Source organism: Succinivibrio faecicola (genome assembly GCF_019448115.1).
Lineage (GTDB): Bacteria > Pseudomonadota > Gammaproteobacteria > Enterobacterales > Succinivibrionaceae > Succinivibrio > Succinivibrio faecicola.
In genome coordinates this window covers 1-51342 of record NZ_JAGFNY010000012.1, presented here as the reverse complement: position 1 = coordinate 51342, position 51342 = coordinate 1, and the positions used below count along the sequence as shown (strand labels likewise).

47 protein-coding genes are annotated in these 51342 nt (G+C 36.4%); 17 read left to right on the top strand and 30 right to left on the bottom strand.

Going from position 1 to position 51342, the window contains the following annotated elements; translation table 11 throughout:
* Positions 1-262: 262 nt before the first annotated feature.
* Positions 263-466 (top strand): hypothetical protein, encoded by a 204-nt coding sequence (locus J5V48_RS04960; RefSeq protein WP_219937463.1) that lies wholly within the window; start codon positions 263-265, stop codon positions 464-466.
* Here the strand turns inward: J5V48_RS04960 and J5V48_RS04955 are convergent.
* The 11 genes from J5V48_RS04955 to J5V48_RS04905 form a co-directional block, all read right to left on the bottom strand.
* Positions 463-1191, bottom strand: coding sequence for an NAD-dependent deacylase (locus J5V48_RS04955; protein WP_219937462.1), 729 nt, complete (start codon positions 1189-1191; stop codon positions 463-465). The genes J5V48_RS04960 and J5V48_RS04955 overlap by 4 nt on opposite strands.
* A 3-nt stretch (positions 1192-1194) precedes the next feature.
* Entirely contained in the window at positions 1195-2514 is a 1320-nt protein-coding gene (locus tag J5V48_RS04950; RefSeq protein ID WP_219937461.1) for an aminopeptidase PepB, read from the bottom strand.
* Positions 2515-3696 carry an aminotransferase class V-fold PLP-dependent enzyme gene (locus J5V48_RS04945; protein ID WP_219937460.1) on the bottom strand — a complete coding sequence of 394 codons (1182 nt, stop codon included), beginning with the start codon at positions 3694-3696 and terminating at the stop codon, positions 2515-2517.
* Between the two features lie 2 nt (positions 3697-3698).
* Positions 3699-4055 (bottom strand): ArsR/SmtB family transcription factor, encoded by a 357-nt coding sequence (locus tag J5V48_RS04940; RefSeq protein ID WP_219937459.1) that lies wholly within the window; start codon positions 4053-4055, stop codon positions 3699-3701.
* Positions 4055-5029: a hypothetical protein gene (locus J5V48_RS04935; RefSeq protein ID WP_219937458.1), complete on the bottom strand. Its 975-nt coding sequence runs from the start codon at positions 5027-5029 to the stop codon at positions 4055-4057. The genes J5V48_RS04940 and J5V48_RS04935 overlap by 1 nt, the downstream gene beginning before the upstream one ends.
* A gap of 5 nt (positions 5030-5034) precedes the next feature.
* On the bottom strand, positions 5035-5982 hold the full coding sequence (secF, locus tag J5V48_RS04930) for a protein translocase subunit SecF (protein WP_219937457.1): 948 nt from the start codon (positions 5980-5982) through the stop codon (positions 5035-5037).
* Between the two features lie 9 nt (positions 5983-5991).
* Complete coding sequence (gene secD, locus J5V48_RS04925; RefSeq protein ID WP_219937456.1) at positions 5992-7866, bottom strand: protein translocase subunit SecD; 1875 nt, start codon at positions 7864-7866, stop codon at positions 5992-5994.
* A gap of 63 nt (positions 7867-7929) precedes the next feature.
* Positions 7930-8304, bottom strand: a complete 375-nt coding sequence (gene yajC, locus J5V48_RS04920) for a preprotein translocase subunit YajC (RefSeq protein ID WP_255557721.1) — start codon at positions 8302-8304, stop codon at positions 7930-7932.
* A gap of 134 nt (positions 8305-8438) precedes the next feature.
* Entirely contained in the window at positions 8439-9554 is a 1116-nt protein-coding gene (gene tgt, locus J5V48_RS04915; RefSeq protein WP_219937455.1) for a tRNA guanosine(34) transglycosylase Tgt, read from the bottom strand.
* A gap of 9 nt (positions 9555-9563) precedes the next feature.
* Positions 9564-10646 carry a tRNA preQ1(34) S-adenosylmethionine ribosyltransferase-isomerase QueA gene (queA, locus tag J5V48_RS04910; RefSeq protein ID WP_219937453.1) on the bottom strand — a complete coding sequence of 361 codons (1083 nt, stop codon included), beginning with the start codon at positions 10644-10646 and terminating at the stop codon, positions 9564-9566.
* A gap of 101 nt (positions 10647-10747) precedes the next feature.
* Complete coding sequence (locus J5V48_RS04905; RefSeq protein ID WP_219937451.1) at positions 10748-12412, bottom strand: vWA domain-containing protein; 1665 nt, start codon at positions 12410-12412, stop codon at positions 10748-10750.
* A gap of 401 nt (positions 12413-12813) precedes the next feature.
* Here J5V48_RS04905 and J5V48_RS04900 point away from each other — a divergent pair, with 401 nt between their 5' ends.
* The 3 genes from J5V48_RS04900 (at position 12814) to J5V48_RS04890 (ending at position 17084) form a co-directional block, all read left to right on the top strand.
* Positions 12814-14391: a methyl-accepting chemotaxis protein gene (locus J5V48_RS04900; RefSeq protein WP_219937450.1), complete on the top strand. Its 1578-nt coding sequence runs from the start codon at positions 12814-12816 to the stop codon at positions 14389-14391.
* A gap of 119 nt (positions 14392-14510) precedes the next feature.
* A complete protein-coding gene (locus J5V48_RS04895) occupies positions 14511-16238 on the top strand; it encodes a DUF3413 domain-containing protein (RefSeq protein ID WP_219937449.1) in 1728 nt (575 codons plus the stop codon).
* A gap of 9 nt (positions 16239-16247) precedes the next feature.
* The gene (locus tag J5V48_RS04890) at positions 16248-17084 is read left to right on the top strand and encodes a tetratricopeptide repeat protein (protein ID WP_219937447.1); all 837 of its coding nucleotides are present in this window, start codon (positions 16248-16250) and stop codon (positions 17082-17084) included.
* Between the two features lie 77 nt (positions 17085-17161).
* Here the strand turns inward: J5V48_RS04890 and J5V48_RS04885 are convergent, their stop codons facing one another.
* Positions 17162-18301, bottom strand: coding sequence for an AI-2E family transporter (locus tag J5V48_RS04885; RefSeq protein WP_219937446.1), 1140 nt, complete (start codon positions 18299-18301; stop codon positions 17162-17164).
* Positions 18302-18434: 133 nt separating this feature from the next.
* Here J5V48_RS04885 and J5V48_RS04880 point away from each other — a divergent pair, with 133 nt between their 5' ends.
* The 3 genes from J5V48_RS04880 (at position 18435) to panD (ending at position 21198) form a co-directional block, all read left to right on the top strand.
* A complete protein-coding gene (locus tag J5V48_RS04880) occupies positions 18435-19865 on the top strand; it encodes a M48 family metalloprotease (protein ID WP_219937445.1) in 1431 nt (476 codons plus the stop codon).
* Positions 19866-19956: 91 nt separating this feature from the next.
* Positions 19957-20808 (top strand): pantoate--beta-alanine ligase, encoded by an 852-nt coding sequence (gene panC / locus J5V48_RS04875; RefSeq protein WP_219937444.1) that lies wholly within the window; start codon positions 19957-19959, stop codon positions 20806-20808.
* Between the two features lie 9 nt (positions 20809-20817).
* Entirely contained in the window at positions 20818-21198 is a 381-nt protein-coding gene (panD, locus tag J5V48_RS04870; RefSeq protein ID WP_219937443.1) for an aspartate 1-decarboxylase, read from the top strand.
* 45 nt (positions 21199-21243) lie between these two features.
* On the opposite strand, the gene J5V48_RS04865 is transcribed toward panD, so the two are convergent.
* Positions 21244-21954: an HdaA/DnaA family protein gene (locus tag J5V48_RS04865; RefSeq protein ID WP_219937442.1), complete on the bottom strand. Its 711-nt coding sequence runs from the start codon at positions 21952-21954 to the stop codon at positions 21244-21246.
* Between the two features lie 7 nt (positions 21955-21961).
* Positions 21962-23236, bottom strand: a complete 1275-nt coding sequence (locus J5V48_RS04860; protein ID WP_219937441.1) for a DUF2066 domain-containing protein — start codon at positions 23234-23236, stop codon at positions 21962-21964.
* A 209-nt stretch (positions 23237-23445) separates the two neighbouring features.
* Here J5V48_RS04860 and purM point away from each other — a divergent pair, with 209 nt between their 5' ends.
* Positions 23446-24498: a phosphoribosylformylglycinamidine cyclo-ligase gene (gene purM / locus J5V48_RS04855; protein WP_219937440.1), complete on the top strand. Its 1053-nt coding sequence runs from the start codon at positions 23446-23448 to the stop codon at positions 24496-24498.
* Positions 24499-24604: 106 nt separating this feature from the next.
* Here the strand turns inward: purM and panB are convergent, their stop codons facing one another.
* A complete protein-coding gene (gene panB / locus J5V48_RS04850) occupies positions 24605-25432 on the bottom strand; it encodes a 3-methyl-2-oxobutanoate hydroxymethyltransferase (RefSeq protein WP_219937439.1) in 828 nt (275 codons plus the stop codon).
* 63 nt (positions 25433-25495) lie between these two features.
* Positions 25496-26365: a Rossmann-like and DUF2520 domain-containing protein gene (locus tag J5V48_RS04845; protein WP_219937438.1), complete on the bottom strand. Its 870-nt coding sequence runs from the start codon at positions 26363-26365 to the stop codon at positions 25496-25498.
* Between the two features lie 284 nt (positions 26366-26649).
* Between J5V48_RS04845 and speA the strand changes: the two genes are divergently transcribed.
* Both speA and speB read left to right on the top strand, forming a co-directional pair.
* Positions 26650-28551 (top strand): biosynthetic arginine decarboxylase, encoded by a 1902-nt coding sequence (gene speA, locus J5V48_RS04840; protein ID WP_219937437.1) that lies wholly within the window; start codon positions 26650-26652, stop codon positions 28549-28551.
* Positions 28551-29465 carry an agmatinase gene (gene speB / locus J5V48_RS04835; RefSeq protein WP_219937436.1) on the top strand — a complete coding sequence of 305 codons (915 nt, stop codon included), beginning with the start codon at positions 28551-28553 and terminating at the stop codon, positions 29463-29465. Before speA ends, speB begins: the two co-directional genes overlap by 1 nt.
* Before the next feature lie 41 nt (positions 29466-29506).
* Here the strand turns inward: speB and J5V48_RS04830 are convergent, their stop codons facing one another.
* Both J5V48_RS04830 and J5V48_RS04825 read right to left on the bottom strand, forming a co-directional pair.
* The gene (locus J5V48_RS04830; RefSeq protein ID WP_219937435.1) at positions 29507-30406 is read right to left on the bottom strand and encodes an AraC family transcriptional regulator; all 900 of its coding nucleotides are present in this window, start codon (positions 30404-30406) and stop codon (positions 29507-29509) included.
* A gap of 345 nt (positions 30407-30751) precedes the next feature.
* Positions 30752-31663, bottom strand: a complete 912-nt coding sequence (locus J5V48_RS04825) for a flagellin N-terminal helical domain-containing protein (protein ID WP_219937434.1) — start codon at positions 31661-31663, stop codon at positions 30752-30754.
* A gap of 137 nt (positions 31664-31800) precedes the next feature.
* On the opposite strand from J5V48_RS04825, the gene J5V48_RS04820 reads away from it, so the two are divergent.
* Positions 31801-33891 (top strand): LTA synthase family protein, encoded by a 2091-nt coding sequence (locus J5V48_RS04820; protein WP_219937433.1) that lies wholly within the window; start codon positions 31801-31803, stop codon positions 33889-33891.
* A 60-nt stretch (positions 33892-33951) separates the two neighbouring features.
* On the opposite strand, the gene gmhA is transcribed toward J5V48_RS04820, so the two are convergent.
* Together gmhA and dnaQ are read right to left on the bottom strand one after the other, a co-directional pair.
* Positions 33952-34527 (bottom strand): D-sedoheptulose 7-phosphate isomerase, encoded by a 576-nt coding sequence (gmhA, locus tag J5V48_RS04815; RefSeq protein ID WP_219937432.1) that lies wholly within the window; start codon positions 34525-34527, stop codon positions 33952-33954.
* Between the two features lie 8 nt (positions 34528-34535).
* Complete coding sequence (gene dnaQ, locus J5V48_RS04810; RefSeq protein ID WP_219937431.1) at positions 34536-35462, bottom strand: DNA polymerase III subunit epsilon; 927 nt, start codon at positions 35460-35462, stop codon at positions 34536-34538.
* A gap of 319 nt (positions 35463-35781) precedes the next feature.
* Here dnaQ and rnhA point away from each other — a divergent pair, with 319 nt between their 5' ends.
* Together rnhA and J5V48_RS04800 are read left to right on the top strand one after the other, a co-directional pair.
* A complete protein-coding gene (rnhA, locus tag J5V48_RS04805; RefSeq protein ID WP_219937430.1) occupies positions 35782-36243 on the top strand; it encodes a ribonuclease HI in 462 nt (153 codons plus the stop codon).
* 22 nt (positions 36244-36265) lie between these two features.
* Complete coding sequence (locus J5V48_RS04800) at positions 36266-37225, top strand: lytic transglycosylase domain-containing protein (protein ID WP_219937429.1); 960 nt, start codon at positions 36266-36268, stop codon at positions 37223-37225.
* Positions 37226-37274: 49 nt separating this feature from the next.
* Here the strand turns inward: J5V48_RS04800 and J5V48_RS04795 are convergent, their stop codons facing one another.
* From J5V48_RS04795 to J5V48_RS04785, 3 genes are read right to left on the bottom strand one after another with little or no spacing between them, the layout of a single operon-like run.
* Positions 37275-37868: a tetratricopeptide repeat protein gene (locus J5V48_RS04795; protein WP_219937428.1), complete on the bottom strand. Its 594-nt coding sequence runs from the start codon at positions 37866-37868 to the stop codon at positions 37275-37277.
* A gap of 20 nt (positions 37869-37888) precedes the next feature.
* A complete protein-coding gene (gene ligA / locus J5V48_RS04790) occupies positions 37889-39970 on the bottom strand; it encodes an NAD-dependent DNA ligase LigA (RefSeq protein ID WP_219937427.1) in 2082 nt (693 codons plus the stop codon).
* Positions 39971-39975: 5 nt separating this feature from the next.
* On the bottom strand, positions 39976-40677 hold the full coding sequence (locus tag J5V48_RS04785) for a cell division protein ZipA C-terminal FtsZ-binding domain-containing protein (RefSeq protein ID WP_219937426.1): 702 nt from the start codon (positions 40675-40677) through the stop codon (positions 39976-39978).
* Between the two features lie 174 nt (positions 40678-40851).
* Here J5V48_RS04785 and cysZ point away from each other — a divergent pair, with 174 nt between their 5' ends.
* From cysZ to J5V48_RS04765, 4 genes are read left to right on the top strand one after another with little or no spacing between them, the layout of a single operon-like run.
* On the top strand, positions 40852-41625 hold the full coding sequence (gene cysZ, locus J5V48_RS04780; RefSeq protein ID WP_219937425.1) for a sulfate transporter CysZ: 774 nt from the start codon (positions 40852-40854) through the stop codon (positions 41623-41625).
* A 3-nt stretch (positions 41626-41628) separates the two neighbouring features.
* Positions 41629-43287: a putative PEP-binding protein gene (locus tag J5V48_RS04775; RefSeq protein ID WP_219937424.1), complete on the top strand. Its 1659-nt coding sequence runs from the start codon at positions 41629-41631 to the stop codon at positions 43285-43287.
* 8 nt (positions 43288-43295) lie between these two features.
* Complete coding sequence (locus J5V48_RS04770) at positions 43296-43847, top strand: PTS glucose transporter subunit IIA (protein ID WP_219937423.1); 552 nt, start codon at positions 43296-43298, stop codon at positions 43845-43847.
* On the top strand, positions 43840-44250 hold the full coding sequence (locus tag J5V48_RS04765; RefSeq protein WP_219937422.1) for a peptide deformylase: 411 nt from the start codon (positions 43840-43842) through the stop codon (positions 44248-44250). The genes J5V48_RS04770 and J5V48_RS04765 overlap by 8 nt, the downstream gene beginning before the upstream one ends.
* A gap of 63 nt (positions 44251-44313) precedes the next feature.
* Here the strand turns inward: J5V48_RS04765 and J5V48_RS04760 are convergent, their stop codons facing one another.
* The 7 genes from J5V48_RS04760 to J5V48_RS04730 all read right to left on the bottom strand — a co-directional run.
* Positions 44314-45642 (bottom strand): nucleobase:cation symporter-2 family protein, encoded by a 1329-nt coding sequence (locus tag J5V48_RS04760; RefSeq protein ID WP_219937421.1) that lies wholly within the window; start codon positions 45640-45642, stop codon positions 44314-44316.
* A 1-nt stretch (position 45643) separates the two neighbouring features.
* Positions 45644-46228, bottom strand: a complete 585-nt coding sequence (xpt, locus tag J5V48_RS04755; protein ID WP_219937420.1) for a xanthine phosphoribosyltransferase — start codon at positions 46226-46228, stop codon at positions 45644-45646.
* Positions 46229-46352: 124 nt separating this feature from the next.
* The gene (gene pntB, locus J5V48_RS04750) at positions 46353-47843 is read right to left on the bottom strand and encodes a Re/Si-specific NAD(P)(+) transhydrogenase subunit beta (RefSeq protein WP_219937419.1); all 1491 of its coding nucleotides are present in this window, start codon (positions 47841-47843) and stop codon (positions 46353-46355) included.
* A 26-nt stretch (positions 47844-47869) separates the two neighbouring features.
* Positions 47870-49402, bottom strand: a complete 1533-nt coding sequence (locus J5V48_RS04745; protein WP_219937418.1) for a Re/Si-specific NAD(P)(+) transhydrogenase subunit alpha — start codon at positions 49400-49402, stop codon at positions 47870-47872.
* Positions 49403-49743: 341 nt separating this feature from the next.
* Complete coding sequence (gene rimI, locus J5V48_RS04740; protein WP_219937417.1) at positions 49744-50241, bottom strand: ribosomal protein S18-alanine N-acetyltransferase; 498 nt, start codon at positions 50239-50241, stop codon at positions 49744-49746.
* A complete protein-coding gene (locus J5V48_RS04735) occupies positions 50238-50903 on the bottom strand; it encodes a hypothetical protein (RefSeq protein WP_219937416.1) in 666 nt (221 codons plus the stop codon). The genes rimI and J5V48_RS04735 overlap by 4 nt, the downstream gene beginning before the upstream one ends.
* Before the next feature lie 40 nt (positions 50904-50943).
* A partial coding sequence (locus J5V48_RS04730; protein WP_219937415.1) for a PD-(D/E)XK nuclease domain-containing protein occupies positions 50944-51342 on the bottom strand: 399 nt, incomplete at its 5' end.

Genomic DNA, 51342 nt, shown 5'->3' with positions numbered 1-51342 from the left:
GAGTGATTTGATTGCAAGTATTAAGGCATAAACATAATCAAATTGTGATCTTAGTGTGCTTTAATAATTTCGCCATAGATATTGATAGAAAAGGTGTATGTCTTTAAAAGTCAAATTTTGAATCTTATTTTTTCTTTAAAAAATGAAATACATTGCAATTTGATAATAAAAAAATTTTTGTACGTTCTTATCCATTGCATATTTAAAATTTGAAACTATTCTCAATAATAGATTGGCAAATATACTGATTAGAGATACAAAGATGTTCAAGAATAATGACAAGCTTAATATCAATCCTATAAGGGTCCATCGCAATAAATTCATTGCGCAGATGCCTTTATGGGATCAGCTTTTGCATCAGTTTCATGAACTTCCAAAGGACAGACAAGATGAGATCCTGTATAGGGTATACAGGAAACTGTTTATTGCAAATTCAAAGGAGCTGATAATTCAAGCTAAAGCCTAAATTTCCTTTAGAAGTTCATTGTGTTCTATAAGATGTTCAACAAATGCAGGAACACTCACTGAAGCCTTTTCATACAGACCATAATGAAACTGTGTTGCCACATTGGATTGTTCAAGATTGAACTCTACACATGTAGCTCCACAGCTTTTTGCTACATGACAGAAACCTGCAGCAGGATAGACAACTCCTGATGTTCCTATTGATAAAAACAGATCACACTGACAGAGTAGCTTCTCTATTTTTTCCATCTGATAAGGTATTTCACCAAACCAGACTATATCTGGTCTTAAAGACTTTTTACCACATACAGGACATACTGAATCAACAGATGAATTGTCAAAAAATTCCACTCTGCTCTTGCAGCTTTCACACAAAATTGAATTAAGCTCACCGTGCATATGAATTATGTCTTTAGAGCCGGCCTTTTCATGCAGATCGTCAATATTCTGTGTAACAATACTGACAACACCGCCATATCTTTTTTGAATTTCACTTTGCAGTTTTGTAAGTGCTAGATGAGCCTGATTTGGTGCTTTGCTCTTTATGCTCTGACGCATTTTGTTATAAAAATCGTGTACCTTAGTTTTATTTTTCAAAAAACCATCATAGGTAGCTACGTCTTCAACGCGCTCATGCTCCCATAAGCCTGTATCCGATCTGAACACAGGAATGCCAGATTCTGCTGAAATTCCTGCACCTGTCAGTACAACGATATTTTTATACATAGGCTATGCTCTCAAATAAGCTGCAATTCCTAGAATTGTTGAGCCTGTTGGACCGGCTCCTAAAAATGGACTTTCATCAGGAAGATAAGCTGATGACAGATCAATATGAGTCCATGGAATTGCCTTATCAACAAACTCTCTTAAGAAAGCGGCGGCAGCACTTGCGCCAGGAACACTGTCACCATGACCTGAATTTGTTATATCAGCTCTTCTTGATGATAAAAATCTCTTATGCTCTTTGAGCATTGGCAACTGCCAGTACATTTCCAGAGTTGCATCAAAAGCTTCCTGCATTTTTACATTCATCTTGTTATTAGGAGTCATGACACAGAATAAATCTCGTCCAACAGCTACTTTTGCAGCACCGGTTAATGTTGCCATATCAAGAATTTCTAATGCTCCATCTTTTTGAGCTCTTAATAATCCATCAGCAAGAACCAATCTGCCTTCAGCATCAGTATTGTTTATTTCAACCTTGATACCGTTTGGATATTCAATAATGTCACCAGGAAGCATGCCCTTGCCTGATACCATATTCTCTGAACAGCAAAGATATAATCTTACATGCTTGTTTAAACCTTTACTGATTGCAAGATGAAGAGCACCAGCAAGATATACAGCTGCACTCTTATCTGTTCTCATGGTTTCCATATACTTATCAGGCTTTAGGGAATAACCACCTGTATCAAAGGTAATACCCTTACCAACTAGAGCAATGTCAACCTGAGAATTAGCAGCCTGTTCATTTGGCGCATAATCAATAATACCTAGGCATGGAGATTTATCTGATGCTAAACCTACTGTCTTTAAGCCTACAAGTGAATCAAAATCATCTGAACTATTGTCTATCAGTGTCAGCTTTGTATATGCACTGTTTGATGCAGCAGTCTTTCTGATTAGTTCATATACTGTCTGAACAAGTTTAACAGGAGAGATGTATTTTGAATCCAGATCTGCAATCTCTCTGTAGGAACAAACAAGGTTTACTCTGTTTTCAATTTCCTGTAGATCAAGATTATTCTTTTCAACAGCAACATAATAATCATGCTTTCCATCATGAAGAGCCATCAAGAAATAAAACAGTTCTAATGATTTAAAAGGAGCTACTGAAATTACAGAGAAATTATAGATATTGAGTTTTGCAATTACTCTTGCAGCCTTCTGATACCAGCGAAAATCTTTAGTATCTATATATACAGTATAACCATTCTCATTTGGAGTAAATTTTGCGTTTTCCTCAAATGGAGCCTGAGCTTTACCTTCTTTTAGATTTATAACAACATTAAGAGAAGATAATGAATCTACTGACAGAAGTTTAAACATTTATTTCCTCACATTCCACATTGAACCTGATTCACGAAGCTTTGGTATCTTGTCATTAAGCTCATGTACAACTGTATCTATCTGATCTTTTGTTGTAAATCTACCAAATGAAAGACGGATAGATGCTCTGGCCATTTCATCTGAAAGACCAATAGCCTTTAGAATATATGATGGTTTTAAATTACTTGATGAGCAAGCTGATCCTGTTGATGCTGCAATAGCACTTAATGTAGGAAGCAGCATATGACCATCAATATTTTCAAAACTTATAGAAAGAATATTTGGCAGATTATTCTCTGACTGATTAATCTTTAATCCTTCAAGATCCTTGATGCCGTCAATAAGTCTTGCTCTTAAGAGTTTAAAACGCTCATGATCTTTCTTGCCCTCTTTTTTAAGAATTTCAAAGGCCTGCCCTAATCCTACAACTTCATGTGTAGGAACAGTACCGCCTCTTAATCCCTTTTCCTGACCGCCACCATATATCTGAGCAAATAAAGGTACGTTCGATGAGCGCTTTACATACAGAGCTCCGACTCCTTTCGGACCGCAAACCTTTTCACAGGTTAATGTAACCATGTCAATATCACTATTGTCATAATCCATCTTAAGGTAGCCAATACTCTGAGCAGTATCTGAATGGAAGAACACTCCCTTTTTATGACAGACAGATGCAATTTCATGAATATCACTTATCGCACCTAATACAGAATTTGCCTGAGCAATAGTTACTAAGAAGGTTTCATCTGTAATTGCATCATCAACCATCTGACTTGTAATTACACCATCAGGTCTTGGAGTTAAATATGTAACCTTATAACCTTCTTTTTCCAGGATTTCACAAGCTTCCAAAATAGCTTTATGTTCAATTTTTGATGTAATGATGTGACATCTTTTGTCACCTTTTTCCTTAAGACCTTTTGCAAGACCAAAGATTGCAAGATTGTTACTCTCTGTTGCACCTGAGGTAAAGGTGATTTCGAGGGCAGATGCTCCAATCAGATCTGCAACCTGCTCTCTGGCGTTCTCGACAGCTTCTGCTGCTTCCCATCCGTATACATGATCCTTTGCATGTGGATTTGCAAAGGTTCCATCTATACAAAGACTCTCTACCATTTTTTCAATCACTCTAGGATCGGTAGGTGTTGCTGCAGCATAGTCAAAATATACTGGTTTATTCATTTTTATTCTTTTATATGTGATAGTGCCAAGGCAAATAAAGATTCCACATGAGAATCATCAAGAGCATAAAAGGCTTTTCTACCCTCTCTTTTTACCTTAACCAATTTATTGATTCTCATATAGGCTAACTGATGTGATATAGCTGATTTTGACAATCCTACAATCTTTGCAAGATCACCTACACAAAGCCATTTGTGTATCAGCATAGCATGAACCATATTTATTCTTGTAGGATCGGATAGAGCTTTAAAAAATTCACTCATTACAAGAGCATCATCTGAGGCTAAAATAGCCTGTCTAACATCGTCTAGCTGCTCATCGGACAAATCTATAACGGCATTTGAATTTAAATCACTCATTACAGCTCTCTCTCCTCTGCAGAGTATGGTGCTAAAAGATTATATTTTTTCTCTAAAGAGCGCATCTCCAGATATGAATTTCTGTATTCAAGAAAATTATATTTATCAGTTGATCTTGATAGTTTGAAGTAATCATATGCAAGCTTGTCTTTTCCCATCTTAAGAGCTTGTTTTCCAAGATAGTAATAAGCCTCACAAAGATGTTCTTGCATCAGATCACCCCTATTCTTGTCCTCAAGAATTTTTTCAAACAGTTCATCTGTCGAAATTAGGCCTAGAGTATGATTTATAAGTGCTATGCCAAAAGGAGACTTAACATCAAGATCGTTATTAATATATGCGTTAGACAAGGATTCTATTGCCTCAGATTCACCCTTATAAGCTGATTCAATTATATATTTTGACAGCAGACGGTATGGATCTCTTTTATCTGCATTATAGAACTCACAGATATCTTCATAGGCTTTTTGATATCGCTTTGTATAATACATTGCATAAGCCCTGTTAAGGTATGGGTACATTGACTTACTGTTCTTATCAAGTTCAATAGCAGAATCGAATGCATCGCAGGCATCAGCAATTCTTCCATCCTTTAAATAATAAACTCCGATAAGTTCATATGCAGCGGCATAATCAGGTTTGTTTACAATGGCATTCATCATCATGAATCTTGCCATTGATTCAAGGCCTAAATCATCATATACAAGACCTGCCTCATAAAAAATTGTAGCTTTTTCTACTGAATTTTTCTGCTCAGAATCAAGCATCATCAGAAGTTTTGTAAGAATATTCTGATCTCGATTGAGAGTACTGTAGGATGTTTTCACAAGATAAATATATTTGGCAGGAACTGAAAAATCGCCCTGAAGTTTATTTGAAGAGGAATCAAAGCCCCCACTTTGACAGGATGCAAGAATGAGGGCAAAAAGACCTGCACATAGAAGACTAGTGCATGATCTTATAAAAGTATGCATTGTTTTTAGTCCATGGTTTCATATCCATCTGACTCTTTTTTCTCAATTTTTACAGGAACAAGATTCTCACGCTTGATTCCGAGAATTAATGCCCATGTAGAAGCCACATAGATTGATGAAATAGTACCAAAAACAATACCGACAAACAAGGCAAGAGCGAAACCATAAATCATCTCACCACCAAAAATCATGAGGCTGACAACAGTAATCAGTGTTGTACCTGAGGTGATAATGGTTCTAGATAAAGTCTGAGTTAAAGAAACGTCAAACAGTCTGCTCATTACTGTATTTCTTGGAAGAGATGATGCATTTTCTCTGATTCTGTCAAATACAACAATCTTATCGTTCAGAGAATAACCAACCACAGTTAAAACAGCTGCTAAAACTGTAAGGTCATATTCAATCTGAAGAACTGAGAAAGTGCCTAATACAACAATAACGTCATAAGCAAGTGAAATGACAGCACCTGTTGCCATACGCCACTCGAATCTGAATGCAATATAGATAAGAATAGCTAATAAAGAAACAACTATTGCAATAAGACCGCTTTCAACAAGCTCCTCACCAACTGCAGGTCCAACATACTCAGTGCGGCTTAAAGTAACTGAAGGATCAAGAGCTTTTGAAGCTGCCATTACCTTGTTAGTTACAATCTGCTGATCAAGACCATCTTTTGGAGCAACTCTAACAAGAACGTCCTGATTAGTACCAAAGTGCTGTGTTGTACCAACAATGCCCTGCTTTGCATATTCTTTCTTTACATCATTGAGGTCTACAGCTTTTGAATAAGAGGTTTCAACAACAATACCACCTGTAAAATCAAGACCCCAGTTAAGCCCCTTAGTACACATAGATACAATTGAGCCTATAACTAATACAAGGCAAAGGACTTCAACAATTCCTTTTATCTTCATAAAAGGAATAACAGTAGATTGCTTAATAAATTGAAGCATCATTTTCTCCTATATGCTCAGCTTCTTGATATTGCGTCCGCCGTATACAATATTTACAACTGCACGACATGCTGTAACAGCAGTAAACATAGAACTTGCAAGACCAATCATAAGTACAAGAGCAAAGCCCTTAACCGCACCAGTTCCGACCATGAACAGAATCAGAGAAGTAATAAATGAGGTGATATTAGAATCAGCAATTGTTACAAACGCACGTGCATAACCTTCATTGATAGCAATCTGAACTGGTCTGTTATTTCTGATCTCTTCACGGATTCTTTCATAAATAAGCACGTTAGCATCAACAGCCATACCAAGTGTGAGCACGATACCTGCAATACCAGGTAGTGTCATGGTTGCACCAGGAATTAATGACATGATTCCAACCAGTAAAACCAGATTGAATACTAAAGCAAGATTTGCAATAAAACCAAATGACTTGTAGTAGATAATCATGAATACAGCAAGGAATACAATACCATATAGCATTGCTTTCATACCGTTATCAATGTTCTGCTGACCAAGTGAAGGACCAATTGTTCTTTCTTCAACAATCTGAATTGGAGCAATAAGAGCACCAGCTCTTAAAAGCAGAGCTAAATTATGAGCTTCCTTAGGAGAATCAAGTCCTGTGATTCTAAATGATGATCCAAGACGAGACTGAATAGTTGCAATATTAATCATTCTCTCTATCTTCTTGAACTTTGGCTTATAGTTCAGATCACCTGGCTTTGGTGCATTTGGATCATTTGATGGAACAACAACATACTCAATGAAGTTTGTTCCCATTGGCTTACCGATATTGTCTTTTGTAAAGGCGGCCATGATAGAACCACCACGTGAATCAAGACTGATATTTACTTGAGGACGACCATTTTCATCTGCTGATGAACTTGCATCTACAATATGATCACCGGTTAAAACAACCTGCTTGTGAACAACTACAGGGTAGCCCTGCTGATCGTTGATAACCTCACAGCCTGCTGGTACATGACCTGCAGCTGCAGCCTGAATATCAGCGTTAGAATCAACAAGACGGAACTCTAATGTTGCTGTAGCACCTAAAATCTCTTTTGCTCTTGCTGTATCCTGAACACCTGGAAGTTCAACAACAAGTCTGTCTGCACCCTGTCTTTGAACTAGAGGTTCTGCAACACCTAATTCATTAACACGGTTTCTGATAATATTTATGTTCTGATCAACAGCATTTGTTCTGATCTCAGAGAGTTTTTGAGGAGTCATTGTTGCTCTTACATAAAATTTATCAGAAATATCCTGAGAAACAACCTTAAAGTCCTTGTGACGAGATGCTAAAAGCTCCTGAGCCTTATCTCTTGTTAAAGCATCTTTGAACTCAACAAGAACATAATCATTTTCAGCTTTTACAGAAGATAAACGAATATCGTGGTTTCTAAGCTCTGTTCTAAAATCATTAGTAAGCTGAGATCTCATCTTCTTCATAGCTTCTTCCATGTCAACTTCCATAAGGAAATGAACACCACCTCGAAGATCAAGACCTAACTTTAATGGATGCATACCGATATTTCTCATCCATTCAGGAGTTGCAGGTGCAAGATTTAAAGCAACAACATAATTTTCAGATAGAGATGAAGATACAATCTGTCTTGCAGATAACTGCTCATCTGTATTTGCAAATCTGATTAAAAGCTGACTATTGGCAAATTCATATTTACCTTCAATATTCTTGCTCTGTAATGTATTTTTGATTGAATCAACTGTCTTCTGATCTAATTCAACCCCATGGGTACCTGAAATCTGAAGAGCCGGATCTTCACCATATAGATTTGGAAGTGCGTAGAAAAATCCCACAGCAATCACAAAGAAAACCATGATGTTTTTCCACAGAGGGAATTTGTTTAACACTTTATGTTACCTATATAAAGATACAAAGCTACCTTGCGGTAGCCTTGATTTCACAAACTGCTATTATTTATTCTTATTTGCTACCTGCTTTTCAACAGAGATAGCTTCTACGGTGCCCTTTGGCAGAACTGCTACAACATAGTTGCGCTTAAACTGCATAACAACACCTGATGATACTGATACTAGAACGTATTCCTTGTTGTCTGGTAACTTAGTGATACGACCAACTATACCACCATTGGTTAAAACCTCATCACCAACAGCCAGATTATCTAATAATTTCTGCATCTCTTTACGCTTTTTGTTATTTGGACGCATAAAGAGGAAATAAACAGCGATCATACAGATAGTAAGGATAATGATCATGCTCATATCGCCACCCTGCTGAGCTGCAGGAGCTGCGGTATCTGCTGCATATGCTGCTGAAATAATACTCATTTTTATTTTCCTTCAAAAAGTTTAAATAGTTTTATTTTAGTATTTAACTCAAAAGAGTATACCACAATTTCTTTTTTAATCAGATCTTAAGACTGATATTGCCAACACTCACCACAAAAGAACAAATATATGAGCTATACCTTCTCTGGATAACCATATACCTTATAGAAGTTTTCTGCAAACTGCTCTAATCTGTCTTCTGCAATGGCATCTCTAATATCCTGCATAAATTTTTCATAAAAATGAAGATTATGAATAGTATTTAGGTGGGCACCTAAAACCTCTTTGCATTTATCTAAATGATGCAGATATGCTTTTGAGTAGTTCTGACAGGTGTAACATGTACAATTCTCATCAAGTGGCGAGGTATCCATAGCATATTTTGCATTACGGATTCTCACAACTCCCTTGGATGTGAATAGATGTGCATTTCTTGCATTTCTTGACGGCATAACACAGTCGAACATATCAACACCATTGAGTACGCCCTGAAGAATATCCATAGGAGTACCAACACCCATAAGATATCTTGGTCTGTCCTCTGGCATTTTTGGAGCAATATGCTGCAGGGCTTTGTACATTACAGGTTTAGGCTCACCTACAGCCAAACCACCAATAGCATATCCATCAAAACCGATATCAGTAAGACCTTTTAATGACTCTTCTCTTAAAGCCTCATCAGAACCGCCCTGAATTATTCCAAACAGTGCGTTCTTGTTACCAAGTCTTGTAAATTCATCTTTAGATCTTTTTGCCCATCTTAATGACAGTCTCATTGCTCTGCCCATTTCTTCTCTTGTGGCAGGAAGACCTATGCATTCATCAAACTGCATTACGATGTCTGAACCGAGATCATACTGAATCTGCATTGACACTTCAGGCGATAAGAACAGCTTTGAACCGTTTATAGGATGTCTGAAATATACACCATCCTCAGTTACCTTTCTTATTTCAGATAAAGAGAATACCTGAAAGCCTCCAGAGTCAGTAAGAATAGGCTTATGCCAGTTCATAAAATCATGAAGGTCACCATGAGCTTTGATAACCTCTGTACCTGGTCTTAGCCACAAATGAAAAGTATTTCCAAGAAGAATATCTGCACCTATTTGCTCAACATTCTCAGGGCGCAATGCCTTTACAGTACCTAGTGTACCTACAGGCATAAAGGCAGGGGTTCTGACAACACCTCTGTCAAAAACCATCTGACCTAATCGTGCTTTACCACAACGTGACTTGATCTCAAATTTCATAAACAGATCCTATTTAGCAGATGGAGGCAAATCTTCTTTTGCCATTGGATTCTTTGTAATAAACATGCAATCGCCATAACTGAAAAAGTGGTACTTCTCGTTTACAGCATGTAAGTAGGCATTCATTGTATGTGAATAACCTGCAAATGCGCTTACAAGCATGATTAGAGTTGATTCCGGAAGATGAAAATTTGTAATCAGACAATCAACTACATGGTAATCATATCCTGGATAAATAAAGATGGATGTATCATTTGAAAAAGGAACAATCTCATCTGATGAGCCACTCTTTTTAGCAAAACAAGCTGCACTTTCTAAAGAGCGGACTGCTGTTGTACCAACTGCAATAACTCTGTTTCCATTTTTGTGAGTCTGTATTACAGCATCAGCAACTTCCTTTGAAAGATGAACAAATTCTGAATGCATATGATGATTTAAAATATCATCTTCTCTTACAGGCTGAAAAGTACCGGCACCGACATGCAAAGTTACAAAAGCCAGGTTTACCCCCATCTTTTTTAGCTCTTCTAGCTGATTATCATCAAAATGAAGACCAGCTGTTGGAGCTGCAACAGCGCCAGGAATCTTTGAATAAACAGTCTGATATCTTTCTCTATCAAGCTCTTCATCTGGTCTGTCTATATATGGAGGAAGAGGAATATGTCCGACCTTATTAAGAATATCCAGTAATGATTCGCCATTTTTTGTGGAGATCTTGAAGAGTTCTCCTTCACGACCATCAACCATGAATTCATAACCGCCATCGATAATCAGTGTTGCACCAGCCTTTGGTGAACGACTTGATTTGATGTGAGTCAGAGCAGAAGTTTCACTTACTAGTCTTTCAATAAGGAACTCTAAAGCACCACCAGATTCTTTTTTACCATATAATCTTGCAGGGATAACCTTTGTGTCATTGAATACAAGCAGATCACCTGGCTTTAAGAATTCTTTCAAATCATAAAAGTGCTTATCAGAATATGTGCCGTCAAGACCGTTCAGACAAAGCATTCTGCAACCAGTACGCTGTTCACTTGGATATGTTGCAATCAGCTCTTCTGGCAAATCAAAATTAAAATCGCTTCTTAACAATTTGTGTACCTCTTTAAACTGCGCATATTCTACCATTTTTCAGATAATATACATACAGCAAAGAAAATGGTGACATATAACCACTGCAGATCCTTTTTGCACTAGTCTTCAATTAAATCAAGATAACTGCATTTTTGAACGTCAAACAGTTTAGAGAATAGTTCATATGATTTTTCTTCAAGCTTTGAAGCACTTTCAAGAATAATTGCATTATCAAAAAACTGCTTAATCATTTCTGAGCGGATTGAAATTCCATAAACCTCAACTCCATGCTTTTTTGCATACTCTATACACTGCATGGTATTACTTATAGAATCAGGCATTCCATCTGTAATCACAATGACAATATTTCTCTGACACTCAAGAGAGTTTACTTTTCCAAGTGCATACCAAAAGGCCTGTGCAAGTGGCGTTGAGCCTCTTGGTGTCTGATCGAATCTTGGTGCAACTTTTGATACCTTTTCATTATCTCTTAGTGCAATTTCAAATTCATTTCTGACACCTGGAAAATATGTAACTAGAGTTTTTATTCCATCAATATTTTCAAGTGCCAAAGAAAGCATAAGTGCTGTTTTGCATGCTTCAAAAGCCCTTGAGTTATTCTCACCATCTGTTGTTATCATTGAACTTGATACATCAACAAGAATATGAACTGAAGTTGAAAAATCTCTTGCTACTATTCTGTCCTTAAAAATATTTACCTCACCTAAGCAGACCTTCTGAGCTTTAATAGGATCGATTCTATTTGATGAATATGTATGCTTTCCATAATGACGAACATAACCTAAAACCTTATGTCTTAACCCCATTCTAATGCCATATGATGGCTCTGCACATTTGATAAAATCTGGATCACCTAAAGGACAGTCCTGATCACTGAACAGGCCAAAATCCTCTCTTGAAGATGAGTGAGTTCCTAAACTGTTCTCCTCAATAATATGTGCTCCCCCCTTATTAGGTGTGGCATTATTAAAATCTCCTTGGCACAGATTTCTAAACTTTGCGTATTCCTTCATTAAAGAAAGATTTCTCTTAGCAACTTTAGACTTTATCATCTTGTCAACGGACTGAAGTGACATATTCAGATCACCTAAATTTTTAATGAATTCAGGATCTGAGTGATATTCTTTGAACTTGAAATTCAAAGAAACTACAAGAGAATAGATTTCTTTGCATATATCAAGGACCTGTTGAGTGCTATTTGCACAAAAAGACTTTTTAATAATTCTTATGATCTTTTTTAAATCTTCATATTGAACTCTTGTTTTAAGCACATAAAAAAGAAAAGATGCCTTTGGTCTTGAACTGACAAAATGCTGAATATTACTCTGAGCATAGCATTGAATAAAACTTAGGAGTATAGAAATAGAATCATAGTTATGAATATTTCTGCAGTAGTTTTTCCATTCAGATTCATAGTAGTCATTGAGCAAAAGCAGGTTTTCATAAACACCAATAAATTCTTTTGCAATTAGCTTTTCTATTCTGCAGTCCTCAAGAATATTGAGTAAAGACATTAAAAGAAGATTCTCGCCAATTTTTTCAGTCTTGATTAGTGAAAAATCAGTATATCTGACATGCGAAGCTTCATGAGCTAAATATCCATAGGCAAGTCTTGCCTTGGTAGGATCACTCATATCAAGTCTTGGAATTGTGATAACCTGTCCGTTTGTATAGGCGCTAGTTCCCTGTATTCTTACAGTAATACCAAAAAGTTTTGAATAATTGCTAACCATAATAGGCAAAGCATTTGATAGTGAATTCATATAATTCTCCTCTTTTTGCTATATTTTCACCATCAAAAATTTTTTTGAGCCTTTCAAATGGCGTTTTGCGCGACTTTACTCAAACTTTTTCTTATAATTCATATAGATATATTTTTACTTTTTTTTCTTTTGCAAAAGAAAAGCTAATTATAACTATTGACTGTTCAAAATAAATTTGTGACTTAAGGAACACATTTCTATAAAAGAATTGATAAAAAAAACGTAAAAATTTTACAAAGCTCACCTCTTAAGTTAAATCTAATATTTGAACATGCTCACCATTTGAATATAAATCGGGTCTAAATCGTTCAGAATTCTTAGCCATTTCCGATATTTATAGGCATAATAACAATATAACTACTATTATCATAAAAATTTTTAAGGGATGTAACGGTACAATCATGAGAAACAATCTTCCAGTAATAGACAGAGAAGTTCCTTTTCCAAATGTTCCGAATACACGAATTATCTCTGTAACTGATGCAAAAGGCATTATCACTGATGTCAATCAGACCTTTGTGGATATGTGTGGATTTTCAAGGGAAGAGCTCATAGGACAGCCTCACAATATTATTAGACATCCAGATATGCCAACTCAGGTATTCAAACTCATGTGGGATAACCTAAAGGAAGGCAAACCTTTCATGGGTATTATAAAAAACCGTTGCAAAGATGGCTCTTACTATTGGGTAAATGCATTTATTCTTCCTATTTTCCAGGATGGAAAAATAATCGGGTATGAATCTGTCAGAACAAAAGCTACAAAATATGAGATAGAAAACGCTAAAGAAGCATATGCAAAGCTAAATCGCAGAGAAAAAGTAAGTGTATCTGTTTTAAATAATTTCAACATCTACTTTTACGCAATTGCTTTCTTTCTGTTTTTGTTTGCTCTGTACTCTCCAAGTTTCCTATCTGTGCTTGCAGCTGGAGTCTTTTCCTTATTCGTATTCACAAGAGAGCTTAATGAAAAGAACAAATTTATATACAGAGTAATTGATAAGAATGAGCTACAAGTCGATCCATTAACTCTTGGAATCTATACCAACGAAAAAAAGAATATCGATATTGAAAAGGCAAAATTCGCTCTTAAATGCCAGGAAAAGTATATCGATGCGATTCTTACCAGAGTAAATGAAGCATCAATAAGACTGTGCAACCTTGCAGATGATAATTTAAATCGCGCTCAGGATGTTGCAAAGGATATGGAGCAAAGAACCAGAAAAGCAAGACGAGTTGCCCGCTCAATGCAGAATATCTCTAATGATATGCTCCTGATGATGAACGATCTATCAGAATCTGTAACCCAGACAACTCAAAGCTCAGATATTACCTATGAGCTTTTACAGGAAGGAAAAACAATTTCTCAAAGAACTCATGAAGCAATCTCCACTCTTGATGATCAGGTAAAGAATATAGCATCATCAATTAAGAACCTGTCATCAAAGGTTGAAGAGATTTCACAGGCTTCAGAGCTTATTGATCAGATTTCAGATCAGACAAACCTTCTTGCTTTGAATGCTTCAATTGAAGCTGCCAGAGCCGGTGAAGCAGGTAAGGGATTTGCTGTAGTAGCCGATGAGGTAAGATCACTTTCACTGTCTACTCATAAGTCAACACAGAGTATTCATGATCTGATTTCACAGTTTAAGGTTAACGCTACTGATGCTGATGAAATGGCTGAACAGGGTCTTGTTGCAGCTGAGGATGGTGTTAACGAAGTTGGAAGAAACAACGAAAATGTGGATAAGGTCGTAGAAGCAATTTCATCAATTAAATACAATGCTGACAAGATGATGCAGTCAATTACTCAGCAGACTGAAACAGCCAAAAGTATTGTAGATCAGGTAAACAGCATCTTTAACTTCCAGGAAGATTCAACGTCCATTTCAAGCAGACATGAGCAGGATATGAAAAAACTTAAAGTGGAAGCTGATGACGTAGCTGAAATGATCTCAAGATTCTATAAGACAAAATAAGTTTAAAGGCATCAGAAATGATGCCTTTTTCATATTCATCCATTCACCTTTTGTACAAGCAATATTGCAATAATTCGTGATAGAATTGATCTAAGATTCATTTTAAAGACAAGAGAATTATGTTTAAGAAATTCAATCCGCTACTAAAAGAACAAGTTTTAAGATCAAGCACCTGGGGACACCATTTCATATTTTTAAATGGTCTTTTAGCTATTTTTATAGGCCTTGTTTATCTATATGCTGCTCCTAAAACGGATGGTTTCATTCCCTTTATTTACCTTGTCGTAACATGGTTAGGTCAGCTAAGTTTCTTAGCTTTTCTATTATTCTTAATCATTTTCTTCCCACTTACCTTTATCGGATCGTTTAGGTGGTACAGAATTATAAGTACTGTCCTTGCAATAATAATGCATGTGCTTTTACTTGTTGATGCAAAACTCTTCTTAACAATAAAGGCTCATCTGTCATGGACAGTATGCTCACTGATGCTTAGAGATTTAGACTTCAATACTGGTCTTAATTTCAATTTCATGTATATCGCTATTTTTATTCTTATAGGACTTGAATATCTGTTTGTAAAACTTTCTAATAGGGAGCTTTACAAATCAGAGGACAGAAACAACCACTTCCCTACCGTTGTAATGATAATCGTAAGTGCCTGTTTTATAGCATCTCACGGTATATTCATCTGGGCTGATGCAAATAATTATGAGAAAGTGACCAACATGCGTTCACTGTTCCCTGCTCATTATCCAATGACAGCAAAATCATTTCTGTCAAATCACGGCTGGATTGATGAAAACGATAGAAAGATTGTTCTTTCAAATTCATCTTTCAAGTATCCATTAGATACAATCGCGCAGGCAGATCCTGTCAAGAAGAACAACACCATTATGATTTTCATCAATGGTATGTCATATTCAGATTTAAGCCAGGACGTTACCCCAAATCTGATGGAAAGCAAAAGACAGTACACAAGCTTTGAAAATCATTTTTTGCCTTATGAAAGTCTTGAAGATAATATTTTTGCAGCTTCATTCGGCCTGCCAATACAGTATAAAACCAGATTCACATCTCATGATGTTGAACCAGTTACTGTAGATTATATGCAGAAGCTTGAGTATATAATCAGAATATTCTCAACAAAACCATCTAGCAATACTCAAAATAATATCGCTAAAACTTTAGGCATTAATGAAAATCGTTTCTCATTTAAAAACTCAGATGCAGAAATTTTTGAAAATGCACTTAGCTTTATTGAAAATTTAAAACCTGAACAAAGTTATGTTGTAAACATCAATTCTGATACGCTTACATCAACTGAGTTAAATTCAAAACAAAGACAAGAAAAATTAAGTGCCATTGATAAAGCATTCGGTGATTTCATTCATACTCTAAATGAAAAGAATTTATTAAATGATGCAATGGTAATAATTACATCATCAAAAGCAAATCCATCTGCAGTAAATCCTCATGCCACATATTCAATGTCAGCACAGCATGTTCCAATGATTCTTATGCTTCCTGACAATGGGTTAAGAGGTGTTTCATTCTTTAATATTTCATCTCATTTCGATCTTGTTCCTACATTTGCTATTGAAATTTTAGGTATACAGACCCCATGTTCAAATTATGCAATAGGAAACAGTCTGCTTAAGTTGCCTCAGCGTGACTTTATCATTTCAAGCAAAGGTGCATCATTACTTATGATCTTAAAGAACAAAGTGGTGGTATACAGAAAGAATGGTAAAGCCTATATTGACAACAACGGACAAAAACAGGATACAAAACCAAATCTTGAAACTCTCATCAGAGCTATGAGAGAAATTAACAGATTTAATGGCTAAGGAAAGAAAATGAGATTAACTGAACAGAATGTAAAAGAGCTTATCATAGAAACTTCTATGAAAAAGGCTGTATTCGTGTATTTCTACATGGATGCTCCTGAGTGTGAAGCTACAACAGTAGCATTAAAGAAAGCAATCAGTGATGACAATGAATTTATTGCTCTAGCTGAGGCAAATGTACAGGATAAAGTATCTCAGGCTATTGCAATGCAGCTTGGACTTCAGAGCGTTCCTGCTCTGATTGTTATGCAGCAGGGAAGACCTGCTGCTGCTCTTCAGGGTGATGAGATCGTATCTAAACTTGATGAAACAATTAAAGAATATATGCCTTCTTTGGCAGAACTTCTGTTAAAAGAAGCTCTTGAACTTGAAGAAAAAGGCGAAATTGCGCAGGCTAAAGCAAAGGCAAAAGCAGCATTTGCAGAAGATGAGAAAAACAATGCAGCAAAACTTATTCTTGCAAGATTATGCATAAAGGATAAGGCTTTAGATGAGGCGCATACTCTTTTAGATAATCCAGGCAGAGAGCTTAGTGAAGATCAGGACTACAAGGATCTTATATCAGCACTTACCTTAGCTGAACAGGCTGCAGAAAGCCCTGAAATTAAAGAGCTTGAAAGAAAGTTTAAAGAGGATGAGAATAACGCTCAGATTGCTGTTGAATATGCTGTTGCACTTAGTGATGCTGGCAAAAAAGCTCAAGCTCTTGAAATTCTTTTTAATATTCTTAAGAAGGATTTATCTGAAGAAAAGATAAAGAAAACATTCCTTGATATGCTAAATACCATGTCAGGTGATCCTCTGCAAAAAGAGTACAGAAGAAAACTTTATACCATCATGTACTAATCTGATTGTTTAAATAAAAAAAGGTCCATACAATGATTATGTCAGTATGGACCTTTTCTTATTCTATCTTTGTGCTTTTACTTTTTCTCTTCTTGAACCAATGGCACAGGACTTGAGCTTGGCCAGTTAACAATGATTGTTCTTATGAATGTTGCTAAAGGAATTGAGAAGAAAACGCCCCAGAATCCCCACAAACCACCAAAAATTAGAATTGATGCAAGAATAGAGAAAGCATCAAGATTCATAGCTTTTGAAAACAGCATTGGTGTAAGCACGTTACTGTCGAGAAGCTGGATAATGATATAAACTGCAAGCAACCAGACAAGAGTATAGCCAAAGCCGAACTGAAAAACAGAAACTAACAGAATTGGTATAGTGATGATAACTGCACCAACATATGGAATAACAACACTCAGACCGACACCGATACCTAATAGAATCGCATAATGCAGACCAAATAACATAAAAGCTACAGTATTTACAATTGAAACAATTGTGATATGTATAAGCTTTCCTCTCATATAACCCTCAATCTGCTTTGTAAGCTGAGGCCAGAATTCATGAATGATTCTCTGGTTTGAAGGTAGAATATAAGTAACAAATCTGCTTTGCAGCTGGCTTTTGTTAGACAGCATCAGGAAAGTAAAAATAGGTACGATTACAAGATAAACAAGAAATGACATCACATTAACAACTGATGGCATTATCTGGTTATTGAATATATTTGACACATTTGAAATAAGCGCTAGTCTTGCCTTATTTACAAGCTCTTTGATTTCTCCTTCTGTCATCATTGATGGCAGTGGATCTGGCAGATTCTCAACAAAAGGAAGAATATTTGAAGTTACAATAGAATCAAAATCCTCCCCCTTTTCAGTTGATATATTCTGAGCAGAAATACTCTGCAGAGTCTGATAAAACTGGCTTCCCTGCTGTAATAATTTTGGTACAACAAAGACAAGAATACTTACAGAAAGGCCTATAAAAAACAGCATTGTAACCGATGAGGCAACTGTTCTTGACATATAACATTTTCTAGTAAGAAATCGTACTACTCCATCAAGGCAGTATGCTATACACAAAGCCACAACTAAAGGCCCCACTAGCCACATAAAGTAGTAAACTATCAAAAAGATGCATAACAGAACAAGAGCAAATTCTATTGTTCCCGGAGTTGAAAAATGTCTTAAATACCAGTTTTTAAATAAAGAAATCATCTAATTTATACCTATTTGATAACTTTTAAAATTATAAAACAGTTCAAACTATCTTGTATAAGAAAAATAAGACATTTCAAGCAAAAATAACACAAATGCGTTAAACTAGAAAAAAAAACACATAAGGATGGTTATGAAAAAGAAGCTCTTAGTTTTTTTGATGATGCTTTTTCTGTGTCCTATATCATTTAGTTCACAGAATATCGTTATTCCTGATTTAGGTCCTGCAGGTGTCAGAGGACTTTCAATTGCTGCAGAGAAAAACTTTGGTGAATACTTTTTCAGAAAGGCAAACGGTGCAGGTCTTGTCAGCTATGATCCTGTCCTTAATGAATATATAAATTCAGTCGGCAACCGACTGATTTTGCATGCTAACAACGTATATTTCCCATTTCACTTTTATCTGTCAGAAGATCCAAGCCTTAATGCATCTGCTTTTTTAGGTGGTGTCGTACAGGTTAACGCAGGATTATTCCATTACACATCAACAGAAGACGAATTTGCATCTGTAATAGCACACGAAATATGTCATGTTACACAAAGACATATTGCAAGAATGATTGAAGATCAGGCTGAAAAAAGTTCTTTGTCTGTAGCATCCATCATAGGTTCGATTGTTCTTGGAATAATTAACCCAAATGTTGGTATGGCTGCACTATCATCAACTACTGGTCTTATGCAGCAGTCTAATATCAATTTTACAAGAGACAATGAATATGAAGCTGACAGACTAGGAATTGATCTTCTGTATAACTCAGGTTTCAACCCTATGGGAATGGCAGATCTGTTCAGAGTACTTTTATCTAAACAGGGAAATGTATCATCTGTTTATGCAATGCTTATTGATCATCCTCTATCAGATATCCGTGTTGCTGAAGCTTATAACAGAGCAAAACAGCTTCCAAAAAGAGAAAACAGCAAAAATCCAAACTATATGTTTGCAAAGGCAAGAGTTGATGTCCGATACATGAATCTGAATCTTGAAACATTAAAAAACAAACTAATGCATACACAGAAGGTTAACCACTACTACAAATACTATGCATTAGCCCTTATTGCTTATGAAAACAAGGACAATGCTAGTGCATTAAAATATTTATCAATGCTTGATTCAATAAAGGACAATGACTTTATTCTTGATTTGAAAACTGACATTGAGATTAGTCAGAAAAACTATAAAGCTGCAATTGAACCTCTTGAAAGAATGTATAAGATTAAACCAAATGACAGTTCAATTACTTTGAATCTTGCCAATGCACTTATTGAGAGTAAGGATTATAAAAAAGCCATTAAGATACTTAAAAATTTCCAGAATACATATCCTAAAAATCTGTTAGCAAGTGAGCTTATTGCAAAATCATATTATCTTTCAAAGGATAAGTGCAATGCACATCAGAGTCAGGCATATTCATATCTTTTAAGAGGTGATTTCAATAAGGCAAACCGTTTTTTAAATAATGCTTTACATGTATGCAATGGAACTAGCAGAGAGATTGTAAGAGCTAAACTTAAAAAGTACAACGACATAAAACTGTTTGACAGGATGTTTGAACAAAATATCTAGACAAAATTTGAGATATCTGTCACTTTTGCAGTCAAATGTAGTAAAATTACGCAATTAATATCTCATTTTAAAAGTCAGGAAGACAAAGAAAATGGTTCAGTGTGTACATACAGTAAAGGAATTAAGAAATATATTAAAACCTTTAAAGGCTCAGGGAAAAACCGTTGGCCTAGTTCCTACCATGGGTGCTTTACATCCAGGACACGCAACATTGATTTCACAGAGTTCAAAGCAGAATGATATTACTGTAGTCAGCGTGTTCGTTAATCCTACACAGTTTGGACCAAATGAAGATTTCGATGCCTATCCAAGAACTTTAGACAACGATCTGAAAGTCGTTGAAGGTGCAGGTGGAGATATCGTTTTTGCTCCATCACCAAAAGAGATGTACCCAAGTGAGGATATGACCTGGGTTGAAGTTACAGGTAATATCACTAAAGTACTTTGCGGTAAAACAAGACCTATTCATTTTAGGGGCGTTGCAACTGTTGTATCAAAACTGTTCAACATTGTTGCTCCTACAAAAGCATATTTTGGACAGAAAGATGCTCAGCAGGTTGAAGTATTAAAGCGCATGGTTAAAGATATGTTCTTTGATCTTGAGCTTGTCGTTGTACCTATTGCAAGAGAACAAAGCGGTCTTGCAAGAAGTTCAAGAAATACCTATCTGTCTGATGAGGAGAAATCTCAGGCAACTGTTCTATGTGCAGCACTTAATCTTGCTCTTGAGTCATTCAAGTCAGGAAACAATGATCTTGAATCAATCATTAACATTACCAAGCAGAAGATTTCAAGCAGCGAAATTGCCGATATTGAATATGTAGAATGCTATGGTTTACCAGGTCTTTATGAGCTTAAAGACAAAATTCAGGCTCCATCTTTATTAGCTGTTGCTGTTCGTTTTGGTAACACAAGACTTATTGATAACATTATTCTGGAGTAATTTCACCTTATGTTATTGACAATGATGCATGGAAAAATCCATAGAGCAACCGTAACACAAGCTAACTTAAATTACGTTGGCTCTATTACCATTGATGAAGATCTGCTTGATGCTGCAGGAATTTTACCTGGAGAGAAAGTTCAGATCGTTAATAATAACAATGGTGCAAGATTAGAAACATACACCATTGCAGGTGAAAGAAAATCTGGTGTTATCTGCCTAAATGGCGCAGCTGCACGCCTTGCAGTAGAAGGTGATATTGTAATTATTATTGCTTATGCACTCATGGATGATAAGGAAGCAAGAGAGTTACAGCCAAAAGTTGTTCTTGTTGATGAGAGTAACCATATCATCAAGCACTTTGTTGAAAAGCCTAATTCTACAATCTGATAAGATTTCTGTCTTAAAAATGCCAACATATTGTTGGCATTTTTATTACTGGATGGATAAAACCTTTTTTACAAATGGAATTGTAAGCTTGTGATAATGTTCTATCTGAAGCTTATCAAGTTCATCAAGGATCTTCACAAGCGATCTGATATCTCTGTTGCAGTGGCGAACAAGAAAGGCTGCAGTTGCAGGAGGAAGATTAAAAGCCTTTTCAACTGTTCTTTTCTGTAGAGCTTCTACACAGCTTTCCTCATCAAGAAAATCTAATGAGCAGATTACTCCACTTGAAAGTCTGGTTGTTAAATCCTTCTTTAAAAAAGGAATATAGTCAAAAGAGCTACTTCCTGACATTATCAGGACACCCTTTCTTGAGTCGTACCATCTGTTGAACAGACCAAATAGGGCAAGCTCGAAATTCTCATCTCCTGCTATAACATCAACATTATCAATAATGGTGATTTCAGGCAGATTCACGTCAAGAACAAATGATCCTATTGTCTTGACTAGATTCATATCCACAAAAAAGCACTTAGAATTTGCTTCTGGTAGCTGAAACAGTGCATTTAAAAGATGGCTTTTACCAGAACCATGTGGTCCAAAAAGGTAGTAAAACTCATGCTCCTTTTTGATAATAGCGCTCTTGAGTAACTGCACTGTTCCTGCATTATTGCCAGGAACAAAAGAATTAAAATCTGATTTTTCAGATATTTTTAAATCTAGCGCAACCTGATACGGTTCTGAATTTTGTTTTTCCATTATTTGTTTAGTTGCCTAATGAACCTTTACGATTGTCTGAGTATTCAAGATCATCTGTCAAAGTTACATTTGACTTTGCAGCAGGAACAACCTCTTCTTGAGTAATCTCTGTTGTTCTTTCAACTGTTGATGTTGTATAAGCCTGTCCATTGTATTTATCAATATCAGTGGTGATGATCTGCTCTGTAGTCTTTGTTACTGTACCTGTCTTGCCATCGGCACTTACTGAGCCATGACTCTTATTGTACTTGTATGTCCAAGGAGCAATCTTAGTGAACTCACCTGCATGAGATAAGGTACCGTCAAGAATCAAAGGAGATGAACCTGTTGGGATCATGAATACCACACCAGAATCCTGATATGCCAGCACGTTGACATCAGATTCATAACCGTACATTACGAGTGTTTTTGAAATTGCAGGATAATCTGCAACATTATCGATTCCTGTAAACAGAACTCTTACACCACCTTTAACAGGACCTAAAGAAAGGTCCTCCTCTTGAGCTACTGCAGATGCATTCTGCTGTTCATCAGCTGATGTTAAAGGAATAATATTTGAACCTTGCTGTGCCTGACTATCAATGGTGTTGTTCATAAGGATCTTTGCAATATCCTTTGTAGCTGATTTTGAAATTTCCTCAACAGAACCTGTGTTCTCACCATTACCTAGGATCTTGCCCTGATCGTCAAATACATTCCACTTGAATGTAACCTGATCTTCAACCTCACTGTTTTTCTCTAATGCAGCTGAAATAAAGAATTTCACGCCATAGCGAGCAGATGCCTTTGCAAGAAGCTTGTCTGAATGAGATAAAACAGTCTGATCGTTTACATTCTGTAAATCATCAAGATCCATTAATGGGAACAGAAGATTGTACTGACATGACTTTGCATCATCTATCAGACTTTTCATGATAAAAGATGAACTGTCAGCAGAAATAATTGATGAATCCTGAGATGAAACATCTGTCATCCAAACAAGAACTGGTTCACTAAGACCTGACCAGCAGGCAATACCTGAATCTCTTAGAACAGAGCTGATTTTAGTCTCATCAAAAGTAATCTCAAAATTCTCGCCATTTAATTTAACTGAAGAAACAGCATCCTTTACTCTATCTAACTGAAGTACACCGGTATCATCAATTGCCTGTTTTGAAGCAATCTCATTGAATGCCTCCACAATGGCAGCATCCATACCAATTGATACGTCCTTGTGAACAGTTACGGCCGCATTTGCGCTTGATACTACAGCAAGGGCAGCTAATAAATAAGGAAATTTCATTATTTCTCCAAACAAAAATACCTCATGTCTTCTCTGACATGGAGTCTAAACTCTTCAATTTCAACAGATAAATTGCATATTATTTTTTCTGACTACAGCTGTATATTCTATCACAGCTGGCATGAGTGAATTTTGAATATTTTAAGTGCATTTAAAGAGCATTTCTTGTAAAATACCGCTACAGTTGTTCATTTGTCCTGGAGAAAATCATGGCAGCAAATTTAACTTATAAGGAAGCTGGTGTTGATATCAATGCTGGTGATGAGTTAGTACAGAGAATCAAAGCCCCTGTTAAGAAGACAACCCGCCCAGAGGTAATCGGTGGTTTAGGTGGTTTTGGAGCACTTACAAGAATTCCTAAAGGTTATACAAATCCTGTTCTTGTAACTGGTACTGACGGTGTTGGTACCAAGCTACGTCTTGCAATCGATTTACAGAAACACTCAACTGTAGGCCAGGACCTAGTTGCAATGAGCGTAAATGATATTGTTGTTCAGGGTGCAGAGCCATTCTTATTTCTTGACTACTATGGCACTGGTAAGCTAGATGTTGATACAGCAACAACTGTTGTAACAGGTATTGCATACGGCTGTGAATTATCAGGCTGTGCTCTTGTTGGTGGTGAAACAGCAGAAATGCCAGGCATGTATGAGGTTGGTGATTACGACTTAGCTGGTTTTGCTGTCGGTGTTGTTGATGAAGACAAGATCATCGATGGTTCAAAGGTTAAAGTTGGTGATGCTCTTATCGGTATTGCTTCATCAGGCCCTCACTCAAACGGTTACTCTTTAATCCGTAGAATTCTAAAGAACGTAAATGCTGATCCTCTAAACGATAAGTTATCAGATGGCACCGTTCTTGCTGATGCACTGTTAGCTCCAACAAGAATCTACGTAAAGCAGATCTTAAAGTTAATCAAGGAAGTTGATGTTCACGCATTAGCTCACATCACTGGTGGCGGATTCTGGGAGAATATTCCTCGTGTTCTTCCTGAAGGTACATGTGCAGCTTGTGATGGCGATTCATGGACTCGTCCTGAAGTATTCAAGTACTTACAGAAGAATGGCAACGTAGATCCATACGAGATGTTCCGTACCTTCAACTGTGGTGTTGGTATGATTGCTGTTGTATCAAAGGAAGAAGCTCAGAAAGCTGTTGATACCTTAAATGCTTTAGGTGAAAAGGCATGGGTATTAGGTGAAATTGCTCCTGTTGGTGCTGACGGCAAGCAGGTAACCATCAAGAATTACGAAAACTTCTAATATTCAAATAGAAGCAAAATTCTAGAAATTCAAAAGGCCTAGTCACTTGATTAGGCCTTTGTTTTTTTATTGCTATCTGTTGATATCAAACGGCATAAATAAAAAACTAATATAACTTTTCGATTACTTCTTCATCAATCTTGAATGTATGCTCTAAAGCTGGGAAGATCCCCTGTTTAACCTCTGCATCATATTGATTGAAAGCATCGGTCATTTCTGTTGCAAAATTAGCATAATGCTTTACAAATTTTGGAGAGAAGTCCTGATACATTCCAAGCATATCTTTATAAACTAATACCTGGCCATCGCACTGAGCACCAGCACCGATACCAATAGTAGGAACGGACAGTTTCTGTGAAAGCACAGCAGCAAGTTTTGCAGGAACACACTCAAGAACAATAGAGAATACTCCAGCCTCCTGAAGAGCAAGTGCATCATCAATGAGTTTTTGGGCGGCTTCTAGAGTTTTGCCCTGAACTTTATGACCACCAAAAGCATTTACAGACTGAGGAGTCATACCAAGGTGTCCCATTACAGGAATACCTGCATCAACGATAGCCTTTACCTGTGCAAGAACTGATCTGCCACCTTCAAGCTTAACAGCATTTGCTCTACCCTCTTTCATCAGTCTTCCGGCATTTTCAAGAGCTTTCTCTACGCTTACCTGATAAGACATAAAAGGCATATCAACAACCACCAGCTTCTGTTTGCAGCCTCTTGCTACAGCGGCACTGAAGGTTATCATGTCATTCATTGTTACTGAAAGAGTATCTTCATAACCTAATACAACATTTCCAAGAGAATCACCTACTAAAACAGCATCCACATTGCTTGAATCAATAATTTTTGCTGTTGTATAGTCATAACAGGTAAGCATTGAAATCTTCTGATTTTCCTGCTTCATCTTCAAAAAAGTTGCAACTGTTGTCTTCATATGACGTCCTAATTTTTTACCTATTAGCTTTTATCTTTGAATATATAGAACATGCTATATATATCATTCAAAATTGTTGTTGATTATTTTTTCTATCTTAGTGTAGTCAAAATCTTTGTTTTTTGCTTTTGCCACTTTTAATATTTTTCGGCTCAAAAGCATATATAGAAGTTTATCTTCATCTGACAGTACATTCAGGTGCTTTAAGACAGTATTATCATCACCTCTTAAAACAGGACCAGTCAGTGCTTCTATTGTACCTTTTTTAGCAATGTTTTGTGCATTTACCAAGAACAGTTTTCCTAAAGCTGCTTTTGCTGATTCATCAGAAAATGAACATTCTTTTAGCAGATCTTTGGCAAAATCAAACAGACCTACAACACAGTTAGAACATAGGACTGAGGCTAAATGATATTTTGATTTGACATCTGAACTTATAATTTCAAATCTGACAGAGAGTTTTTCAAAAATCCCTAAGATAAGAGATTTTGATTTTTCATCTGACTCAAGTGTATAGAATGTATCCTTTAATTCTTTATAGCTTTGTGTTTTAGATGAAAATGCCATCATAGGATGAACAGATGCAAATGAGAAATTGTCAAATCCCATAAGAGATTTAAAAACATCTTTAATACTCAGAGCTCCTGAGCAGTGGACAAAGCATTTTTTAGCATTTATTCCTTGGCATTGTGATGCAATAAAGGAGGCAGTCGATTCAAGAGCATTATCAGGGGTTGTAATAAATACAATATCGCTTGCATCTACAAGCTCTTTAATAGACAGATATTGCACTGAGCCTGTAAACTTTGCTCCTTCAATTGAAGATGACTGTGATCTTGAATAGTAGCCTGAAACAGAAAATCCATTCTCTTTAAAGAACTTTCCTAAGCTTATGCCAACCTTGCCGGCACCGATAAAACCTATTTTTTGCATATAATCAGCTATTTTTTACGTTTTGACCATGTTGATGGCACCAAATTAGTGCATTTACTATATTATTAAAAACAATAACTTAATATTCATTTATAACCTAATGTGGCTTATAAAAAGGCTTTTGAAATTTATAGAACAATAAATTTATATCTATAGTAAATATTTCTTGATTATAACGCTATATAGCCTTAAAGTACCACGCTACATTTGTTTTCAAAAGGAACGACTTATTTTTACTTTTTCTTTTTTTATATTGCGTCAAGGCAGCAGCTTATCTACAGAGTATGAGCCTAATGGAGGTGTCACTTGTGAACGCATACAATATTTCTTGGTGGGGGAATAAATACTTTGATGTAAACGAAGAAGGTCACATCATAGTAAGACCAAATCCTGATAACTCTCAAACCACTATCGATCTTGCAAAACTTGTAAAAGATCGAGCCAATAAAGGACAGAGACTTCCTGCACTGTTCTGCTTTCCACAAATACTGCAATCAAGACTTCACGATATCAATAAAGCCTTTAAAGAAGCACGAGAAGAATATGGTTACAAGGGTAACTATTTTCTTGTTTATCCTGTAAAGGTTAACCAGCATAAAAGAGTTCTTGAAGCACTTACAAACGGCTCTGAACCAATCGGTCTTGAAGCTGGTTCAAAAGCTGAGCTTATGGCAGTACTTGCACATGCAGGAAGAACCAGATCTATCATTGTATGCAACGGATATAAAGACAGAGAATACATCAGAATGGCTCTTGATGCTCAGAAAATGGGCCACAAGGTTTTCTTGGTCATAGAAAAAATGACTGAACTTCAAATTACACTTGAAGAATCAGAAAGACTAGAGCTGACACCTTGCCTTGGTGTTCGAGCTCGTCTAGCATCACAAGGTTCCGGAAAATGGCAGTCATCTGGTGGTGAATGCTCAAAATTCGGACTTGCAGCATCACAAGTTTTACAGCTTGTAGAAACTTTAAAAGAAAAAGGTAAACTGCACTGCCTTGAACTTCTGCATTTCCATCTTGGCTCTCAGATGAACAATGTAAGAGATATAACAAGAGGTGTAAGGGAAAGTGCAAAATTCTTCGTGGAGCTTTCAAAGCTAGGTGTTGCCATCAAATATTTTGATGTAGGCGGAGGACTTGGCGTTGATTATGAAGGCACAAGATCTCAAACTGACTGCTCTTGCAATTATTCTTTAAAGGAATATGCAAATAATATCATCTGGACAATTGGTGATGCCTGTATTGAGAACAACCTTGAACAGCCAACCGTAATTACAGAATCAGGAAGAGCACTAACAGCTTACCATGCTGTTTTAGTATCAAATGTAATCGGTGTTGAAAGAAACGATTTTACAGTACCACAATCTCCTCTTGAAGGTTCCCCTCGAGCACTGTTCAACCTTTTCAATACCTGGAAAGAGATGAATGAAAATTCTGTAAAGAGATCACTTCGCGAATGGTTGCATGACAGTCAGTTTGATCTTCAGGAAATTCATGAAGGTTATGTTTCAGGCTCTGTAACTTTACAGCAACGTGCAAAGGCCGAGCAGATTTATCTGTGTATCTGCAAGAGTATTCAAAAATCTCTTGATCCTACAAACAGAACACATCAGGTATTATCTGATGAACTGCAAGAGAGAATGGCTGACAAGTTATATATTAACTTCTCATTATTCCAGTCACTCCCTGATGCTTGGGGCATCGATCAGATTTTCCCTGTAGTTCCACTTGAAGGATTAAACTCTCCTCTTACAAGAAGAGCTGTTCTTCTTGATATTACCTGTGACTCTGACGGTGCTATCAAGAAATATGTTGAAGGTGACGATATATCAAACACAATGCCTTTCCCTGAATATGACGAGAAAGATCCACCTCACATTGGATTTTTCATGGTTGGTGCTTATCAGGAAATTCTAGGTAATATGCACAACCTTTTTGGAAATACTGAAGCTGTGGATGTATATGCTTTTGATAATGGCAAGGTCACAGTATCTTTATCTGATGAAGGCAGCACTGTTGCAGATATGTTACGCTATGTACTACTTGATCCTTCTAAATTATTAAATGAATTTACTTCACAGGTTTTAGAAAACGGAACTAAACTTGAAGAGAAAATGCAAAGAGCTTTCATTGAAGAATTTAGAGCCGGCTTATACGGTTATACCTATCTGGAGGAAGAATAATGCAGACATTAAATCATGCTCATGATATTTCCCTCGTATCAAATGCATTTGGTTTTTTAAGATTACCATTAAACTTTGATCCTTACAGCTCTGATGCAGATGTTGTAATCACTGGTGTTCCTTTTGATATGGCAACATCTGGTCGTTCAGGAGCAAGATTTGGACCTAATGCAATAAGACAGGTATCAACTCAGCTTGCATGGGAAACAAAGAGATATCCATGGCAGTATAACGCTTTAGAGAAAATCAAGGTATGCGATTGCGGTGATCTTGTTTATGCTTTTGGTGATAACCAGGATATGGCAGATAAGCTTCAGGAGCATGCCTTAAAATTACTTAAGGCAGGAAAGAGAATGATTACTTTTGGTGGTGATCATTTTATTACCCTCCCTTTGTTAAGAGCTCACGAAAAAGTATTTGGAAAGCTGGCATTAATTCATTTTGATGCCCACTCTGACACTTACTCAAACGGCTCAGCTTTCGATCATGGAACACCTTTTTATCATGCACCTAAAGAAGGTCTGATTGATGTTTCAAAATCTATTCAGATTGGTATCAGAACTGAATTTTCTGTAAAAGACGGTTTTGAAGTTCTTGATGCTGGCCTTGCTAATGATATGAGCGTTGAAGAAATATCAATTGCAATTCACAAAAGAGTTGGCGGATGCAAGTGCTATCTGACATTCGATATCGACTGTCTTGATCCTGCCTTTGCTCCTGGTACTGGTACTCCTGTAGTTGGAGGCTTAAGCTCAGATAAGATCATGAAGATATTAAGATCATTAAAAGATCTTGATATTGTTGGTATGGATGTTGTTGAAGTTGCACCTGCCTATGATCATGCAGAGATTACAGCACTTGCTGCAGCTTCAATTGCAACAGAAATGCTGTATATAAACGCTTACAAGAAATAAGAAAATGTAATAAATATCAGAGCAGCCGATGCTCTGATATTTTACTCCTCTGATGATTTTGAATACTTGCCTTTTCTATATGCAAGTGGTGTTTGATTGAATTTAAGCCTGAACAGCTTAAAGAAATAACCGATATTATCAAAGCCATGGTCTAGTGCAATATCAGTAATTGATTTACTTGTATGCATTATTTCCTGACTTGCCCTTCTCAATCTAAGATCGTTTATAAAATCAACAAAGCTCATACCGGTGGAACGTTTAAAGTATCTGCAAAAATACTGTCTTGAAACTTTCAAATAGTTTGCAGCATCATTCATTGTAAGTTTTTCTGTATAGTGCTCATTGATAAAACTTAGCAGATCTTTAATCTTCTGCTGTTTTGAATCAAATTCTTCGTTTATATCTATATTTGAGTTTAAGAAAATACCATTCTCATAAAGTACAGCTAAAAGTTCTAGAAGATGAGCTTTCACTCTAAGTCTTACTGCGCAGTCTTCTGAATTTGAATTTTCAATAATGAAAGATAATAGCTCATCTGCTTGTGCAAAATAATCCATATCTGCAGTTATAAAAGGAGGCATACGGCTTCCTCCCTGAGACAGATATGATAGCAGTTGTGACTGAACCTCATCATAGCTGTTAAGCTCAATTATAGAAGGGTTAAAAACAACTGATGATTGATTTGCCCCCTTTGAAATCTGAAGATTGTGAAGCACATTTCCAGGAATTAGAGCAATGCATGGAGCTTTGATTTTATATTCTTTCATTGCATAGTTATATATAAAATCACCACTTTCAAAACGATTAATTTCAACCTCAGGATGCCAGTGCATACCGATGTTAATATTAAAGCGATTATTTCTACATATATATCCAGCTAATGGATAGACATTAGAACCATGTTTGATACTTTCTTTGAGTTCTTTTCTAAGCGCACTCATATATGGCTCCTTATGCAGTAAAACACTTTGTAGAACAAAGATAACTTAATAAAACTAAAAAACAAACTTTTTAATATTCTGTTTATTTTCGATGTCTGTTTGAAATATGCGACTGTTAAATTATTTGGTTATGAATGGTGATTGCATTTTCTGCACAATATTAAACTAAAAATAAAATTATAAAAATGATAAAAATCATATATTCAGTATTTTATAAATATAAAATTATACAAATTTAAACAAAATAGTTAGTGTTATGAAAGGAGGATGAATGGATAAGTATGCCTAAAAAGAAAATGGCTCAATCCTTTAAAGAACTGAGCCAAATGACAAAGATATATGATTTTAACCAAGCAGACTTAATGCAATCTGTGGTCGGCTGTTAGCCTGGGTCAGCATTGATGATGCTGCCTGCTGAACAATTGTCTGCTGTGACAGATTTGCAGCTTCCTCAGCATAATCTGTATCACGGATACGTGAACGTGCATCTGATTCGTTTTCAGCAATATTTGACTGGTTTGCAATGGTTGACTCAAGTCTGTTCTGTACAGCACCTAATTCACCACGCTTTTTGTCAACTTCTGCGATATATTTATCGATTACTCTTAATGTGTCTTGAGCTGTCTCTGCTTTAGATACACCGAAAGCTTTGAAACTGTCTGCACCTGTATTTTTAACCACTGTTGCATCTGAACCAGTCAGTTGATTACCGTCTGCTAATGCTTTTTGCATTGCTGTTAACGAAAATGCATTTGAAAGATCAATTGAAATTGTATCGTTTGCATTTGCACCAACCTGGAATGCTATTTTTCCAGCTGTACCTACAAGACCTTTATTACCAGCTAAAATCTGTTGACCTGCAAAGGTTGTCTTGCATGAGATACGGCCAATTTCAGCACAAAGCTGATTTACTTCAGCCTGAATAGCACCACGATCAGCAGTTGTATTTGTACCGTTGGCAGACTGTAGTGATAAGGTACGGATACGCTGTAACATGTTGGTTACTTCATCAAGAGCACCTTCAGCTGTTTGAGCTAAAGCAATACCGTCGTTTGCATTACGGTTACCCTGATTTAAACCGTTAATCTGGGATGTTAATCTATCTGAAATTTGTAAACCTGCAGCATCATCCTTTGCTGAGTTAATACGTAAACCTGATGATAAACGCTTGTAGGTTGTATCAAGAGAATGGGTAGCTTTACCTAACTGTCTGTTAGAGTTCAAGCTTGAGACGTTTGTATTTACATAAATTGCCATTTTTAAACTCCCGCTCAATTTATGAGCTAAATAATCTATCTGTATTTATTAACGACAACATACAAATTTGCTTTAACTGTTTTTTATTTTATTTTTATTTTGCTGTAAAATTAGGTTTCTAAATTGCTGGAGATAAAATGTTTTTTAATAAGAATATTTCTTCTAATAAGTTAGAAGACATTACTTTTTATATAAGTTCCATTTTTGTAGGTTGCCTACTAGCATTAGTAATCATGTCCGTTGCAAGATGCGCCATTGTCTTTTCTTTTGCTTTAAATCCTTTATGCGATCTTCCATTTAGTGAGAAACTTGATTTTTCATTTACATCATTAAGATTTGATCTTAAAACAGCCACATTTGCATACGTATTACCTCTTGTTATAGGTTTAATTTTCTGTTTTACAAGATTCTTTGGAATATATAAAAAGCTGTTTTATGTCTACAGCTATATCACGCTCATTGTCATTATTCTATTTTCAGTAATTAACTATTTTTATTTCAAAACATACGATAAATCTATTGATACATTTATTTTTGCTCTAACAAAAGAAGATCCAACCGCTGTTTTTAAAACTATCATTGAAGATTATCCGTTTTTTACAGGTTCTATTTGTCTTTTTATAGGTGCTGTTGTTTTATATTTAGTGCACATAAAACTGATTACTCATTTTGTAAAAAAAGTATCTCTCCCAAAAACATTAGGTAAGCTTTGCATTCTCTTAACAGTTTTCATTGTTTTATTTGGAATTTTCATGAGAGGCTCCTTTGGCACATTCCCTATAAGACAGTTAGATGCTCAGGTTTGTGATAAACCTGCAGTTAACTACTCTATTCCAAATGGTCCTATTGCTTTTTATTGGGCTTATAAATGGGATAAACAAAGTAGATTGATACCAAAGACTTATCCTGAAAATGTTGCCTTTTTTGCAAATTCATTAGGATTTAAAACAGATTTCAAGGATTTTGCTTCTGTTCTCAAGCCTATGTATAACAAGACTCCATATAATGAGTTTCTTGTAAATAACAAACCTGATGTTGTCTTTAATGTCATGGAGAGCATGAGTACTCATATGCTCTCTTATGATGACGAAAATAACAGAGATCTGCTAGGAGAGCTTAGAAAACATACAAAAGAAGACTATTTCTTTACAAACTTTGTATCTGAAGGTGATGGTACTTCTGACAGTCTAACAAGACTACTTGTATCTGTTCCTGATCTTAATCTGTCTACATCAAGACATGCAGATAAAGATTATCTTATGAATATTGTAAAAATATTTAAGAAGGCAGGATATGAAACTGTATTTGTAACAGCATCTACTGCATCATGGAGAAACTATAACAACTTTTTAAGATATTTAGGTTTCGACAGAATTATTGAACGCTCTTATGTAAAGCTAAAACACCCAAATGCTACAGAAAGTGCATGGGGCATTGATGATGAATATATGTTTAAAGAAACTCTCAATATTCTTAAAGAGAAGAGAGAAAAACCTCGTTTTGTTATGACATTATCTATAACAAATCACCCACCATACAGATATCCTGAAAAGAGGGTTATGCCTAATTTGAACATAACAGAGGATATTCTTGAAAGATTCCCATACAAGGATACAAAAACTATTTTTGGTACCTTCCAGTATGCAAATAACGAGCTTGGAAAATTTATTTCTGCAATTAAAAATGATGAAACACTAGCAGAAAGAACCTACATTGCTGCAACAGGAGATCATAATCTAAGAGGCATTGGGTATCTTGATCATCCTGATGAGGCTATGTTCGGTCATGCTGTACCATTCTATCTTTATATACCAGAAAAATATAAAGGCGCATCTAACATTAAATATGACAAAAACAGATTAGGATCTCACAAGGATATTATTACCACTATTCTGTATCATTCACAGTCAGATCTTGAATTCTACTCTTTTGGATGTGACCTATTATCTGACAGAAAGTGCTCATTCCCATTTGCCTACAATCAGATTGTTTCAGCAAAATTCAACAGTAAATATGCCTGTGAACTTTCAGGCGATTATAAAATGCACTCCCATAGATTCAATGGCAAGGGAATTTTACTTGTTGATAAGGAAAATACAAATCAGGACTGCAATTATCACATTTCCTTTAGCATGCTGCAGGCATATTTATATTACCTTCAGACTCAGTTAAATCAAGGACAGTCTTTAATTGAATATTTAAAAGAATATAAAATCCAATTAAAGTAAAAAAAAATCAGCGATGTTCGAGAGAAAAGAGAACATCGCTTTTTTTTGAATTGAAAATTATTAAGCTAATTCCTGCTCAATACCTTTTATAAGGATATGAATAATCATAGTATGGATTTCCTGAATTCTGTCAGCATATCCATCATGAGGAACGATAATAGAAACATCTCCTAGATCTTTTAATTTACCACCGTCTTTACCAAGCAGTAAAACAGATTTGATACCTTTTTCTTTACAGACTTTACAGCTTTCAATAATATTCTTTGAATTGCCTGAGGTTGAGATTCCAAGGAAAACATCACCTGCCGCCCCCATACCCTCAAGGTAACGAGAAAAGATATAGTCAAATCCATAATCATTACCAACGCATGTGATATGGCTTGGATCGCATATTGCAACAGCAGGATAAGATGGTCTATTATCTCTGTATCTTCCTGTCAGCTCTTCAGCAAAATGCATAGCATCACACATAGAGCCACCATTTCCAGCAGATATAAGTTTGCCACCTTTTTTTATTGAAGAGGACATAATTTCAATAGTCTTTTCAATTAATTCTTTGGTGTCTGGTCTTGAAATAAAGTTCTCTAAAACTTCTCTTTCCTGCTTTAAATCATCAAGAACATTAAAAGAAATCATAATTACTCCTACTTCTTATTTCTTCCCATTACACGATCTTCCCATTCTTTGTAAGCAGCTTTTTCTTCATTTAAATACTCATCAAGTACATTTAACTGCTGCTCTGAGAGGATCTTTTTGTGCATTTTATCAATAGCATCATTAAGTCGCTTCTTGTATTCCTTTTTAGCCTCGTTCTCGCCCTTTACAGGATATTCGGCACTATATTCATCCGACCAGTAACATCCACTTAAAGGAGGTTGTCCTTCAGGGGTTTTAAAAGGTTTGTTAAAAGCAATCTCAATCATCATATCGACATGAGACGCATGACTTTTCTCATCAACCATTAGTTGAGGAAGTACTACTCCCTCAGGTCTTACAAATCCCTGTCCCTTTGCTTGGGCAACTTCTGAAAACTCAAGTGAACTTTGTCCACCTGTCATTGCAAGATAAACTTCAGCTAAGATCTGAGCATCAAGCAAAGCTCCGTGAAGAGAACGGGCAGAACGGTCAACATCAAAAAGATTACATAAATTATCAAGATTAACCTGACGACCCGGGCACAGTTTCATAGCAAGAGAAACTGTATCTACCACGGTTGCCATATCTTCTGTGGTTTCATCAAGGCCAAGCAGCATCCATTCTTTATCCATAAAGCCCACGTCGAACTTTGCGTTATGAATGAGAAGCTCTGAGCCCCTTATAAAATCAATTAACTTATCTGCAACCTGTGCAAATTTTGGTTTGTCGGCAAGAAATTCATTGGATATACCATGAACATTGAAAGCTTCCTCATCAACAGGTCTTTCAGGATTCACATACAATTGAAGAGTTCTGCCTGTGAGTTTTCTGTCAATGATCTCAACGCAACCAACTTCAATGATTCTGTGCTCGCCTGGAGTACCATCATCTGACTTTCCTGTTGTTTCTGTATCGAGCGCTACTTGCCTTTTCATGGATTATTTCCATTATTATTAAAAAATAATTTACCTGTACATAGTAGCATAAAAGCTGATTCTTTAGTCATATATATGCCACATTATGTTTTTTTACATTCTTTTGAAAAAAATATTCTAAGTTTTTAATAAGGATCAAGGTCTATTTTGACTTAGTTCTATACAATCATTACAGATATTTCTACGTATAACAGAGAATAATCAGTATATAAAAATCAACCAAAATATTGTCTTTTTGATTTTGCTATAATAAAGGCACTGTTAATTGGTTAATTCATAATTAAGAAGTTAATACTTCTTAATTTTATTAAGGATTACAATGAAAGAAGTGCTTCTTTTTACTGATGGCTCATGCCTTGGCAATCCAGGTCCTGGTGGTTATGGCGTAATTCTCAAATACAAAGAACATGTAAAAGAAATGTCATGCGGATATGAGCTTACAACAAATAACCGAATGGAACTGTTGGCAGTGATAACTGGTCTATCAGCATTAAAAGAAAGATGTAAGGTTACTATTACAACAGACAGCCAGTATGTAAAAAACGGGATAACATCATGGCTTGAAGGATGGAAAAGAAAAAACTGGCGTACAAGTTCTGGTGGTGCTGTAAAAAATAAAGATCTATGGATAAGACTTGATGAGGCTTATTCAAAGCATGATGTAACTTTTGTATGGGTCAAAGGGCACAACGGTCATCCTGAGAATGAACGCTGTGATGAGCTTGCAAGAACAGCAGCTTCAGGAAATAACAGACTTTGTGATGAAGGTTTTCATCCATAGCGTAATTAAGTAGGATTTGCCATTGATAAAACAGTCAAAACTATTCTTAATCATTGCAATTTGCATAAGTGTTCTTACATTAAGTGGATGCTCTGTTAACAGAACATCTGATAGCATGTCTTTATCATACGAAAGTCAGACAAGACAGCCAAAGCAGTTGCAAAGTACATCTCTTTGGGAAAGTGAACACTGGCACGAAAAGAGATTTACTTTAGACTGGAAACTTACAGATCAGGAAAAGAGAATTGCAAAGAACTTTGCAAGAACTGTGCATTCTAATCTGAACAGAAACGATTTTTACCTTCATTATCTTTTATCAAAACTTAATGAAGAGAATGTACCTTTAGAAATGGCTGCAATTCCTCTGGTTGAAAGCGGTCTTAACCCTCATGCATATCACGGCGGTGCTCATGGAGCATGGCAGTTTATTAGAGCTACTGGTCGTTCCCTGGGTCTTGAAAAACAGGACCACTATGATGGTATATATGACTTCTTTGCATCTACCGATGCTGGAATTAAATATCTTAAGAAGCTTTACAATGATTTAGGCGACTGGGAATTTGTTGTTATAGCATACAACCAGGGTGAATATGGTGTTAAGAAGGCTATTGAAAGAGCAAAGAAAAAAGGTACTAAGAATATAAGTCTTGACACTGTTAGAGTTGCTAGACAAAGCAGAGCATATTTAAGCAGAGTTAAAGCTTTTGCTGATATTCTAAAACAGCCCGATTTTTATAATATAAAACTACCTAATATCAAGAACAGACCTCCTTTCAGAAAGGTTGAGATTGCAGGTCGCGTTAATTCCTTAAAGAAGGTTGCTGAATTGTCAGGTGCAAACATTGATCTTATAAAAAAACTGAATTCTGGTTATCGCACTGATAAGATAAATCCAAATCGCGCTCTTTATATTCCTTTAAAACATGCAAAAGTTTTAGAAAAAGCGCTTGAGGAAAAGGATAGTGGAAAAGAGAAACTTTAAAGATTTATTTTTACCTAAAAAGGAGATGATCCTTTTTAGGTAAACAATTCTATTCTGAATGAGTCACAAAGCCTTCTGAATCTAAAACTTTATACTCTTCGCAAGATTTTTTAAGACCATAGCTACAGCCTCTTGCATAATGCTCTGCTGCAAGATTGAAATCCTGAGTAACCCCCCAGCCTTGCATAAACATATCACCTGCAAAATGACATGCCTCAGCATTCTTCTTGTCGCAAAGCAGTCTAAAGATTTTCATTGCCTTTTTATAATCTGTCTGTACACCATCACCCATCATATATGCATAGGCAAGAACACCGCAGGCACCACCTTCTTTTTTATCACAGGCATCAGTTAAGATCTCTATACCCTTTTTCTTATCAGTCTGAACTTTGCCAAGTCCTGAATAATAAGTTGCACCAAGAGCAGTACAGCCTGGAATAAAGTTTTTAGAGCAGGATTTTTCAAAAAGAGAAATTGCCTTTTCTCCTTTATCTGCATCGATATACATTTTACCAGCTAAAGTGCAGTCCTGCATTTCTCCTTTTTCACAGGAGCTTTCAAGTTTTTTTAAAGCATAATTCTCATCATCTGCAAATGAGTTAAAAGAGATTAGTGCTAAAAAAAGAAGTGATAATTTTTTCATTGTCGCCTCATTCCTGATTTTTAAAGTGTTTCTAGCATCTTTAAAAATTCGTCTTCTAAAATAACTCTTACAGACAGCTCTAAAGCTTTTGTATACTTTGAACCAGGAGCCTCACCACATATAAGAGCGGTAGTTTTCTTTGATACAGATGATGATACTTTAGCACCTAAAGCTAATAGCTTGTTTTTAGCTTCATTTCTATCCATAGATGACAAGGTACCTGTTATTACGAATGTCTGACCTAATAGTGGTGCAGATGCCCTGTTAGATGATTGCTTTATTGAGGTAAGCTCAATACCTGCAGAAAACAAGAATCCATCATCATGCTTTACAAGTCTGTCTATCACCATAAGATTGTGTTTTTCAAGGAAGAAGTCACAGATATGTCTTGCAACTACAGGACCTACATCTGGCAGTGATAAAAGAGTCTGGTAATCAGCCTTTATAAGATCTCCTATAGAATCAAAATTCATTGCAAGAGTTCTTGCTGTCGACGCTCCAACCTCTCTGATTCCTAATGCATAGATAAATCTGTTTAATGGAACAACTCTTGATTTATCTATAGAAGCAATAAGCTTCTTTGCAGTAACCTCTCCTAACAGTCTTGTTTTTCTCTCTTCTGAGCCCTTATCAAGCACAGTTGATGCAAGATCACTTACAGATAGAGAATACAGATCGGCTACTGATTTTATCTTTCCGCTGTTTACAAGCTCTTCTACAATACGATCACCAAAACCTTCCAGATCCATTGCATCTCTTGAAACAAAATGAATAATACTCTGCTTTAACTGAGCCTGGCAGACAAGTCCGCCACTACATCTTGAAACAGCTTCACCTTCAACCTTTTCGATATCTGATCCACATACAGGACAGTGTGTCGGGAATACAATATCTTTTTGAGTACCATCTCTTTTTGATACAACAACACCTGAGACCTGTGGTATAACATCACCTGCACGTCTTACGATTACTGTATCACCTATTTTGATGCCAAGTCTTTCTATCTCATCGGCATTATGTAAGGTTGCACTCTGTACTGTAGCTCCACCAACATAAACAGGATCAAGCTTTGCAACAGGTGTGATTGCACCGGTTCGACCTACCTGAAACTCGACATCTAAAAGTTTTGTCATCATTTCTTCAGGTGGAAACTTATATGCAATAGCCCATCTTGGAACTTTTGCAGTAAAGCCCAACGATGACTGGGACTTTAAAGAATTAACCTTTAAAACCACTCCATCAATGTCGTAATTTAGCTCCCCTCTTCTTGAGAGAATATCCTTGTAAAATTCCTGAAGACCATTAAGTCCCATTACACATCTTATGTTAGGATTTACAGGAATAGAAAACTTCTTTAACTCAAGAAGGCAGTGATACTGATCATCAGGAAGTGTATATCCTTCACACTCACCTACATAGTAGGCATAAAATGACAGTGGTCTTTTTGCTGTAACTTTTGGATCAAGCTGTCTTAAAGATCCTGCTGCTGCATTTCTAGGATTTGCAAATACCTTACCGCCATTTAATCTTGCATTCTCATTCCATTTTTCAAAACCATCTCTGGTCATGATCACCTCACCTCGAACATCTAGGTAGGATGGAATATTGTCACCTGTAAGCTTTAGTGGAATTGCCTTGATGGTTTTTACATTCTCGGTAATATCCTCACCGACATAACCATCACCTCTGGTTGCACCTCTGACTAGCACACCATGCTTATAGATTAAGGAAACAGCAAGACCATCTAATTTTGGCTCTGCACAGTACTCAATCTTATCGACACCTAATAAATCAACAAGCCTTGTATTGAAGTCTATAAGCTCTGAATCATTGAAGATATCACCCATAGACATAAGAGGAACTCTATGAGGTGCACTTTCAAATGCTGTCAGCGCAGTTGCACCGATTCTTTTTGATGGAGAATCCTCTCTTACAATTTCAGGATGAGCCTGTTCTAAAACAAGTAGCTCATTGTAAAGTCTGTCATACTCAGCATCTGGTACTAATGGTTCATCATCAACATAATATGCTTTTGCATATGAGTTAAGAGTATCTACAAGAGTATTGTAACTCTCTAAAAGATCGCTATTTTGATTAGACATGAGAATTAGTCTCCAGATTTATCATACTCTCGAAGCATATGCTCAAGAGCATCTAATGCATCTGATGAATATTCTTTTGAATCATTATCTACGATAATACCGCCTAGATGTTCTACAAGACGTTCTGCAGCAATTCTCATTGCCTTGAAGTAAATAAAGCACTTACCTTTTTTTGGAAGCTGCATATAAATTGCAAGTGATCTTGTAGAGAATGAAGACATATCCTGAGGGAATGAATATGGAGCTTCTAAAGAACAGATTCTAAATACAATTCTTGCCTTTGTTTCAGGATCTTCATAAACGCAGTAAATATCCTTTTCACCTCTTAAAAAGCCATAGCTTGAGAACAGCTCTTCAAGATCAAGACCTGTATAAGGACGACCTTCATTTGCAATAAGATTTAATTCATAAGTCTTCTGAATGATTCTGTTTTTACTGATGTTGTTCTTGCTGTCACTCTCAACAGCCGCAAAGTTCTGAACTCTTGGAATCTCATCACCATCTGCCTGTACGGACATGCTTTTTGGAAGAACAATTCTTACCTTGCCAACAGCTGATGACTGCTGTATTTCCTGATCTTCTTTTGATGTATTTACGAGTTTTCTGTTCAGTGATCTTCCTGAAAACCAAAGACCATGAACAACAAATGCAAGGATAGCTAAGGCTCCGACAATCAGAATCAGTGAACTTGAATCATTTAAGGTCATCTTTTCTCCAAGTGAAAAGTTTATTTTTAAATCTTTAATATTGTATACGAAATAGTATTATTTTTCTTTGTTAATTCTTAGGTTAGAGCACATTTTCAAAAGTTGAATAAGTCCTGTTCATGTATAATAAATCCATGTGCAATAAAAACGGAAAGAAAAACGAGAGTTAACTTAATGAATAATGATATTACAGCAAGAAAAATAAGTGCACTTGATGCAATAAGCTATCTTTTTGAAGGAATAAAAATGGCTTTTTCAAAAGAATGCAGACTCTATGTAATTATTCCTATCATCGTCAATTTTATAATCCTGTTCTCATTAGGTTATGCAACATTCAATTACATAAGTAATCTTATCAGTGACATATTCAAGACATTCCCTGAATTTCTAATCTTTCTTGCCTATATAATCACCGCAATTTTAGGTCTTTTAATAGGTTTTGTAAGTTGTTATATTTTCTCAACCGTTGCTACCATTATCGCCTCACCTTTTTATGGCTTACTTGCCGATAAGGTTGAAATGATGCTTAACGGAACACAAAGTGAAGATATGTCAGTTTTTGATATCATTCAGGATATTCCAAGAATTATAAAAAGAGAAGCAATAAAGCAACTGTTTTTTCTGCCACTGGCTTTTTTAGGACTGATACTCTACTTTGTACCTGTAGTTAATATTCTTTCACCAGTTTACTGGTTCTTGCTTACAGCATGGATGGGTACCCTTCAGTATACCGATTATGCTTATGACAACCATAAAATCAGTTTTTCAGATATGCAAAGGGACTTAAAGAGCAATAAATTATCAACCTTTACCATGGGAGCTTTTATTGCATTTGCTCTTTGCATTCCGGTTATAAATCTAATTATTCCGCCTGCTGCTGTATGTGCAGGAACTAAGTATTATCTGTCTTTGCAAAAAACAACAAAACTTGAGTTTTCAAGAGGATAGCTTATGTACACTCTGTCAGGAATTGTAGCTTCAACAGGAATTGCGGTTGCAAAATCATTGATTATTTCGTCAAATAAAGATCAGAATCAACACGAAGATCTGTTTGCTTATGATGTTGATCTTGAAAGAGACAGATATATTAAAAAAACTCTCCTTTTTAGCACTAAGCTTTTACAGATTGGAAATCCAGCAAAAGATTCATTACGTGATCTGATTGGAGCTGCAGCAGGATTTTTAAACTCAGCTGATAACAAAAAAGAAATACTTGAGTTAATCAGCTCTGGATGCTCTGCTAGTATTGCAGCAAAAACTGTTCTTCTTGAGAATCTAGACAGTTTTATTCATAAGAACAACGATCTTAAAACTGACAGAGAAGAGCTTACAAATCTTATGAATGAGTTTGTTCATACACTAGAACATTCATCAAGTGACGCTGTATCTTTACCAAAGCTTACTCATGATGTCATTCTTATCACTAAGAATCTAACTCCTGCACAGCTTTTATCACTTGATACAAAATTCATTAAAGGTCTTATTCTTGAAGGCGGCAGAGATTCAAGTCATTTAAGCGTTGTTCTAAGAGAACTTAATATTCCTTCATTATTCGCTGTATTTGATGCAACAACAATAAAAAACGACATTGAAATTCTAATTGACGGAAACTCAGGTCTTGCTGTTGTTGAGCCAAGTGAAGAAATAAAAGAAAGCCTTTTATCTAGACAGGATCCATTCTCCGATCAGATAAATGATGAATCACTGCTGAATATAACTGTTTCCTGCGCTGTAGGTGCTATAAATCAGAGTCAGGAAAAGAACATCACACAGTATGCTCAGCATGGTCTTGGTCTTCTTCGTTCAGAATTCCTCTTTATAAGCTCTAAAACAGAGCCAACTGAAGATGAGATGACTCAGACTTTTTATAAAATCTTCTCAAAAATCAAATTAAATGCACCTATTACTGCGCGTACTTTTGATTTTGCTGATGATAAAAAGCCTCTGTTTAATGTTCATCTTGATGAAAACGGTCCATTACAAGGATATGGAGGCTGTGTCGGAACTGAACTATTAAAAAAGGAAATTAGAGCCTTGCTAAGAGCATCTCAGGGAAGAAAAATTACAATCGTATTCCCTTTGATAACAAGGATCTCAGAAAAGGACTATCTTATTTCGCTTGCTAAAGAATGTGTAAAGGAGCTTGATGATAGAAATACTCCTCACGGAACAATGGCCCTCTCCTTTATGATTGAAACGCCTGCAGCAGTTTTACTTGCCCCTGAAATAGCAAAAGAAGGTGACATGATGATCATAGGCACAAGTTCACTTGCAGAATATGCATCAGCCCCTTGCCCACCTGACAGTGCCTTTACACCTGTTCTAGCAAAAATGATTGTAATGGCAGCAAAGGCAGCTTTTGAAGCTAATGCAACATTAGGCATTGCAGGAAGATTTGCATCACGCACAGAGCTTCTACCACTGTTTTACAGACTTGGTGTTACCTATCTTGTAGCAGGCTCATACAACATCAATAAGTTAAAGGCTGTTATTGAAAGACTGAATCTTGAAAAGGATTTAAAGCCTTCCTTTAACGAGGAGCTGTACTGTAAAATCATGTCAATTTATAAGGGAAGTGAATTAGCTGACCTTATTAATTCATTAAACTAGGAAAACTTATGGGTTTATTTTCATTTTTCTCAAGAAACAAAAGCTCTGAGCAGATAGATGCGCACAATGTATCCGATCTGGAGCTTTTTGCACCTGTAGGCGGTACTTTACTATCTTTAAGAGAAGTACCAGATCTTGTTATATCAGAAAAACTTATAGGTGATGGTGTAGCAATCGCACCAGAGCGTAGTACCAACATGATTTACGCACCATGCGATGGCACTATTTCAAGAATAACCGCATCTAACAATGCATTTACCATAAAAAGGGACAATGGCCTTGAAATCTATGTGACATTCGGTATTGGAACCAATGCCTTTACAGGTAAGGGTTTAAGTTCACGAATTATTGTAGGTGCAAAGGTTACGCAGGGCACACCAATCATAAATATCGATATGCAAGTTGCAAAAGAAGATTTAGAATCTGCTATCGTTTCAATGATTGTCGTTAACAGCTCTGCTGATATTGCTAAAGTAATTTCAAGCAGAGGTAAGGCACAGGCCGCTAAAACACCTTGTGCCTGGGTATATCTAAAAGACAGTGAGAATACAAATGATTAGAGACATTTGCAAAGATGAGGCTTTTTTACAGATCCCATCAGAAAAAGCAACAATCGAAGATTTAGAAATAGCAAGAGATATAGTTGATACACTTATTGCACATCAAGAAGAGTGCGTTGGTCTTGCAGCTAATATGATTTCAAAGAGTAAAAATATCATTGCTGTTAATATCCATGGCACAGTTCAGGTTATGTTAAATCCTGTAATTACTGAGGCTAAAAATGAGTATGAAGCAGAAGAAGGATGCCTATCTTTAGATGGCGTTAGAAAAACAAAGAGATTTAAAAGTATCGTAGTTGAATATGATGATCTCAAATTTAGAAAGAAAAGTATGAAACTGTCTGGTTTCTCAGCACAGATTGTTCAACACGAGATTGATCATCTAAAAGGAATTTTAATTTAAAAAATACAATTTTTGATGTTTTAAAAGATCATTGTAAAGGGCACTAAAAGTGCCCTTTATCATTTATTTTTTGTCTGATTTGATAATCAGATTTGCAAGAATAGCCACAATACCACCTGTTGTAATACCAGATGAGAACAGTGAGCGAACAGAATCGTTGAAATTCTTTAGGATATCAGGAACAAACTCAACTGCAAGGCCGCAGGAGAAGCTGATTGCCATAATTAAAATAGTCTTTCTGTTCATTTCCTGAGAAGCAATGATCTTGATACCTGATGCTGCAACTGTACCAAACATAAGTAATGTTGCACCACCTAATACAGGATTAGGAATTAAGGAGAAGACTAAACCCACAGCAGGAAAGATACCTAAAATAACCAAGAATGCTGCAATAAAATAACCAACATATCTTGAAGCTACACCAGTTAACTGAATCATTCCGTTATTTTGTGCAAATACTGAATTTGGGAATGAGTTGAAGAAACCTGCAAGCATTGAGTTAAAGCCGTCAGCTAAAATACCGCCAGATGCTCTCTTGTTAAACTCAGGTCCTTCAATTTCCTTACCAGAAATCATTGAATTTGCTGTTATATCACCATAAGCTTCAATAGCAGTAATTAGATAAACAACACCTAAACCAATGATTGCAGCAGGATCAAAACTCATCCCATATTTAAATGGATGTGGGAAATTGATTCCACCGTATGATGAAATCTGATTAAAATCAACTCTACCTATAAGAATTGCAACAACAAATCCAACGGCAAGTCCAATAACGATGGAGCTCATTCTTAGATATTTGTTTTTGCAAAGATTAAAGAAGATAATTGTTGCAATTACAAGTGCTGATAATAGTAAATTCTCAATAGATGCAAAAGAGCCATCAGACATTGCGTTAAAACCGCCTCCGCAGGAAATAACGCCAACTTTAATAAGGCTAAGACCGATTAAAGTTACAACAATACCAGCTACAGTTGGAGTCACTACTCGTCTTGCGTACTTTAAGATGCGGCTTACTAACATCTCCACTGATGAGCCAACGATTACTGCACCAAAAATTGCGCTTAAACCTCCATTTATACCTGCACCGATAATTGGGGAGATAAAGGAAAAAGAAGTACCCTGGATACATAAAAGTCCGCTACCTATAGGGCCTACTTTCTTACACTGAATAAAGGTTGAGACTCCTGATGCCATAAGAGCCATTGAGATCAGATAACCTGTAGTCTCATGGTCAAGTTTTAGTGCGCCAGCAATAATTAGTGGTGGTGTAATGATAGCCACGAATATTGCCAATAAATGCTGAATAGCTGCAAAAAAACTTTCAATAAAAGGAGGTCTGTCCTCAAGCTGATATATCAGCTCATTTGCTGATTTATTTTCGTTTTCCATATTACTCTTTAAATGTGATTGTACAATTGTCAAGGGATTCTATAACTGCTAGAGACTCTACTCTATGACCTAGTTTTTCTAGCATTTGTCCGCCGTTTTGAAATGCCTTTTCAACTAAAAACCCCATACCGACAATTTTAGCACCAGCTTTTTCAACTAATTCAATCATGCCTTTTGCAGCATTACCGTTTGCAAGGAAATCATCAATAAAGAGAATATCCTCGCCTTCCTTTATAAACTCTTTTGAACAGCATACAGTGTAGCTTTTCTGCTTTGTAAAAGAATAAACCTCAGTTGTAAGCATATTTGCCATGGTTGATGGTTTTTTCTTCTTTGCAAATACAACAGGCTTTTTAAGAAGATACCCTAATACAACAGCAGGAGCTATGCCTGAAGCTTCAATTGTCATGATTTTATCAACATGAACATTTGAAAAACGTCTTGCAAACTCTTCACACATAAGCTGAAGCATTATGGGATCGATCTGATGATTGATAAAAGAATCAACTTTCAGAATGCCGCCTTCAAGGCATTTTCCTTCAGTCTTTATCTTCTCTACTAAAGGGAGAAACTGATTAGTGCTCATAGCTTTTCCTTTACCTATAAGTTTCAATGAATTTTGGTAATTATACTATAAGCTTGAACAACAAACACGAAAAGAAAAACGGCCCTGAAAAATTCAGAGCCGTCTTATCAAATATCGTTACTGATTAGATGTTTGCAACGATATCCTCAACAGTCTTCTTAGCATCGCCGAAGCACATTGAGCTGTTCTCCTTGAAGAACAGTGGGTTCTGAACACCAGCATAACCTGGGTTCATTGAACGCTTGAATACTACAACGTTACGAGCCTTCCAAACCTCAAGAACAGGCATACCTGCGATAGGACTTGAAGGATCTTCTGAAGCTGCAGGGTTAACAGTATCGTTAGCACCGATAACAAGTACGGTATCTGTATTCTCGAAATCATCATTGATTTCATCCATTTCAAATACGATATCGTATGGAACCTTAGCCTCAGCTAAAAGAACGTTCATGTGACCTGGTAAACGACCAGCTACAGGGTGAATTGCAAAGCGAACTTCAACACCACGAGCCTTTAACTTCTCGGTTAATGAAGCAACTGCATTCTGAGCCTGAGCTACAGCCATACCATAGCCTGGGGTGATGATTACTGAGCTTGAGTTCTTTAATAAGTCAGCAACCTCTGGAGCCTTAAGCTCACGGTACTCGCCCATTTCCTCATCCTGCTTCTTAGCAGCTGGAGCATTACCAAAGCCACCTGCGATAACAGAGATGAATGAACGGTTCATTGCCTTACACATGATGTAAGATAGAATAGCACCTGAAGAACCTACTAAAGCACCTGTAACGATCAGAAGGTCATTGCTTAACATGAAGCCTGAAGCTGCAGCAGCCCAACCTGAATATGAGTTCAGCATTGAGATAACAACAGGCATATCAGCACCACCGATAGCAGCAACTAAGTGAATACCGAATAATAATGCAATAATGGTCATTGCGATTAATGGGAATGCATCAGCTTTTGACTGAGCCATATCACCGCTAGCTACGAACCAGATCATCAGTAGGAATGAAACTACTAATGCAGCTAAGTTTAAAAGGTTACCATGAGGTAAGCTTAAAGGAGCTGACTTGAAGATACGTAACTTGTAGGTACCATTTAACTTACCGTAAGCAACGATAGAACCTGTGAATGTTACAGCACCAATGAATACGCCTAAGAAGATTTCTACAAGCTCAGTTGTGAACATAGCTGGCTGCTTGTGACCGCCTGCAGCTGCAAGCTTGTTTACAAGTTCACCAAAAAGATCTGCACTGTTAGCATCGATTATTGGTGTAGCCTGAATTAACTGAAGGTAGCTGTTGAAACCAACTAATACAGCTGCTAAACCTACGAAGCTGTGTAAGCAAGCGATAAGTTCTGGCATCTGTGTCATCTGTACTTTACGTGCAACATATACACCTACTGCAGCACCGCAAACCATTGCTAAAACAATTGCAGCAAAACCGTATGCTGATTCAACCTGAGCAAAGGTAGCAACTAATGCTACAGTCATACCTACCATACCTGACAGACAGCCCATCTTTGCAGTTTCCTGCTTTGATAAGCCAGCTAAAGCCATAATGAACAGCAATGCTGCCAGAATGTAGGCCATATGAGTTAAACCCACTAACATAATTAAATAATCTCCTTAACCTACTATTATTGCTGTTTTCTAAACATAGCAAGCATACGACGGGTTACAGCAAAACCACCAAAGATATTGATAGATACCAGTAACACACCGATAAATGAAAGAACGCCAATAAACAGACCGTTGCTGATCTGAAGCATAGCACCAACAACCACAATACCTGAAATAGCATTAGTTACAGACATAAGTGGAGTGTGTAGTGAATGGGAAACGTTCCATACTACGTAGTAACCAACAACGCAGGATAATACGAATACTGTGAAGTGTGGTAAGAACTCTGTAGGAGCGTATGCGCCGATAAACATGAAAGCTAATACCATAGCAACTAAAGCTACAAGCTTGATTGCTGGATTTGGTTTCTTAGCCTCAACCTTAGCAGGAGCTTCCTTAGCCTGAGACTGTGGAGCTGCTGATACGCTGATCTTTGGAGGAGGGAAGGTAATTTCACCTGCCTTAGTAACAGTCATGTTACGTAATACAACATCTTCAAAATCTACGTTGATGTTGCCATCCTTGTTCTTGCAAAGTAGCTTGCAAAGATTTACAAGGTTTGTTGAGTATAGCTGTGATGACTGAGCAGGCAGACGTGCAGCAAGATCTGTATAACCAATCATCTTTACGCCGTTAGCGGTTGTAACAACTTCACCAGCCTTTGTGCCTTCACAGTTACCACCGGTTGCAGCAGCTAGGTCAACAATAACTGAACCTGACTTCATTGAAGCAACCATTTCCTTGGTAATCAATAAAGGAGCCTTCTTACCTGGAATTGCTGCAGTAGTAATGATGATATCTACTTCCTTACACTGCTTTGCAAAAAGTTCCATCTCAGCCTTGATGAACTCATCTGACATTACCTTTGCGTAACCGTCTGAAGAACCACCATCTTCATTCTTGAAGTCGAGACGTAAGAATTCACCACCCATTGACTTGATCTGATCTGCTACTTCTAAACGAGTATCAAATGCACGAACGATAGCGCCTAATGAGTGAGCTGTACCGATAGCTGCAAGACCTGCAACACCAGCACCGATAACCATAACTTTTGCAGGAGGAACCTTACCTGCAGCGGTAACCTGACCTGTAAAGAATCTGCCAAAAGCGTGAGCAGCTTCGATAACAGCACGATAACCTGAAATATTTGCGGTTGATGATAATGCGTCTAAAGACTGTGCACGTGAAATACGAGGCACCATGTCCATAGCAAGAACTGTAACCTTCTTAGCATTCAGCTTGTTTACTAACTCTTCGTTCTGAGCTGGTCTGATAAAGCTTACTAAGGTCTGGCCTTCGTGCATTAATTCAATTTCAGCGTCAGTTGGAGCGTTTAACTTAAAAAGAATGTCAGCAGCATAAACTTCTTTTTCTTTAACAATCTTAGCGCCAGCTTTTACATATGCATCGTCGTCAAAACTTGCAAGTGCACCTGCGCCGCTTTGAACTGCAACTTCAAAGCCTAACTTTAATAGCTTACCAACGGTATCTGGGGTTGCTGCAACCCTAGTCTCACCGTGCAAGCTCTCTTTAGGAATACCTATTAGCATCGCATTTCCCTGTTGTTATTTCCACTAATGTGGAGCTGTTAATATCAAAAATCAGACAAATATAGTCGTGATATGTAAATGATAATGTTTTTTACGTTATATGTCACTAATCACACTATTGAATAATAATTATTTTTTAAAAAATTATCGCCAGTGAACAAATTTTAAACAAAGAATGGCTTATTTATCGGATATTGCACAAAACGCAACATACAGTTAAATATATATTGTTTTCTAAAAATTGTGCACCATTATGGTGACAATAAATATTTTTTCTTTAGTTTTCAGAAACTTATTATTTTTTTGAATTTTTAAAGGAATGAATTTTTAGAAAAATAAGCCTAAGAGAAATTTAAAAGTGCTTCTTTAATATTACCTAAATGCATGGTATAAGCATCCTCCCCGGGCTCATCACCTACAGGATTGTAGTACTCCTTTCGAACTCCAACCTTTTTAAATCCAAGCTTTTCATATAGGTTTATAGCAACAAAATTGCTAACTCTTACCTCTAAAAAACACTCTACAGCCTCTATGTTAATGGCAGTTTTTAAAGTATCCAAAAGAAGCTTAAAACCTAGTTTTTTGCCCTGATATTCAGGAGTTACACCAATAGTTAGAAGATCGGTTGTAAATTTAGTATTGTAGATTACAGAAAATCCTATAAGTTTTTCATAATCGAAAAGGCCTATGATTAGGTAGCTGTTATCAAAACATTCTGCAATCTGATTTGCAGCCCATGCATTTTTCTGAGTCTTAAGCTCGATGTTCTCCATTGAGCTTAATAATGAATAGTCATCAGTGGTGAGGATCCTGGTATAAAAACGGTTATCACTCATCATACTCTATCTCCAAATTCTGCTTTTAGCTGATTGTATACCTCCCTTTTACCAAGTTGAAGGCATATAACGATACCTGCATCTACAAGATCTGTTTTATCAAGAAGCAGAACATCTGATGGAAGATAGTGAACACTTTCGTCATACTCAAGAACACTAAAACCTCGTTTTAAGAGGTAATCACAAAGTGATTGGGCAAAATCAACAGATGCATTTTTGTTGATATAAATATCTGCTCTTTTCTGTCTTAACCTGTATGGCAGTGAACGCCATTTTGGAAGTCTCGAGCTGTCAACATTAAGGTTAACACTCTGTCCATTAATAACAGGAACTGTTGTAGCAACATTTGACATCATATTGAGATTGTCAGATGGTACAACGCAAACTGGCTCAGATTGAGATGTATTTTTATTGTTTGTATCTGAAGATGTCTTTATACTATCTGATGTTTTTTGAGGAACAGCAATCGCTTCATTATTAGAAGTTGTATTTGATACAGAGACTACTTGAGCTTGAATCTTGGTATCAGTTAACTCTGCGTCACTTGCATTATTAGGTTGCTTAGCTTCAGTTACTACTGTATTTGCAGTATCATCTTTGCAAGCATATGGCATATCAATATTACCTTTGAGTTTCCAAATCACTTTTGTATCTTTAAATGCCATATAACACCATAATTCTTGTAATCACAGATCAAAAAACTAATTATTTAATCTTCTTCACTTCAATATAGCAGTTTTTCTGATAAAAGCTGATGCCATAGCAGTATATATCAGATATAACATCATCAAAGAATTCTTCAGCATATCTTTTATCTTCAATTTGTTTAATTGCTTGTAATGCTGTTTCCTTTAAATTTTTAGTGCTTTGTGCAGTTTTCAGTTCAAGAATGACAGCTTTCTTTTTTCTTCTATCTAGGAATGTAATATCTGCATAACCATCACCAGATTCACTGTTTGACTGATAATCGCTTATACTATCAGAACAGTTTGTGAATACACCTGATAAGAAACCATGATAGTAGTTTTCAGGTTTTGCCTTTGTTGCAAAATCTCTTACTGATACATAATTTAGCAGTAAATCATAGATTTTATCTGATGCAGT

What these genes read in the sequence shown, in the direction of transcription:
- J5V48_RS04960 (WP_219937463.1), top strand. Translation starts at nt 263, where the DNA reads ATGTTCAAGAATAATGACAAGCTTAATATCAATCCTATAAGGGTCCAT.
- J5V48_RS04955 (WP_219937462.1), bottom strand. Translation starts at nt 1,191, where the DNA reads ATGTATAAAAATATCGTTGTACTGACAGGTGCAGGAATTTCAGCAGAA.
- J5V48_RS04950 (WP_219937461.1), bottom strand. Translation starts at nt 2,514, where the DNA reads ATGTTTAAACTTCTGTCAGTAGATTCATTATCTTCTCTTAATGTTGTT.
- J5V48_RS04945 (WP_219937460.1), bottom strand. Translation starts at nt 3,696, where the DNA reads ATGAATAAACCAGTATATTTTGACTATGCTGCAGCAACACCTACCGAT.
- J5V48_RS04940 (WP_219937459.1), bottom strand. Translation starts at nt 4,055, where the DNA reads ATGAGTGATTTAAATTCAAATGCCGTTATAGATTTGTCCGATGAGCAG.
- J5V48_RS04935 (WP_219937458.1), bottom strand. Translation starts at nt 5,029, where the DNA reads ATGCATACTTTTATAAGATCATGCACTAGTCTTCTATGTGCAGGTCTT.
- secF (WP_219937457.1), bottom strand. Translation starts at nt 5,982, where the DNA reads ATGCTTCAATTTATTAAGCAATCTACTGTTATTCCTTTTATGAAGATA.
- yajC (WP_255557721.1), bottom strand. Translation starts at nt 8,304, where the DNA reads ATGAGTATTATTTCAGCAGCATATGCAGCAGATACCGCAGCTCCTGCA.
- tgt (WP_219937455.1), bottom strand. Translation starts at nt 9,554, where the DNA reads ATGAAATTTGAGATCAAGTCACGTTGTGGTAAAGCACGATTAGGTCAG.
- J5V48_RS04905 (WP_219937451.1), bottom strand. Translation starts at nt 12,412, where the DNA reads ATGAATTCACTATCAAATGCTTTGCCTATTATGGTTAGCAATTATTCA.
- J5V48_RS04900 (WP_219937450.1), top strand. Translation starts at nt 12,814, where the DNA reads ATGAGAAACAATCTTCCAGTAATAGACAGAGAAGTTCCTTTTCCAAAT.
- J5V48_RS04895 (WP_219937449.1), top strand. Translation starts at nt 14,511, where the DNA reads ATGTTTAAGAAATTCAATCCGCTACTAAAAGAACAAGTTTTAAGATCA.
- J5V48_RS04890 (WP_219937447.1), top strand. Translation starts at nt 16,248, where the DNA reads ATGAGATTAACTGAACAGAATGTAAAAGAGCTTATCATAGAAACTTCT.
- J5V48_RS04885 (WP_219937446.1), bottom strand. Translation starts at nt 18,301, where the DNA reads ATGATTTCTTTATTTAAAAACTGGTATTTAAGACATTTTTCAACTCCG.
- J5V48_RS04880 (WP_219937445.1), top strand. Translation starts at nt 18,435, where the DNA reads ATGAAAAAGAAGCTCTTAGTTTTTTTGATGATGCTTTTTCTGTGTCCT.
- panC (WP_219937444.1), top strand. Translation starts at nt 19,957, where the DNA reads ATGGTTCAGTGTGTACATACAGTAAAGGAATTAAGAAATATATTAAAA.
- panD (WP_219937443.1), top strand. Translation starts at nt 20,818, where the DNA reads ATGTTATTGACAATGATGCATGGAAAAATCCATAGAGCAACCGTAACA.
- J5V48_RS04865 (WP_219937442.1), bottom strand. Translation starts at nt 21,954, where the DNA reads ATGGAAAAACAAAATTCAGAACCGTATCAGGTTGCGCTAGATTTAAAA.
- J5V48_RS04860 (WP_219937441.1), bottom strand. Translation starts at nt 23,236, where the DNA reads ATGAAATTTCCTTATTTATTAGCTGCCCTTGCTGTAGTATCAAGCGCA.
- purM (WP_219937440.1), top strand. Translation starts at nt 23,446, where the DNA reads ATGGCAGCAAATTTAACTTATAAGGAAGCTGGTGTTGATATCAATGCT.
- panB (WP_219937439.1), bottom strand. Translation starts at nt 25,432, where the DNA reads ATGAAGACAACAGTTGCAACTTTTTTGAAGATGAAGCAGGAAAATCAG.
- J5V48_RS04845 (WP_219937438.1), bottom strand. Translation starts at nt 26,365, where the DNA reads ATGCAAAAAATAGGTTTTATCGGTGCCGGCAAGGTTGGCATAAGCTTA.
- speA (WP_219937437.1), top strand. Translation starts at nt 26,650, where the DNA reads ATGAGCCTAATGGAGGTGTCACTTGTGAACGCATACAATATTTCTTGG.
- speB (WP_219937436.1), top strand. Translation starts at nt 28,551, where the DNA reads ATGCAGACATTAAATCATGCTCATGATATTTCCCTCGTATCAAATGCA.
- J5V48_RS04830 (WP_219937435.1), bottom strand. Translation starts at nt 30,406, where the DNA reads ATGAGTGCGCTTAGAAAAGAACTCAAAGAAAGTATCAAACATGGTTCT.
- J5V48_RS04825 (WP_219937434.1), bottom strand. Translation starts at nt 31,663, where the DNA reads ATGGCAATTTATGTAAATACAAACGTCTCAAGCTTGAACTCTAACAGA.
- J5V48_RS04820 (WP_219937433.1), top strand. Translation starts at nt 31,801, where the DNA reads ATGTTTTTTAATAAGAATATTTCTTCTAATAAGTTAGAAGACATTACT.
- gmhA (WP_219937432.1), bottom strand. Translation starts at nt 34,527, where the DNA reads ATGATTTCTTTTAATGTTCTTGATGATTTAAAGCAGGAAAGAGAAGTT.
- dnaQ (WP_219937431.1), bottom strand. Translation starts at nt 35,462, where the DNA reads ATGAAAAGGCAAGTAGCGCTCGATACAGAAACAACAGGAAAGTCAGAT.
- rnhA (WP_219937430.1), top strand. Translation starts at nt 35,782, where the DNA reads ATGAAAGAAGTGCTTCTTTTTACTGATGGCTCATGCCTTGGCAATCCA.
- J5V48_RS04795 (WP_219937428.1), bottom strand. Translation starts at nt 37,868, where the DNA reads ATGAAAAAATTATCACTTCTTTTTTTAGCACTAATCTCTTTTAACTCA.
- ligA (WP_219937427.1), bottom strand. Translation starts at nt 39,970, where the DNA reads ATGTCTAATCAAAATAGCGATCTTTTAGAGAGTTACAATACTCTTGTA.
- J5V48_RS04785 (WP_219937426.1), bottom strand. Translation starts at nt 40,677, where the DNA reads ATGACCTTAAATGATTCAAGTTCACTGATTCTGATTGTCGGAGCCTTA.
- cysZ (WP_219937425.1), top strand. Translation starts at nt 40,852, where the DNA reads ATGAATAATGATATTACAGCAAGAAAAATAAGTGCACTTGATGCAATA.
- J5V48_RS04775 (WP_219937424.1), top strand. Translation starts at nt 41,629, where the DNA reads ATGTACACTCTGTCAGGAATTGTAGCTTCAACAGGAATTGCGGTTGCA.
- J5V48_RS04770 (WP_219937423.1), top strand. Translation starts at nt 43,296, where the DNA reads ATGGGTTTATTTTCATTTTTCTCAAGAAACAAAAGCTCTGAGCAGATA.
- J5V48_RS04765 (WP_219937422.1), top strand. Translation starts at nt 43,840, where the DNA reads ATGATTAGAGACATTTGCAAAGATGAGGCTTTTTTACAGATCCCATCA.
- J5V48_RS04760 (WP_219937421.1), bottom strand. Translation starts at nt 45,642, where the DNA reads ATGGAAAACGAAAATAAATCAGCAAATGAGCTGATATATCAGCTTGAG.
- xpt (WP_219937420.1), bottom strand. Translation starts at nt 46,228, where the DNA reads ATGAGCACTAATCAGTTTCTCCCTTTAGTAGAGAAGATAAAGACTGAA.
- pntB (WP_219937419.1), bottom strand. Translation starts at nt 47,843, where the DNA reads ATGTTAGTGGGTTTAACTCATATGGCCTACATTCTGGCAGCATTGCTG.
- J5V48_RS04745 (WP_219937418.1), bottom strand. Translation starts at nt 49,402, where the DNA reads ATGCTAATAGGTATTCCTAAAGAGAGCTTGCACGGTGAGACTAGGGTT.
- rimI (WP_219937417.1), bottom strand. Translation starts at nt 50,241, where the DNA reads ATGATGAGTGATAACCGTTTTTATACCAGGATCCTCACCACTGATGAC.
- J5V48_RS04735 (WP_219937416.1), bottom strand. Translation starts at nt 50,903, where the DNA reads ATGGCATTTAAAGATACAAAAGTGATTTGGAAACTCAAAGGTAATATT.